Below are 55,644 nucleotides of genomic sequence, written 5' to 3' on the forward strand. Positions count from 1 at the left end.
CGCCCTTCGAATACGCACTCGGCGACCACCTCCGCAAAATCCAGCAGAAGGGTGCGACCTCGTTGTTCGGACGCGCATTCAAAATCTGCAACGCCTTCGCCGGCAGGACTGTCGCTTTCAGACCGACCGGACAGGACGGTGTCTTCGACGTCTACTTCCGCCACCAGAAAATCCAAACCATCGACCTCAACGCAATCAGCCGATAGCATGGCAAACTGTTCGCGATGTCTTCGCACACCTGTTCGCGATGTCTCCGGTCCAAACAGGGGGGAGATTGGCAGTTTCTGTGTCCGCGCTCTTCTTGCAACGTAAAAGATTGGCCACAGTCCTCGCGACATTCGATCTCCCCCCTTGAGGGGGAGATGTCCGGCAGGACAGAGGGGGGTGAGCGCCGTCATTTCGGCAACAACGCTCACTTCCCCTTCCACACCGGGTCGCGCTTTTCGGCAAAGGCCCGAAAACCTTCCATATTGTCCTCGGAGCCATAGAGCGCATCGACCGTCGCCAACTGGCGACGCGTCACCCTGTTCATGGCATCCTGGAAGGTGAGCGCTTCGGCCACCCGTGCCGTCTCCTTGATCGCGGCAAACACCAGCGGCGGGCCGCTGGCCAGCAGCCGGGCGATTTCCCAGACGCGGTCCTCGAGCTTTTCCTTGGGCAGCACCTCGTTGACCAGGCCCCAGCGATGCGCCTCGGCGACATCCATCCAGCGGCCAGTGAGCAGAAGGTCCATGGCGACGTGATAGGGGATGCGCTTCGTCAGCTTGATCGTCGCCGCATCGGCCAGCGTGCCGGCGCGGATTTCGGGCAGTGCGAAGGAGGAATGATCGGAAGCGAAGATGAGGTCGCAGGACAGCGCCAGCTCGAAGCCGCCGCCCACCGCCATGCCGTTGACGCAAGCAATGACCGGCTTGTTCAAGTCGCGCAGTTCCTGCAAGCCGGCAAAGCCGCCGACGCCGTAGTCGCCATCGACCGCATCGCCGCCGGCGGCCGCCTTCAGGTCCCAGCCGGCGCAGAAGAACTTGTCGCCCGCGGTCTTGACGATGGCGACACGCAATTCCGGGTCGTCGCGGAACGCCTTGAAGGTCTCGCCCATCAGCCGCGAGGTCTTGAGATCGATGGCGTTGGCCTTGGGCCGGTCGAGCGTGACCTCAAGGATGGTGCCCTCGCGGCGGGTCGAAATGACGTCAGACATTCTTGTTCTCTCCAAGCACGAGCAAGGCATCGGCGATCCAGGCGCCCTTGCCCTGCGCGCAGACGATCAGCGGATTGATGTCGAGTTCCTCGATCTCACCGGCATTCTTCTGCACAAAGGCGGCAATGCCTGATATCGCGTCGATGGCTGCTGCCACATCAGCCTTCGGCCGGCCGCGATAGCCGTCGAGCAATGGATAGAGCTTGAGCCCACGCAAGCCCGCCTCGATGTCTTCGCGGGTCGCCGGCAGCATCAGCGTGACGCTGTCGCGCAACAGTTCGACCAGCACGCCGCCGGTGCCCAGCGTCATGACAGCGCCGAACATCGGATCCCTGGTGAAGCCGACGATCAGTTCGGCAACGCCGTCGCGCACCATGCGCTCGACATAGAGGCCGGTGCCGAGCGGCAGCAGATCATGCGCCGCCGTGCTGACGGATTCGGCATCCCTGAGGTTGAGCCTGACGGCGCCAACCTCGGATTTGTGAGCGACGCCGAGCGCCTTCAGAGCGACGGGAAAGCCGAGCGCCATCGACGAGATGACGGCCTCGACCGCATTGCCGGCCCGCTCGCCCTTCGGCACGGGCAGTCCGGCCTTGATCAACCGTGCCTTGGCCTCGGCCTCATCAGGCGTAACGTGACCGCCGCCGGCAGCACCGGAAGCAGACGTGTCGATCGGCTGCGCCTGCGGTTCAGCCCAAGCCCAGCCGATGAAGGCGGCTGCGCCTGCGGCATCCATCGCCTCGGAAATGCCGAACAATGGCACCATGCCGCGCGCCATCAGTTCGGCGGTGTATTCCTCGGGCAGGTTTTCCGGCAGCGAGGAGACGATCGCGCCATGCGCCTTGTTGGTCTTCAGCGCCGATTCGAAGGCGCGCAGCGTCGCCCACCAGTCGGTGACCGAGCAACGGTCGGGACGAGGGAAGTCGAGCACCAGCATGTTGAGATCGAAACCGCCCGACACCATGGCGGTGAAGGTGGCAGTCATCGCCGGCTCGTTGTTCCAGATAAAGGTGTGGTAATCGAGCGGGTTGGCGACCGCGACCAGCGGCCCGAGCGTCGACTTGACGTGGGCGCGGTGTTTTTCCGTCAGGACCGGGAAGTTGACCCAGCGCCCTTCGGCACTGTCAGCCATCACGGAAGCCTCGCCGCCCGAACAGCTCATCGAGGAGAGCTTGTAGCCGGCCAGCGGGCCGGTGATGTGCAGCAGCTTCAGCGCCTCGATGAAAGAGGGGATGGAATCGACACGCGCGATGCCGAGGCGCTTCAGGAAAGCGCCCGAGGCGGCATCCGAGCCGGCCAGTGACGCGGTGTGCGAGACCGTCGCCTGCCGCGCCTGCTCGGAGCGGCCGACTTTCATGGCGATGATTGGCTTTTTCAGCTCGCGCGCCCTGGCGGCCAACCGTTCGAAGCCGGCTACGGAGTCAAAAGCCTCGATGTGCAGGCCGAGCGACGTGACCCGATCATCTTCGATCAGGCCGAGCGCCATTTCGGAGAGACCGGTCTGCGCCTGGTTGCCGGCAGTCATCAGGAAGGCGATCGGCAGGCCGCGCTTCTGCATCGTCATGTTGATGGCGATGTTGGACGACTGGGTGATGATGGCGACGCCCTTGCCGCCCTCGTCCAGCCTGATGCCGCCATGCTGGTCGGGCCACAGAAGGGCGCCGTCGGCATAGTTGATCAGGCCATAGCAGTTCGGCCCGATGATCGGCATCTGGCCGGCCGCCGCAACGAGCTCGGCCTGCAGCCGCTCGCCGTCGTCGTCATAAGCTTCGGTTTCGAGGAAGCCTGCGGCAAAGCAGACGGCGCCGCCGGCGCCGCGCTCGGCCAGCGCCTTGATGACCTCGATGGTCAGATGCCGGTTGACGCCGACAAAGGCTGCATCCGGCGCACCGGGCAGGTCCGCAACTGACCGGTAGGCCTTGCGTCCGGCGACCTCGTCCTTGGTCGGATGGACCGGCCAGATTTCGCCGGCAAAGCCCATCTTGATTGATTGCGCGACGACGGCAGCCGCTTGCACGCCACCGAAGACGGCGATCGATTTCGGGCGCAGGAGACGTTCGAGTTTATGCATGGTCATCTTTTCGTTTGAGCGCGGTGTCTGCCGGATCCAGACTTTGGCGCATCATGCTCTAAGCCCCGAACGGACGCAGCAGCGCCCGCGAAATAATATGTCGCTGAATCTCGGAAGTGCCTTCCCAGATGCGCTCGACGCGAGCGTCGCGCCAGATGCGCTCCAGCGGCAGGTCGTCCATCAGCCCCATGCCGCCATGGACCTGTATGGCCTCATCGGCGACGAAAGCGAGCATTTCGGTGGCCTTCAGCTTGGCCATGGCCATGTCCTGGTCAGTGACGGTACCCTGATCGTACTTCCAGCCGGCTTCGAACACCATCAGGTCGGCGGCCTTCAATTCGGTCGCCATGTCGGCGAGCTTGAACGACACTCCCTGGAACTTGCCGATCTGCTGGCCGAACTGCTGGCGCTGCGCGGAATACTCGATGGCGTGGCCCAGCGCCCGCTCGGCACGGCCGAGGCAGGTGGCGCCGACCTGAAGGCGCGTGGCGCCGAGCCAGGAGTTGGCGACCTCGAAACCCTTATGCACTTCGCCCAAAACCTGGGAGGCCGGCAGGCGGCAATCGTCGAATTCGAGGATGGCGTTGGTGTAGCCGCGATGCGAGACATTGCGGTAGCCGTCGCGCACCGTAAAACCCTTGGTGCCCTTGTCGACGAAGAAAGCGGTGATCTTTTTGCGCTTGCCGCGCGGCGAATCCTCTTCGCCTGATCCCATGAACACAATGGCGAAATCGGCTAGGTCGGCGTGGCTGATAAAATGCTTGGTGCCGTTGAGCACCCAATCATCGCCATCCTGCACCGCGGTCGCTTTCATGCCGCGCAAATCGGAGCCGGCGCCGGGCTCAGTCATCGCTAGGCAGTCCCACTTCTCGCCACGGATGCAAGGGAACAGGTACTTTTCGCGCTGTTCGGGTGTACCGGCGAGAAGGATGTTCGACGGGCGCGCCACGCAGGTCCAGTGCAGCGCGTAGTTGGCGCGGCCGAGCTCCTTTTCGTAGAGCAGCCAGGTCACCGTATCCAACCCCGCGCCGCCGACATCGGCCGGCATGTTGGCGGCATAGAGGCCGGCTTCGATCGCCTTGACCTTGATCTCCTCGATCAGGTCACGGCGCAGCACGCCAGTGCGCTCCACCTCGCGCTCGTGCGGATAGAGCTCGTTCTCGACGAAGGCGCGCGTCGTCTCGACGATGAGCTTCTGCTCTTCGGACAGACCGAAATCCATGGTCTCAGCCCTTCTTCTTTTTCTTTGGCTTTTCGGCCTTTTTCACCGGCTTGGAGGCCTTGGCCTTCTCGGCGGCCTTCGAGGCCGCCGGCTTCTTTGCCGCCAGCTTGGCGAGCTGCTTGGTATAGTCCTTGTGCAGGGCGCCGGCACCCCAGCCCTTGCCTTTGTTCTGTTTCGACAGCGCATCCATGATGGCGACCAGATTGTCGTCGCGGATCTTTTCCAGTTCGCGGATCGACAGACCGTGCGCCTGGTCGTCCGACTGGGTGGCGATCAGGTCGACCAGCTCGTCATTGAATTCCGGCACGTCCATCAGCTTGGTCCACGGCCATTTCAGGCACGGGCCGAACTGCGCCATGAAGTGGCGCATGCCGGCTTCGCCGCCGGCGACGCGATAGACCTGGAACATGCCCATCTGTGCCCAGCGCAGGCCAAAGCCATAGCGCATGATGTCGTCGAGCTCTTCGACGGTGCAGATGCCGTCCTTGATCAGCCACAGCGCCTCGCGCCATGCGGCTTCGAGCAGGCGATCGCCGACAAAGGCTTCGATCTCCTTGCGGATGACCACCGGCTTCATGCCGATCGAAGCGTAGATCTCCTTGGCGACCTCGATCGCCTCGGGAAAGGTCTGCTCACCGCCGACGATTTCGACCAGCGGCAGGAGATAGACCGGGTTGAACGGGTGGCCGACGACCAGCCGTTCGGGATGCTTCTTCATCGCCACCTGCATGTCGGTCGGCTTGATGCCTGATGTCGACGAGCCGACAATGGCATTGGCCGGCGCATGGGCGTCGATCTCGGCCAGCACTTTGTGCTTGAGGTCGAGCCGTTCCGGCACGCTTTCCTGGATGAAGTCGGCGTCCGCAACCGCCTCGGCGATGGTCTTGGCGAAGGTCAGCTTGCCCTCTTTCGGCAGGCCGCCGGGCACCATCTGCTTGTAGGCGCGGCGCGCGCCCTTCATCACTTCCGAGACCTTGCGTGACGCCTCGGGATCGGGATCGAAGATCGACACGTCGATGCCGTTCAAGAGCAGGCGCGCCACCCAGCCGGCGCCGATGACGCCGCCGCCAATGGCGGCTGCCTTGTTGATGATGCTCATGCTGAGGCTCCGGTTCTTGTCTTGGCTGTTTCGGGGTCGATGAGAGGCACGCGCTCGCCGGCGCGGATCACCGAGGGGTCGTAGGCCTTGCGGGCGAAGACTTCGAGCACGAAAGGCCGGAAGAACTCGATCGGCAGCGTCTCGTAGTCAGGGTCGAAGCTCGACTGGTCCCAGCGTTCGCAAAACTGGTCGCAATCGTCGAAATAGGCATGGCCGGCGAAGCGGTCACGGGCATGGCGGTTGCCGCCGAGATGGTGGGCGTAATAGAGGCGCTGGAAATCGCCATGCTTCTCCACCACCCAGGTGCATTGCTCGCGCACGAAGGGCTTCAGGATCGAAGCCGCGTATTCGTCGTGATTGTAGGGCGCATAGATGTCGCCGATGTCATGCAGCACGGCACAAGCGATCCAGTCGGTGTCGGCGCCGTCGCGCCAGGCGCGCGTCGCCGCCTGCAGCGAATGGCCGAGCCGGGTGATCTTGTAACCGGAAAGACCCTCGTCGAGCTGCACCAAGGCGTCGAGCAGCCGATCGCCGGTCTTGGCGGCATAATCGATTTCATGGGCGGTCAGGAACTCGTAATCGTCCTTGTCGCCATCCTTCATCGCGGTGAATTTGACGGTTGTCATGTCGACCTCCAGCGATTGAATTAAGCTGCTATCGGTGCCCGCTTGGTCAGGTTGAGCTTCTGGCGCACTTCCTTCGGTCCCAGGATCCTGGCGCCGAGATTGGTGACGATGCTGGCGGCGCGCTCGACGAGCTGCGCATTGGTGGCCAGCACGCCCTTGTCGAGCCAGAGATTGTCTTCGAGCCCGACGCGGACATTGCCGCCGGCCAGAACGGCAGCGGCTGCATAGGCCATCTGGTTGCGGCCGATGGCGAAAGCCGACCAGTTCCAGGTCGATGGCACATTGTTGACCATGGCCATGAAGGTGTTGAGGTCGTCAGGCGCGCCCCACGGCACGCCCATGCAGAGCTGCACCAGCGCGTCGGGGTTCAATACCTGTTCCTCGACCAGCTGCTTGGCGAACCAGAGATGGCCAGTATCGAAGGCCTCGATCTCGGGCTTGACGCCGAGCGCCGTCATCATGCCGCCCATGGCACGAAGCATGCCGGGCGTGTTGGTCATGACGTAGTCGGCCTCGGCGAAGTTCATGGTACCGCAGTCGAGCGTGCAGATTTCGGGCAGGCACTGACGCACATGCTCCATGCGGTTCGTGGCGCCACCCATGTCGGTGCCCTTTTCGTTGAGCGGCAGCGGTGCCTCCGGCGAACCGAACACCATGTCGCCGCCCATGCCGGCGGTCAGGTTCAGGATCACGTCGACATTTGCGTCACGGATGCGCTCGGTCACTTCGCGGTAGAGATGCACGTCGCGGCGAGGCTTGCCGGTTTCGGGATCGCGGACATGGCAGTGGACGATCGCAGCACCGGCCTTGGCGGCGTCGATGGCCGAATCGGCGATCTGCTTGGGCGAACGCGGCACATGCGGGCTGCGATCCTGCGAACCGCCGGATCCGGTCACGGCACAGGTAATGAAGACCTCACGGTTCATCGCAAGCGGCATGGAATTCTCCTCCCAATTCGAACAGAGGTACAACATTGCGCGACTTGCCGGGAACTGTTTTGCGTTTTACGAAGGAGGCATGATAAAAAACGAAAGAACGACAATCTTTCGCGCCGAGCAGTCGCCGCTCAAGGTTACCCTGCTGGTGTTTTCCGGGGCGTCCATCATGTGCGTGGCATGCACCGTTGATCCGCTGCGTGCCGCCAACCGTATCGCCGGCGAAACCCTGTTCGACTTCAAACTGGTTTCGGTGACAGGCGAGGCGCCGGTCACGACATGCGGCCTGCCGGTGGCGGTCAGTGGCCGGTTCGATGCGACCGAACCAACGGATGTCCTGATCGTGGTCGCGGGCTTTGGTACGCAGAACTATGCCACGTCAGCCTTGCTCGCCGGTTTGCGCCGTGCGGCGCGATCGGCCCGCGCCTGTGGCGGCGTCGAGGCAGGGACATGGCTGGTGGCGCGCGCCGGCTTGCTGGAAGGGCGCAGCGCCACCACCCATTGGGAGGACATGGAGGATTTTTCGTCGGCCTTTCCCGGTGTCGACGTGCGCCCCGATCGATACATCATCGATGGGCCGGTGTTCACCACGGGCGGGGCGTCGCCGACCCTGGATCTGATGTTGCACTTGATTCGCACCCGGCTCGGCATGGCCGTGGCGCTGGATGTGGCAAGCGCGTTCATCTACGATCAGGCGCGGGTGGCGACCGATGCGCAGCCGCTGGTCTCGCTTGGCCGGCTTGACGGCTACGACCCGCGCCTGGCGCAAGCCATTCGGCTGATGGAAGCGCATGTCGATCAGCCGCTGACCATCGAAGCCATCGCAAAGCGTGCCGGGGTGACGGCGCGGACACTGGAAAGCATCTTTCGCAAGTCGATCGGCGAGACGCCGGGCGCCTATTATCTCAGGCTGCGGCTGGGGGCCGCGCGCCGGCTGGTGGTCGACACGCGGATAGCGATGGCCGATATTGCCGGGCGGACGGGATTCTCGTCCGCCGCAGCATTTTCCAGAGCGTTTTCAAGAGCTTTTGGCGAAGCCCCAGTCAGGCTGCGCCGAGGATAATCATATCCAGGGGATTACGCGGCGTTCTGTCGATCGCTGCCGGCGTCGATCTGCGAGCGCATTTGCCTCACCAGCCGGACTTCGAATCGGCTGCTGACAGCGCGATCCCATTCGTTCGAGACCTTGGCGTCGTCGGTTTTCCTCGGCAGCGCCATCAGCCGGTCGATGATCGATCCGGTTTCGCCAGATGAGAGTAGGGCGTCGATTTCGCGTTCGTGCTGCATATCGGTTCGCCTCCTTCCTTTTCACCCGCCACAACGTCACTCTTATACGAGATACGTGACGGCAGTTTGAAGGCAGGAGCGAGGTCATTGCGGGGCGCGAAGGGGCAAAACCTTGTCGCCGGATGCGCCCTTTGGCGCAAAGAGTTCTGCGCGCCAAGATCCCGAATCAGGGGCGTCAGTCCAGCCGCTTCTCGAACAGCACAGTCGTAAAGCCGCTGTCCCATTCATCGTCGGGATAGCGGTCCTTTTCGACATAGCCGACCGCCTTGTAGACGCCCTGGGCGCGCTCGTTGAACGTATCGGTCTCCAGTCGCACCTGGCGGAAGCCGGCAGCGCGAATCGCTTGTTCGGCATGCGACAGCAGCCTGCTGCCGACGCCTTGGCCCTGATGGCGGGCCCTCACATGCACGGCCTCGATGAAATCGCCACGCCAGTGGATCAGGCCGGCAATTTCACCGGCGATCTCGGCCACTGTGAAATTCGGCCAGTATTCTTCGACATAGCGCCCGCCAATATCGGTCTCGACATAGCGCTGCGCCGATGCCTGGGTGATGTGTGGCAGCCAGGTGCCTTCGAACGTTTCCTGCAGCACCTGTTTGAGAGCCGCGACATAGCCCTGCCGCGCCTTGCGCACCGTGATCTGCCCGTTTGCCATCGTCTTTCTCCATCGCTTGGGAGAGCGGACTAGCAAAAGGCAATCACGGCGGCTTTCAGCCACATCAAGCAGCTGTCGGTCCAGCGTCAGGCTTCAGACGTAGCGGTTGACGATGTTTTCCAGCAACTCCTGGCGGCCGGAGCGCGGCTGCGGCTCGATCTTCTTCTTCACCACGCGCTCGGCGATGTCTTCCAGCGTGCGCTTGCCGGAAAGCATCGCCTTGGCCTCTGCGGTATTCCACCCGGCATAGCGCTCGGACAGCGGAGCCGAAAGCGCCTTGTCCTCGACCATGCGGGCCGCGGCCTTGAGGCCGCGTGCGCAAGAGTCCATGCCGCCGATGTGGCCGATCAGCAGGTCCTGCGGGTCGAGCGACTGGCGGCGCAGCTTGGCGTCGAAATTGGTGCCGCCGGTCTTGAAGCCACCGGCCTGCAGGACCTGGTAATAGGCGAGCGCCATTTCCGGCACGTTGTTGGGGAACTGGTCGGTGTCCCAGCCCGACTGGTAGTCGTTGCGGTTCATGTCGATGGAGCCAAAGACGCCGAGCGCATTGGCCAGCGCCAGTTCATGCTCGAAGGAATGGCCGGCGAGGATCGCATGGCCCTGCTCGATGTTGAGTTTTACTTCCTTCTCCAGGCCGAAGCGCTTGAGGAAACCGTAAACGGTGGCGACATCGTAGTCATACTGATGCTTTGTCGGCTCCTGCGGCTTCGGTTCGATCAGGATGGTGCCCTTGAAGCCGATCTTGTGCTTGTAGTCGACGACGAGGCTGAGGAAGCGGCCAGCCTGTTCCTGCTCGCGGCCAAGGTCAGTGTTGAGCAGCGTCTCATAACCCTCGCGCCCGCCCCACAGCACATAGTTCTCGCCCTTCAGCCGCTTGGTGACGTCGATGCAGCTTTTCACCGTTGCCGCCGCATAGGCAAAGACATCCGGATCGGGATTGGTGGCGGCACCCGACATGAAGCGGCGATTGGAGAACAGGTTCGCCGTGCCCCACAGAAGCTTGACGCCGGTCTGCTTCATTTTGGTGGCGAAATAGTCCGCGATCTCGTCGAGACGGGCCGCACTTTCGGAGAAATCCTTGCCCTCGGGCCGGACATCGGCATCGTGGAAGCAGAAATAGGGCGCGCCGAGCAGCGAGAACATCTCGAAGGCGACATCGGCCTTGAGTTTCGCCAGTTCCATCGTGTCGACGCCGCCAGCCTTGGGGAACCAGGGACGGTCGAAAGTCTGGCCGCCGAAGGGATCGCCGCCCGGCCAGGCGAAGGAATGCCAGTAGGCGACGGCAAAGCGCAGATGGTCTTCCAGCCGCTTACCGGCGACCACCTCATCGGGATTGTAGAAGCGATAGGCCAGCGGATTGGTCGAATCCGGCCCCTCATATTTGATCTTCTGGATGTCGCCGAAAAATCCGCTGCTCATGATTTCTATCCTCTCTCGAATAGTTCGCCCTGATTACCTCAGGCGTAATTGGTTTCGTTCTTGGGCTGGCCGAAAAAGCTGATGTCAAAACCAGCAAACACAGGAGACAGACCATGACCGACCTCAACAGAATTGCCGAGGGTTACATCACCGCCTGGAACGAAAGCGATGCCAGCCGCCGTGCCGAATTGCTCAAGGCCACCTTCACCGAAGACGTCAGCTATCGCGATCCGCTTATGCAGGGCGACGGCCACGATGGCGTCGCCGCGCTCATCGATGCTGTTCAAAATCGCTTTGCCGGCTTCCGGTTCTCGCTGAAGGGCATACCGGACGGCTTTGCCGACAAGATCCGCTTCTCGTGGAATCTCGGGCCGGAGGGCGTTGCGTCCGTCATCGAAGGCACCGATATCGGCGTTGTCGAGAATGGGCGACTCAAGAGCGTCACTGGGTTTCTGGACAAGGTGCCGGCGCAGTGAGGCTAACTTCGTAAAGGCGGCGCGAGGCCCCCCTCTCTGGCCTGCCGGCCATCTCCCCCTCAAGGGGGGAGATCGGATGTTGCGTCGGCTTTCGCCAATCTCCAGCGTTGCAGAAATGAGCGGGGCGCCCCAACTGCCAATCTCCCCCCTTGAGGCGGAGATGCCCGGCAGGGCAGAGAGGGGGGCCTCGCACATGCTCACGCTGTTACCACCCGGATCGCCGGATACAGGGCCCGATAGCGGTGATAGGCGTCAGCATACGCTCCACCAAGTCCAGCATCCGGTTCGATCGTGGCATCGGTCCTCGGTGCCGTGCAGACGCTGAGCGGATCGGCGCCAGTGGCCGCAATCAGCCCAAGCCTCGCCGCCCCAAACGCCGCGCCGAAATCGCCGTCGGCGGGAATGTCGACCGGCAGCTGAAGCGCGGTCGCGATCGCCTTCAGCCAGTAGCGCGAGCGTGAGCCGCCGCCGATCGCCGTGACGCGTGTCAAAGTCGTGCCTGCCGTCTTCAAGGCTTCGAGGCTGTCGCGGAAGGCGAAGGCGACGCCTTCGAGCACCGCTTGCGTCAGCACCGCGCGGCTCGATTCGTGCGCCAGCCCGGTGAAGGACCCGCGAATGGCGGAATCATTGTGCGGCGTGCGCTCGCCCGACAGATAGGGCAGGAAGGACACGCCGGTCGGCGCCTTCAGCGCGTCGCCCAGTTCCGATGTCAGCTCGCCAGCCCCCTTGCCGGTGATCTCGGACAGCCAGTTCAGCGAATCGGTCGCCGACAGGATGACACCCATCTGGTGCCAGGTGTTGGGCAGCGCATGGCAGAAGGTGTGAACAGCACTTGCCGGATTGGGCAGATAGGACGCGTTGGCGGCAAACAGCACGCCCGATGTGCCCAGCGAAACAAAGGCATGGCCGGCGCCGACCGTGCCCATGCCGCAGGCCGAAGCCGCATTGTCGCCGGCGCCGCCGGCGATCGGGATACCGGCGTCGATGCCCCATTTCGATGCCAGTTCGGCGCGCAGCCCGCCAGCCTTATGCGTGCCCTCGACCAGCGACGGCATCTGCTTTTCATCAAGTGATGTCGCCGCCAGCAATTCGGCGGACCAGCGGCGCTTGCCGACATCGAGCCAGGACGTGCCGGCCGAGTCGGACATTTCCGAAATGTGTTCGCCGGCCAGCCAAAGCCGCAGGAAATCCTTGGGCAGCAGCACCTTCGCCACTTTGGCGAAAACAGCGGGTTCGTTGTTTTTCACCCAGGCGAGCTTGGGTGCGGTGAAGCCGGGAAAGACAATGTTGCCCGTCAGCGCACGGAAGCGCGGATCGGCATCGAGTGCCGCCGCCTCGACATGGCTGCGCGTATCGTTCCACAGGATGCAGGGGCGCAAGACCTGGTCTGCGGCATCGAGCAGCGTGGCGCCATGCATGTGGCCGGAAAGGCCAATGCCTTTGACAGCGGCAAGTTCTTTTGGATGAGAAGCCTTGAGTTGCGCGATCGCGGTCTCGCAGGCGCTTATCCAGTCGCCTGGATCCTGCTCCGACCAGCCGGGGTGCGGGCGCGATACGTCGATCGAGGCATGGCCGGAGCCAATGACACTCTGTCCGGCGTCGATCAGCAGCGCCTTGACGCCCGATGTTCCAAGATCGAGGCCGAGATACATGGTTTCCTCCCCGTGCCATTAATTTTTTCGGATCTCGAAATAATCTGGCTTGGCCAGTTTTTAAGGCAAGATGAGCTTGCGGTCAATTCTCTGACAAATTGGCCGCGCGTCGCGAAAACAGCGCCGAGAGCGGGCTGTCCGGCCGCGCCGTCGAACGCTCGGCCGTGAGTGCCCTGGCGAGCGTGCCATCACCGGCTCGCAGTGCCGCTTCGATCAGCGTCAAGTCGATGACGTCGCGCTGTGCATGGCTGCCGCCGAAACGATGGGCTATGGCCCTGATCGGCCGGATCAAGCGCATGGCCTCGACGTAGTTGCCTTCACCGAAGGCCTGGATGGCAAGCGTCAAGGGATGGCCGACATCCCGGGTGAAGGCGGCATTGTCGTCGCTGCCGTGCATGGCCTCGCGCTGTGCGTCGAGCAAGGTCCGGGCCGGAGCGTCGAGCCCGGCGCCGACAAAGGCCATCATCGCATGCGCATCGTTGAAGGCATAGTTGCCGGCGCCAACCTTGGGCCAGTTGCCGGCGAGCGCCGTCCAGCGGTCACCGACATCGATGCCGCCGAGATAAAGCCGCCACAGGATCGCCGAGGCATCGACCATATTAAGCGCCATCGTTGATGGCGCGCCGTAGATCGGCCCGTCATAAAGCGCCAGCACCTGATCGGTCTCGCCGAGATCGTAGTGAAACAGCGCCAAATGCCACCAATTGTGCACCTGCAGGAAGCTCTCCTTTGTCCAGGCTTCTGGGTCGGCGCGCATCCAGGCAATGCCGTCCCTTTGCCGGCTTTGCATTTCCATGACATGCGCCACCGCGTGCTGCGCCCAGCCGTCGCGCGGCTCGATCTCGACCGCCGTACGGCCAAGTTTTTCGGCCAGTGCGTACTCGCCCATCTCTTCCAGCCCGAAGGCTTGCATGCCGAGCATGGCGTGGTAGCCCGGCATACCGCCCTGCCATAACGGCAAGGCGCGCGCGATGCGGTCGCGCAGCATGCGGGCATTGCCTGTGAAGAAGTCGATCTGGTGCCCGACCTGCAGCGCCACGGCGTCGAGCGGGGCGTCGATGGCGATGCCTTCAAGAATCCCAGCGGCTTCATGCCAGCGACCTCCGGCAAGGTGGCCGAGGGCCGAGACATGCGCCTCTTCGCGCGCCGTCGCGGCAAGCGGCAGGGCCGCCTCATGGCAGGCCCTGGCCACCGCCGTCGCGTCCCGCTCGGTGGCAAGGCCAAAGAGATAGCCCTTGAACACATGCGCCATGACGAAACCGGGATTTTCCGCGATGGCGCGATCGACGGAGCCGACGGGATCGCCGATGAAGCACTGTAATTGGCGTACCGCCTCGCTGTAGGGCGTGAACCCCGCTTCCGTCGCGCCTGAAAATGCCAGGCCGAATGCGTCCTTCATTGGCATGCAAAATCCTTTTGACCTGTCCTTTGTGGGCGCGGTGCCCCCGGTCCAAAGCGATCTTAATACATGGACCACGGACGCGCCAACCATGCGCTGCGCTGGTCTACTCCAGTAGTCTTCCCAGTTCATCAACCATGAAGATCAGACGGGCGGGGAGCTTGAAATCGCGAAACGAGAGCGACGCGGCTGGACCTGGACGGCGTCCTCACGGCCATCTTCTTCGCCGCAACGCGACGTCGTCGCGTGACATCGGCATCGATGTCAGCGGCACCGACACCGTCAGCCTCTTCGCCACCGGCGACTACACCACCAATCTCGGCGGCGACAAGCGCGCGTCCTCGAGGGCAATCTGGGCTTCAGCGTCAAATGGTGAGGCCCTCCGGGCCTCACCCGCGTCCACGTCACGACGTCAATTGCCCGAACGGATCGCCACCGTGGCGATGCCCGCGCCGACCAGCAACGTGCCGCCGGTGCGGTTGAAGATGCGGATCGCCCTGGGATTGCGCACGACGTTGCGGGCGCGTGCCGCGATCAGCGCGTAGCCGAAGGCATTGGCGAAGGCGAGCACCAGGAAGGTGGTCTCGAAGATCAGCATCTGCGTCCAGAAATTGGCATGCCGGTCGAGGAACTGCGGCAGGAAGGCGACGAAGAAGGTGATGCTTTTCGGGTTGAGCGCGGTGACCAGCCAGGCATGCGCCATCATCTTGGCCGAAGACACCACATCGGTGCGCGGTTCGGCCTTCAGCGCGCCGCCGGCGCGGAACAGCTTGACGCCGAGATAGATCAGATAGCCGGCGCCGATCAGTTTCAGGACGGTGAAGACACCAGCCGAAGCAGCCAGCAGCGCGCCGATGCCCAGCATCGACAAGGTCATGGCGGTGAAGTCGCCGAGCGCCACGCCAACCGCCATCGGCAAAGCGGTGCGCCAGCCCTGGCCCAGCGCATAGGACACGACCAGCAGGATGGTCGGACCCGGAATGATGAGGAGGATGGTCGACGCGGCTGCGAACGCGGCCCAGTTTTCGAAGGACATGTCTGTTCTCCCTTGGGTTAAGGAAAAGGATAAATCCTGAACCCCGGGAGAATGTAAAGAGGCCTGATTTTTGTTTTTAGGCAATTCCGGACGGACGACCGCGACGCACCTTTCCTGGAATTGCCGCGATATCAATTGCGCCAACGGCAAGTCGGCGTCAGTTCGCGCCGCCCAGCGTGCTCACGATATCGGCCAGGCAGACATCGGCACCGAGAACCAGTGCGGCCGCGACAGGCCCCTCGCTGATCGCCAGCTGGGTAGGAAAGGCCGGTGCCGGGATTGTGACCCGACCGAGGTCTTTTTATGCAGGAGCGCTCGGCTGATGGTCGTTCAGGACGGATTGATGCCGCCAGGCCACGCGGAAATGCAGGCAGTGCAAGGCGTTCACGCTTTATCAACCATGAATGATGAAAATGCCTTCTATTCGGCCGGACCGTGCTTCCCGCCGACAGCGTAGGGTTTGGGTATATGCGTGAGTTGCCGCAAGGTCTGACGCCGCCACGAAACGGCGACGCAATCGAAACCGATCATCATCTTTCCCGCCGCGCCATCCTGTCTGGGGCAGGCGCGCTGGCGCTGCTCAGCGCCGCCGGCTGCTCGACATCGGGCGATGGCGGCATGCCGGCCCTGGATCTCGACAATACGGTCACCGGTTCGGTGCCGCCGATGCGGCCCGCGATCAGCGTCGACAAGAACATCACCAGCGCCGATGTCATGTATGCGTCGCTGACCGACAACGGCTTCAACGTCCCGGAGGTGCCGTACCTGAAGGTCAAGCCGGAATTTCGCCGCCAGATCGTCGTCGACACGACCGGCGAGGCGCCCGGCACCATTGTCGTCCATCTCAAGGAGCGCATGCTCTATCTCGTCCAGCCGGGTGGCGATGCCATCCGCTACGGCGTCGGCATCGGCAAGGACGGCTTCCGCTGGTCGGGCCGCGCCAACATCCAGTATGGCCGGGAATGGCCGACCTGGACGCCGCCGCCGGAGATGATCCAGCGCAAGCCCGAATTGGTGAAGTGGCAAGGCGGCCAGCCCGGCGGCCTCACCAATCCGCTGGGCGCCCGTGCGCTTTACATCTACCAGGACGGCAAGGACACCGGCTACCGCATCCATGGCTCGCCCGAATGGTGGAGCATTGGCCAGGCGATGTCTTCGGGCTGCGTGCGCCTGATCAACCAGGACATCATCGACCTCTACAGCCGCGTTTCGAAGAAAAACCCCGTCGTCGTCATGTGATCGTGGCCGCAGCTTGCGGCCTCCAGACTCTCCCGTTGCACGATAGCGAAAGACAGGCCAAGGTGGCTTGAAAACCATCGCTCGGGAGACGTCAGGAATGGCCGGAACTTTTGTCATCGCGCAGGGCGGCGGCCCGACCGCCGTCATCAACCAGACGGTTGTCGGAGCGACGCTGGAGATCCGCAAACGGCATCCCGGCGCCAAGGTGCTGGGCTCCATCCACGGCGTGCGCGGCATTCGTGACGGCAATTATGTCGACCTCTCCGCCATCCCGGAAGACCGGCTGCGGTTGATCGCCGGAACGCCAAGCGCGGCACTCGGCTCGACCCGCGACAAGCCGGATGCCGCCTATTGCGATGTGATCCTCAACGGCCTGAAAAAGGCCGGCGCCGATGCCTTCATCTATATTGGCGGCAACGACACGTCGGGTACGCAGCAGATCCTGACCGACGCCGCCGGCGGCTCCATCGCCTTCGTTCATGCGCCAAAGACCATCGACAATGACCTCGAGGAAAACGACCACACGCCGGGCTTCATTTCAGCGGCCGAGTTCGTTGCCGGCGCCTTCCTGTCCGTTGATCTCGATTTTCGCGCTTTGCCCGGCATCTATGTCGGCATCGTCATGGGCCGGCATGCCGGCTTCCTGACCGCAGCGGCTGCCGCCTGGCAGCTCGATCCCGACAGCGGCCCGCACCTGGTCTACGTGCCGGAGCGGCCATTCTCGGCGGCCGGCTTCATCGATGATGTGCGCGCCACGCTCGACCGACACAAGCGCTGCATTGTCGCCGTGTCGGAAGGGGTGAGCACCGCCGACGGCAAGGCGCTGGTCGAAAGCCTGGTGCCGGCCGACAAGCTGGAACGTGACGCGCATGGCAACGTCAAACTGTCAGGCAGCGACCTGCCGGCCGCACTCGAGCGCGCGCTGGCCGAAGGGCTGCCGGGCAAACGCGCCCGCGTCGATGCGCTCGGCTACATGCCGCGTGGTTATATCGGCGCCATCAGCGCGGTCGATGCACAGGAGGCTTTCGATGCCGGTGCCTTCGCCGTCTCTGTCGCCGAACAGGGCGGCGGCTCGGTGGCGCTGCAATATGATGGCAGCAAAACCGTGCTGAAGAAGGTGCCGCTGAAGAATGTCGCCGGCAAGACCCGTCACATGCCCGACGATTTCATGAAGCCTGACGTCAACCAGTTGTCGGAGGCCGGCATGGCCTATCTCAAGCGGCTGGTGCCGGAAAAGTACAAGGTCGGGAAGCCGTTCGTCTAATGGAGTGGTTCAGCAAGAGCATCGTCGATGAACAGACGACGATGCTGACCGAGCCGTTCGTGCATGACTATCTGCGCGCCAACATCTGGCATCTGCGCGGCCGCGACGCCGACCTTCTGGTCGATACCGGCATGGGCATCTGTCCGTTGGCGCCGCAGATCGAGACACCGCAGGGCAAGCCACTGCTGGTGGTCGCCACCCATATCCATCTCGACCATGTCGGCTCGATGCACGAATTTCCATGGCGGGCCGGGCCAAGGCATAGCGCCGCGCAGTTCGAGATTATGGATGAGGCCGTGACGTACGCCTACATGTTCCATGATCTCGAAGGTGGCGTTTCGAAACTGCCCAAGCCGGGCTGGAACGCCGCCGACTACAAGATCCCATCGGCGCCGCTAACGCGGACGCTTGATGAGGGCGACGTGGTCGATCTCGGCGACCGGCAATTCCGCGTTCTGCATCTGCCCGGGCATTCACCGGATTCGATCGCACTGTTCGACGAGGCCGATGGCCTGTTCTTCAGCGGCGACGCCATTTATGACGACACGCTGATCGACAGCCTGCCGGATTCGGACCGCTCGGCCTATGTCAACACCATGCAGCGGCTGCTCGACCTGCCGATCCGGATCGGCCACGGCGGTCACGGGCCAAGCTACGACGGCAGGCGTATGCGTGAGATTGCAACGGCTTACCTCAGACAGGCCGGCAATATCTGAGCTTCGGCATGACTGTCGGCTGGTGGGAGAGGCCGGGTACCGGCAACATTACCAATCCTGCGCGAAGAATTAAATCTTTGTAATATAACCGAAAAAACCTAATTTGCCCGCATCCGCGTCCTAGATTCCGGTTCATCGACCTGAACGGCCGCCGCATGAAGCGAGACGGGCTGCCGTGAAGGCCGGTACGCCGAATAGGCCCCCCGAGGCCACGGCGCCGAACCCAATGTCTCGCACGGACAACGACCATGTCATCCCTCAAGATCATCCGCAGACATCGCGTCGCCGCATTGCTGGGCGCCGCCCTCATCATCTCTCCCTTCGTCGTCTCCTTTGCCCAAAGTGCCAGCAATGCAGGCGTGAGTAACGTCGTCGGTACGACCCAGACCCCTGTCGCCGGTATCACTGCCCCCAACGGCTCGTTTGCGCCGATCGTCGCGGCCGACAAGCCGGCGGTGGTGACGGTCACCACCATCATGAAGGCACAGCCGGCAAGCGCCGATGACGGGATGCCGCTCGGCAACTCGCCATTCGACCAGTATTTCCGCCAGTTCTTCGGCGACCAGGGCATGCCCGCTCCGCAGACGCCGCCGCCGCAACAGGCTCAACGCGCCGAGGCGCTCGGTTCCGGCTTCATTGTCGATGCCGATGGCACCATCGTCACCAACAATCACGTCGTCGACGGCGCCTCATCGATCAAGGTGACGCTCGATGACGGCACCGAACTTCCAGCCAAGCTTGTCGGCCGCGACGCCAAGAACGACCTTGCCGTGCTCAAGATCAAGGCCGACAAGTCCTTGCCGACGGTCAAATGGGGCGATTCCGACAGGCTGATGACCGGCGACCAGGTGCTGGCGATCGGCAATCCGTTCGGCATCGGCACCACGGTCACCGCCGGCATCGTTTCGGCGCGCGGCCGCGACCTGCACAGCGGGCCATTTGACGATTTCATCCAGATCGACGCACCGATCAACCATGGCAATTCCGGCGGCCCGCTGGTGGATGTGAACGGCAATGTCGTCGGCATCAACACGGCAATCTATTCGCCGAATGGCGGCAGCGTCGGCGTCGGCTTTGCCATTCCGTCCGATCAGGCGCAAAAGGTTGTCGCCAAGCTGATGAAGGACGGCTCCATTCAGTATGGCTATCTCGGCGTCGAGATCCAGCCGGTGACGGCTGACGTGGCAAGCGCCATAGGGCTCGATCATGCCGGCGGCGCGCTGGTTTCCAAGGTCAATGACAGTTCGCCCGCCGCCAGCGCCGGAGTCGAAACCGGCGACGTCATCACCAGCTTCGCCGGACAGGATGTGAAGGATCCCAAGGATCTGTCGCGGGCCGTTGCCGACGTCGCGCCCGGCGCCAAGGAATCGCTCGATGTCTGGCGCAAGGGCAAGGCGATGCAGATCTCCGTGGCTGTCGGGCAAAACAGCGACGATGTGAAGACGGCATCAACTGATAGTTCCGACACGCCGAGCACCGAACAGGGCTCGCGCGCGCCGGCGATCGGCCTTGGCCTGCTGGATATCACGCCCGACATTCGCCAGCAGATGAACCTTGCCGACAACGAGCACGGCGCGGTGGTTGCCCGCGTCAATCCCGACAAGGCGGCGGCAGCAGCCGGCATCCAGCCGGGCGATATCATCGCCGCCGTCAATCAAGTCCCGGTGAAAAGCGCCAGGCAGGTCACGCAGGCGATCGCGCAGGCCAGCAAGTCGGGCCGCAAGTCGGTGCTGCTGCTGGTTGAACGCGATGGCAGCCAGATCTATGTGGCCGTGCCGTTCGCCAACGGCTGAGAAGATAAAGCGCGGCTGCGGCCGGCCTGTTGCCAAGCGGCGACAGGCCGGCCGCAGTCATCAAAGTTTCAGCCGTCGGTGCTATTCCAGCGGACTGCCGCGAACCGCGTTAGTTGCGAGCGGCTATATCGGCGCGGATGAATATCGTCACCGATGCGTCCTGATGCAAAATGCGGTAGCCGCGCAACGCCTCGGCAATCCCGGGCGCATCATGCAGTGGCGGCATGGGATGCTGGTCCTTCAGGTTGAGCAGCACTGGCGGGCGCGGTCCTGATGTTCCGTCGTCGATGATGATGTCGGGCCGTTTCGCGGCAAGTTCGCCTGCGATCGATGCGGTGTATCTTTCCCTGAGGCCGGCCAGGTCCTGGCGTATCGCGGGATCCTGTTCCAGCCCCATCAATATGCCTGCGTCATTGACCATCCAGCCCGATTGCTGGCGTGCCACGAAACGGGCGCCGGTCATGCGGGTGAGCGGGTTGCTGAACTGCAGCTGCGACGCGATCGACATCATGGTCGGATGATCGACCGCGCGCACGATGGCAGCAGTTGCGGTATCAAGATCGCGGCGCGACTGGGTAAAGGCCAGGCCTTGTTGCAGTCCCGCCAAAAGCACGATCGAAAACAGACCGAGCGCGGCACCAGCCTTGGCCGTCAGCGGCAGGCTTAGCCATGGTTTCAGCCTGACGTATTGCAGCATCAGCGCCAGCACGCCGAGCGTCAGGAAGGGCAATGCCTGATAGGTCCAGCCTTTGCCCATGATGACGAAAGCCGGGACGTAGGCGGCCCCGGCCAGCAACATTATGCTCGCGTCGCGATTTGGCCGACCGGGAGAGGCCATGGCCAGCGTTGCGACCGCCATAGCCACGAACATCGTGACCTGCCACAGCATCAGCGCGTCGACCACCGGCATGCGCGTCGGCAGATAGACCTGGCGCAGCAAGGGCATGACGTCGGTGAAGAAAGGCTGCATGAAGACGGCAAGTGCAGCCAGGTAGACGACGGTGAGAGCAGCGCCGATCATATTCTCTGTCGTCAGCAGCGGATGCAGCGAGCGCCGTTGCAGCGCGATGACCAGGGCCGGCACCGCCAGGGCCAGAACGCTGTAGGGCGGTTTGATCATGACGAAGATACCGGCGCCGATGCCCGCGACGATCCGCTCGGCCACGCTGCCGGCGCGGAAATCGACAGTCCTGTCGCGGGCGGAAAACAACGCCAGCCACGGCAGCAGGACGATGACACCTATCTGTTCGCGCTGGCCGAAATCGATCGGGAACAGGAACAGCACGAAAAATACCGTGGCCGGCACGATCCAGAGATGTCGTTTCAGCGTTTCGTCCGCCCGTGCGGCAATGCGGGCTGAGAACCAGACCGATGCGATCGCCAGCGCGGCCACGCCGATGCTCACCCAGAGTTCGGCCGAAAGCCCGGTCAGGCGCTCAAGCAGCACGAAGGGCAGATAGAGCCAGACGGAAAAGGCCGGATTGACTTCGATGATGTCTACCGAGAGACGCGCGCCGTCAAGCACGCGCTCACCGATCACAAGCAGCCAGGACACGTCGACATTGCCGGGCATGACAAGCAACGAGACGATGACCGCGTAGGTGGCAATCAGTAGCGTCGCGGCCACCGGCAAGCCGAGCCGCACGGCGGATGCGGCCCTGACGGACCGCAAACCGACCGGTTCGTCGGAAGCAATGAATGGCGCGTCCATGCCTGCGGTCCTCACCACGAAAGCAGCAGTCAAGCAGGATATGTAGCAAACGGTGAGTTAAGGGCGTTCTAACTGGCAGTGAACGCAGCCTGAACCTCAGAGCTTGCGCAGCGCCACTTCCTCGATCAGGTGATCGGCGCCCTTGCGCAGGATCAAGTCGGCGCGGGCGCGCGTCGGCAGGATGTTTTCGCGCAAATTCTTCAGGTTGATGTTGGTCCAAAGTCCTTCGGCGATGGCGCGGGCCGAATCCTCGGAGAGCTGCGAATAGCGGTGGAAGAAGGAGTCCGGATTGCGGAAGGCCGTCTCGCGCAGCCGCATGAAGCGGGAAATGTACCAGTTGTGGATCAGCTTCTCGTCGGCATCGATATAGATGGCGAAGTCGAAGAAGTCTGACAGGAAAGGCACGATCTTGCCGTCATGCGGCAGCTTGCCCGGTTGCAGGACATTGATACCTTCAAAGATCAGGATATCGGGCCGGTCGATGGTGACGAACTCGCCGGGAATGACGTCATAGGTGAGATGCGAATAGACCGGCGCGCGAACATCGGGCAGCGCCGACTTGATGCCCGAAAGGAAGCGCAGCAGCGCGCCGACATCGTAGCTGTCGGGAAAACCCTTGCGTTCCATCAGGTTTTCGCGGCGCAGCACCTCATTGGGCAGCAGAAAACCGTCGGTGGTGATGAGATCGACCTTGGGGCTCGACGGCCAGCGCGCCAGAAGCTCCTTCAGCACGCGCGCCGTGGTCGATTTGCCGACCGCGACGGAACCGGCAATGCCGATGATGAACGGCGTCTTGACCACGTCGACGGCGTTGAAGAAGGCCTGGCGCTGCCGGAACAGAAGCTGGCTCGCCTCGACATGGGCCGACAGAAGCCGCGACAGCGATAGATAGATGCGCGAGACCTCCGCGAGGTCGATCGGGTCGTTGAGCGAACGCAGGCGGCGGAATTCGTCGTCGCTCAGCGTCAGCGGCGTGTCGGCACGGAATCGCGACCATTGCTCGGCCGAGAAGAAACGAAAGGGGGAATATTTCTCGGTTGGCGCGAGCTGATCCATCGAGATACCTGCCCTCCCTCGCGGTCAGCCCTTGGGCCGTGACGCCTTTTCGGCGATGCCCGAACGCCCGGTGCGGCTGTCGAGCTCCTTGAGCACGTCGCTCAACGGAACACCCGAGATGCCGAGAACGACAAGCCAATGATATATAAGATCGGCGCTTTCGGAAACGAGGCCCTGTTTATCGCCCTTGACGGCGGCAATCACCGTCTCGACCGCCTCTTCGCCCAACTTCTGCGCCGCCTTGTCGATGCCGCGCGCGAACAGTTTCGCTGTCCACGAGTCGGCGTCACCGGAATGGGCGCGTTCCCTGATGATTTTTTCCAGATCGGGCAGCGAAAACTCGGTCATGCCGCCGTTTAGGACCGATCTTTCGTGGAGTCCAGCCGCATCGGCAGGCCGGCCTCAGCCATATGCGCCTTGGCCTGGGCGATCGTGTAGGTGCCGAAATGGAAGATCGAGGCTGCCAGCACGGCGCCGGCATGGCCGTCACGAATGCCTTCAATCAGGTGATCCAGCGTGCCGACGCCGCCCGAAGCGATGACCGGCGCGCGCACCGCGTCTGCAATCGCGCGGGTCAGCGCTATGTCGTAGCCGGCCTTGGTGCCGTCCCGGTCCATCGAGGTCAAAAGGATCTCGCCGGCGCCGCGATCGACCATTTTGCGGGCGAATTCGACCGCGTCGATGCCGGTCTTCTCGCGCCCGCCATGGGTGAAGATCTCCCAACGGTCGACCTCGCCGGTGCCGGAGACCTTCTTGGCGTCGATGGCGACGACGATGCACTGGTTGCCGAACTTGTCGGCGGCTTCGGCGACGAAGTCCGGATTCTTCACCGCCGCGGTGTTGATCGACACCTTGTCGGCGCCGGCCAGCAACAATTTCCTGATGTCGGCGACCTGTCGCACGCCGCCGCCGACGGTCAGCGGCATGAAGCACTGTTCGGCGGTACGGGCGATGACATCGAAGATGGTTTCACGGTTGTCGGACGAAGCCGTGATGTCGAGGAAACAAAGCTCGTCGGCACCGGCTGCGTCATAGGCCTTGGCCGCCTCGACCGGGTCACCAGCGTCGATCAGATCGACGAAATTGACGCCCTTGACGACGCGGCCATCCTTGACGTCGAGACATGGAATGACGCGGGCTTTCAGCATCAGCCGCCCTCTATCGTGGCGATGAGATCGTTGAGCAGCTGGCCGACCAGCGGTGGAACGTCGGACTGGGCGTCGAAAGCCGGATCGTAAGCGGAAACGGTGATGCCGACGACCGGCAGCGCCAACGCCATGGCGCAAGCCGCGTCGCGAAACTGTTCGGGGTTCGGACCGCCCGACGTGACATAGCGGTTGGCCTGCAGGTCCTTCGGGTTGTGCACGTCGAGGTCGAGATGCATGTGCACACGCTTGGCGCCCACGGCCTGCAGCTTTTGCGTCGCTTGCCCCACGCCTGGACATTCCGTGCGGATGACCGGCAAGGTCTCAAGAAGTTTTTTCTCCGCCGGGTCGAGATCACGGGCGTTGACGAGCACGCAGCGCGAGGGATCGATCGGCCGGAAGCCGGGAATGGCTGACGCCATCGGGCGCCAGCACAGGCCAAGCACCGTCGCCAGCGCCATGCCGTCGAGAAAACCGTAGACCGAGGTCTCGGGCGTGTTGAGGTCGCCATGCTGGTCGGCCCAGATGATTGCATCGGCACCCTCGCCGGCAACCGCGCCGGCTGATGTCAGGCAGTTCCCGGCGAGCACAATGGGAAAGCGCCCTCTGTCGATGGCAATGCGGACCTCGCCGGAGACGGCGTTGCAGACGGCAAAGCCGGTGCCGATTTCGCGCTCCTGATCGTCGCCGACCCGGCCGATATCCTCCACCGTGACCTCGTGGCCGGCCATGGTCAGCGCATCGACGAGACCACCTGAGATCAGCGCGTCCGGGCCCTGGCCCATGCCGCCATGGTAATGGCCGCTGTCGTAGGAGGCGAGGATGATGGTGATCTTCACGATTTCGCCTCCGGCACCGGCCGGCCCTTCAGGATCGCCAGCGCCTCGGCCGGATCGATGCGGCCATCATAAAGCGCACGGCCCGAGATGGCGCCTTCGAGCTTTCGCGCGTCGGGCATGGTCATTCGCACAATGTCGGCGATCGAGGCGAGGCCGCCCGAAGCGATGACCGGAATCGAAACCGCGTCGGCGAGGTCGATGGTGGCATCCCAGTTGATGCCGGTCAGCACGCCGTCGCGATCGATGTCGGTGTAGATGATGGCGGCAACACCGGCGCCCTCGAACTTCCTGGCCAGTTCGACGACCCCGAGGCTCGACGCCTCGGCCCAGCCCTCGACAGCCACCTTGCCGCCCTTGGCGTCGATGCCGACAGCCACCTTGCCCGGGAAAGCCTTGCAGGCCTGCCTGACCAGGTCGGGATCGCGCACCGCCACCGTGCCAAGGATGACGCGGGCGAGGCCGCGGTCCAGCCAGTCCTCGATCTGCGCAATCGTGCGGATGCCGCCGCCGAGTTGCACCGGGTTCCTGGTCGCCTTGAGGATGGCGCCAACCGCGGCGCTGTTGACGCTCTGGCCCTTGAAGGCGCCGTTGAGGTCGACGACATGCAGCCACTCGAAGCCCTGGTCCTCGAAGGCCCGCGCCTGGGCGGCGGGATCATCATTGTAGATGGTCGCGGTCGCCATATCGCCGTGCTTCAGGCGCACGCATTTTCCGTCCTTGAGGTCGATGGCAGGAAACAGGATCATCCGTTCAGGCGCCTTCAACGATGACGAAATGGCCCGTCGAGGCGGCAAGCCGGAACTTCGAGGCATGCCGATATTCCGGCGAATGGTAACATTCGACCGCCCTGTCGTAGGAGTCGAACTCGACCAGCACATGGCGGTTGCCGGTCGGCCCTTCCGGGTTCTCATGGCGGCCGGCGCGCACCGCAAACTTCGCGCCATACTTCGCAAAGGCAACCGCATTGGCCTCGATGTATTGCTTGTAAGTCTCGGGATCGCGGACATCGACCATCGCCATCCAGTAGCCCTTCTTGCTCATGATTTAGGGCCTCCAGCGCAGGAAATTGGTGATCAGCGCCAGGCCGAGCGCCTGGCTCTTTTCGGGATGGAACTGCGTACCGACGAGATTGTCGCGGGCAACGGTGGCCGTCACCGGCCCGCCATAGTCGGTTTCAGCCAGAACCTCGTCAGCCTTCCTCGCATCAAGATGGTAGGAATGGACGAAATAGGCATGCAACCCGTTGGTCCCGGTGGGAATGCCGGCAAACAGCGGATGCTCGCGCCTGAGCTCGATCGTGTTCCAGCCGATCTGCGGGATCTTCAGCGCCGGATCGGCCGGTGTGATCTCCTTGACGTCGCCCGAAATCCAGCCAAAGCCGTTGGTGATTGTCTTTTCGAGGCCGCGTTCGGACATCAGCTGCATGCCGACGCAGATGCCGAGGAAAGGCCGGCCCTTGGCAATCGCGACGTCCTCGACCGCGTCCCACATGCCGTCGACGGCGCGCAAGCCGGCCGCGCAGTCGGCATAGGCGCCGACGCCGGGCAGGACGATGCGGTCGGCGCTGCGTACCCTTTCGGCATCGGCCGTCAGGTCGATCTCGGCCGATATGCCGGCTTCGCGCGCGGCGCGCTCGAAGGCCTTGGTGGCCGAGCGCAGATTGCCCGAGCCGTAATCGATGATGGCTACCCGCATCTCAGGGCCGTCCCGGGATGTGGTTCAGCCCCAGCGCCATGCCGGGCTGCGCCGGGCGAGCCATGGCGGTATCCCGAACGATGCGCGGCGCGGGCGGCGCTTCCTCCGCACGTCCCTCGGCCTCCAGCGCATAGCGTATGTCGGCGTCGTCGAGCCGGCCGGCCTGAACCACGCCCCATTCATGCCAGCCGCGGCGGCGAAGGGCCGCGATGCGCAACCCTTGGCCCTCCAGGCCGACATAGAGCGAAACCAGCAGCGACAGCAGTGAGCTAGCCAGGCCAAGACCAAGCCTTTGGCCGAGCATCGAAAGCGCGCCCATGACGATGAAGGCAAGTGCTGCTTCGATCCACAGCCGGTTCCAGGCAAGCCATAGCGGCGGCACCAGCAGGCCGAGCCAAGTGAAGCCATCGCGGACAAAGGCCGACGTGTCGACCTTTTCGCTGCGGCCGGGCGGTTCCATCACGACATAGGTGGCCATAAGCCTATCCCTTCAACGAACCCTTGGTGGAAGGAACCGCGTCAGGCTGGCGCGGGTCATGCTCGAGTGCCGCGCGCAGCGCGCGCGCCACCGCCTTGAAGCAGGTCTCGGCAATATGGTGGTTGTTGGCGCCATAATGGTTGGTGACGTGCAGCGTAATACCGGCATTCTGCGCCAGCGCCTGGAAGAATTCACGCACCAGTTCGGTGTCGAAGGTACCAATTTTCGGCGATGAGAAGGAAACGTTCCAGACCAGGAACGGCCGGCCAGACACATCGATCGCCGCGCGCGTCAGCGTCTCGTCCATGGCAAGGTCGATCGAGGCGTAGCGCATGATGCCGCGCCGTTCGCCCAGCGCCTTGGTCAATGCCTGGCCGAGCGCGATGCCGGTGTCCTCGACGGTGTGGTGATCGTCGATATGCAGGTCGCCCTTCGCCCTGACCATCATGTCGATCAGCGAATGGCGCGAAAGCTGGTCCAACATGTGGTCGAAGAAGCCGACACCCGTGGCGATATCGGATTTACCCGAACCGTCGACATGGACCGACACCGAAATGTCGGTTTCCTTGGTCTTGCGGCTGGCTTCGGCGGAACGGGGCGCCATCACTCTATCCTTGTCCCAGCGGTCACATGGTGACCGGTTCACAGGCTTCAAGCGCTTGCGGGCTTGAAAACGAAAGCCTTCTACCAGCATGGTCCGGCGATTGCCAGTTGCCTCTCATAGCGGTATCGGCCTTGCTGGAGAGGCGATTTGCAATCATCGGTCCCGTGCATACATATGGCCGATCAAAGTTACTCGTACCGCGCCAATCGCCTTTTGGGATCGCGCGAATCGGAGCCCAGGAATGTCTGATAATCTGACCATGCACGCCACGACCATCGTGACCGTGCGCAAGGGCAACAAGGTGGTGATTGCCGGCGACGGCCAGGTCAGCCTTGGCCAGACCATCATGAAGGGCAATGCCCGCAAGGTGCGTCGCATCGGCAAGGGCGGCAATGTGATTGCCGGTTTCGCCGGTGCCACGGCGGATGCCTTCACGCTGCTGGAACGCCTCGAAGCCAAGCTCGAACAATATCCCGACCAGCTGACGCGCGCCTGCGTCGAGCTTGCCAAGGACTGGCGCACGGACCGCTATCTGCGCCGGCTGGAAGCGATGATGCTGGTGGCCGACAAGTCGATCTCGCTGGCGCTGACCGGCACCGGCGACGTGCTCGAACCCGAATATGGCGTCATGGCCATCGGTTCGGGCGGCAATTATGCGCTGGCCGCTGCCCGCGCGCTGATGGACACCGACAAGGATGCCGAAGAGATCGCCCGCAAGGCGATGCAGATTGCGTCCGATATCTGCGTCTACACCAACAACAACTTTGTTGTCGAAACGCTCGATGCCGCCTGAAGAGGTGGCGCTCTATGATTTTCGGCCGGTGACTGAAAAAGACCTGCCGATGATCGCCGGCTGGCTGGCCGAGCCTCATGTCGCGGAATGGTGGGACGATCCGCAGACGGAAATCGCCGGCATTCGCGATCATATCGACTCGATTTCCGTCGAGCCGCTGATCGTCGAGCTCGACGGCAAGCCGATCGCCTATCTGCAGAGCTACGATCCGCATATGGAAGACGACCATCCCTATGCCGATCAGCCATTCGGCACGCTCGGCATCGATCTCACGATCGGCCGGCCGGAGCTGATCGGCATCGGCCATGGTTCGGCAATCGTGCGCCAGTTCGTCGAAGATCTGTTCGAAGAAGGCGTGCCGCGTGTCATCATCGATCCCGACCCCGCCAACATCAGGGCCATCCGCGCCTATGAAAAAGCCGGATTCCGGGCCATTGATCGCCGGCAATCCAGATATGGCGACGTCGTGCTGATGGCTATCGATGCCGAAGAAGGCGATGCCGAGGACGGCGGGGACGAGGGGCAACAGGCATGAACGCATCCGGCGAGGACAAGGATCTCTCGGCCTACGAAAACAGCTGGCGGATGGGGCTGCTCATCGTGCTTGGCCTGATCACAGTCCAGGCGGTGACGCTCTATCTCATGGGCCACCCACTGATCTGCACTTGCGGCTACGTCAAGCTCTGGCATGGCGTGGTGAACAGTTCGGAGAATTCCCAGCACATTTCCGACTGGTACACCTTCTCGCACATCATCCACGGCTTCCTGTTCTACGCGCTGGCGAGATTCCTGTTTCCGCGCTCGCCGATCGGCCTGAGATTGGCATTCGCCGTGCTCATCGAGGGCGGCTGGGAAATCCTGGAAAACAGCCCGTTCATCATCGAACGCTACCGGGCCGGCACCATCTCGCTCGACTATTACGGCGACAGCATCATCAATTCGGTGTCCGACACACTGGCCATGGTGCTGGGATTTGTGATGGCGCGAAGGCTACCTATATGGGTGATCGTCAGCCTCGCCATCCTCTTTGAACTCGGTACCGGCTATCTGATCCGGGACAATCTGACACTCAACGTGATCATGCTGCTGCATCCGTTCGAGGCCATCAAGCAGTGGCAAAGTGGAATTCAGTGATATGAGCACATTTCTTCCCCGCGAAATCGTTTCGGAACTCGACCGCTTCATCATCGGCCAGAAGGACGCCAAGCGCGCCGTGGCTATCGCCTTGCGCAATCGCTGGCGCCGCCAGCAACTGGAAGGCCAGATGCGCGAAGAGGTGATGCCGAAGAACATACTGATGATCGGGCCGACCGGCGTCGGCAAGACCGAGATTTCACGCCGCCTGGCGCGCCTGGCTGGCGCGCCTTTCATCAAGGTCGAGGCGACCAAGTTCACCGAGGTCGGCTATGTTGGCCGTGACGTCGAACAGATCATCCGCGACCTGGTCGAGATTGCCATCGGCCTGGTGCGCGAGAAAATGCGCGAGGACGTCAAGGCGCGCGCCCACCTCAACGCCGAGGAACGCGTGCTGGAAGCGCTGGTCGGCAAGACGGCGAGCCCGGCGACGCGCGATAGCTTCCGCAAGAAGCTGCGCGACGGCGAGCTCGACGACAAGGAAATCGAGATCGAAGTGGCCGACACCGGCAATGGCGGCATGCCGGGCTTCGAGATTCCCGGCATGCCGGGCGCCAATATCGGCGTGCTCAACATCAACGACATGCTGTCGAAGGCGATGGGCGGCAAGAAGACCAAGTCGCGCAAGACCACGGTCAAGGAATCCTATGCGCTGCTGGTCAGTGATGAGTCCGACAAGCTGCTCGACCAGGACGAGGTGGTGCGCCAGGCGCTCGATGCAACAGAGAATGACGGCATCGTCTTTCTCGACGAGATCGACAAGATCGCCGCCAGATCGGATATTTCCGGCGGGCCTTCGCGCGAAGGCGTGCAGCGTGACCTGCTGCCGCTGGTCGAGGGCACCACGGTGGCGACCAAATACGGGTCAGTGAAGACCGACCATATCCTGTTTATCGCCTCCGGCGCCTTCCATGTCTCAAAGCCGTCCGACCTTTTGCCGGAACTGCAGGGCCGCCTGCCGATCCGCGTCGAGTTGCGCGCGCTGGAAAAGGACGATTTCGTCCGCATCCTCACCGAGACGGAAGCCAGCCTGATCAAGCAGTATATCGCTCTGATGAAGACCGAGGGCGTCGACCTCACCTTCACTGACGACGCCATCGATTCGCTGGCCGGCATCGCCGTCGACCTCAATGCCAGCGTCGAGAATATTGGCGCCAGGCGGTTGCAGACAGTGATGGAGCGTGTGCTGGATGAGATTTCATATGACGCACCAGACCGCAACGGCACGTCGGTCACCATCGACGCCGCCTATGTGGAAAAGCATGTCGGCGACCTCTCGCGAAACACAGATTTGTCGCGATTCATCCTTTAAAGAACGGCGCCGGCAGTTCAGGCCACATTTTCCGGCAAAATGAATCATGTGTGGCCAGATGGTACCATCTGGCCACCTTTCGTCTTGCGAGGTGAAGGGGCGCTCTCGACTCAACCCTGAGCTTTACCTAGTTTGCGCGGCAATATCGGTGGGCGGCGGCGCATGAAAAAACTGATTTCGATCATTCTCGGCTTGATGCTGGCGGCGACGGTGTTCGCCACTGAGGCGGCGACATTGGTGCCGCCGGGAAACCGCAACGCCGAGCAGCCTGACATTCCCGGCGCCTCGAGCCGGCGCACGCAGGCGACCAACACCACCTTCCAGGCGAAGTATCGCAAGGTCTACGCCTTGCTGCAGAACGACCCTGATCTGCGCGCCAAGATCAAGAAGGCTGCTTCCGCCTACGGCATCGACCCTATGCACATCGTCGGCGCCATCGTCGGCGAGCACACCTACAATGTCGATGCCTATGACCGGCTGCAGACCTATTACGTCAAGGCGATCTCCTATCTCTCCAGCAAGCTGTCCTTCGCCTATGATGGCGAGGACATCACCGATTTCGTGCAGCGGCCCGAATTCAAGAAATGCGCCGCCATGTCGGACAGCTACGATCTGTGGGAATGCCGCGAGCAGGTGTGGAACCACGCATTTCGCGGCAAGAATGTTGGCGGCGAGGACTTCCCCGACGACCGTTTCGGCGCCACCTTCTTCCAGCCCTATTATGCCGGCCAGACTTTTGGCCTCGGCCAGTTGAACCCGCTCACCGCGCTGCAGATGAGCGATCTCGTTCACAAGGTGTCCGGCCTGCCGAAGCTCGACGTCGCTGACCCCAATTCGGTCTACAAGACCATCATGGATCCCGACCTGACGCTGCCTTATGTCGCCGCGACGATCAGGAAATCGATCGACGCCTACAAGAGCATTGCCGGCTTCGACATCTCGGGCAATCCGGGACTGACCGCCACGCTCTACAATGTCGGCAATCCGGAACAGCGCGCCTATGCGCTAAAGGCGGAAAACGACAAGCACCGCGCCGCAGGTGAACAGGCGAAGCTGCCGGAAGAGAATTATTATGGCTGGCTGGTCAACGACAAGCTGCCCGAGCTGAAGGCGCTTTTCTAACGGGCTGAGGTTTCAGGCCCGCCGCGAGCCGAAGTTGGAGCCGGCCCTTACCACAGGTTTGCGCCGCCCCTCATTGCCCTGCCGGGCATTTCTCCCCGTATAGTGACGGTGAGAAAGACGCTTTCATCAACGTTTTCGCCAATTTTCAGCGCCGCAAGATGAACGCCGGGGCCGCGACTGCCCCCTTCTCCCCGTTCACGGGGAGAAGATGCCGGCAGGCAGATGAGGGGCGGCGCAGACCTCGATAATTGGCGCGACGGCTCAGGCGGCCAGCAACGACTTCAGCTTCACGGCCTGCGATTCCAGCGCTTCCGGCGCCGGCCTGGCCTGCTTGCCGATCAGCATTTCGGCCAACCTGATGTCCCGGGCCACCGCATTGCCGGGACCGATGCCGCTGGCCGCCACCAGCCTGCCATCCCCGGCTAGATGGAAGAGGATGAAGGCGCCGTCACCAAGATCGCGGCGAACCGTGCTTTTCCCTTCGTCCGAAAGCCCAGCGATCTGCAGCGACAAGCCATATTGATCCGACCAGAACCACGGTACTGAAGCATGCGCCTCACCGGCGCCCAACATGTTCTTAGCCGCCAGCGCGCCTTGTTCCTGGGCGTTGCGCCAGGCCTCCAGCCGCACGCGGCGGCCGCCATAGACGGCAAGCGGGAACGAACAGCAGTCGCCGGCGGCAAAGATGTCGGGATCGCTGGTGCGGAGTTCCACGTCAACGGCAATGCCGTTGTCGATGGTCAGGCCGGCTTCGGCCGCTACCCCGGTCACCGGTATGGCGCCGATGCCGATGATGGCGAGATCGGCTGTGATTTCGCGCCCGCCGGCAAGCCCCACTCGCACTTGCCTGCCGTCGTCGGCGATTGACGCAATGCCTTCACCGCACACGATGTCGACGCCTTCGGCGATGTGCGCCTGATGGATGATTTCGGCGATCTCGACCGGGACGCCGCGCATCAGGATGCGCAGCTGTGCCTCGATGACGGTGACCGAAGCGCCGAGCTTGCGCGCAGCGGCAGCGAGCTCGAGGCCGATGAAGCCGCCGCCGATGACGGCAATGCGGTTGCCGGCACCGAGATGGGCACGAATGGCCAGCGCATCAGCGAAAGTGCGCAGATAGACGCAGCGCGCGCCAAGGCCAGGCATCGGCAGCTTGCGCGGGATCGAGCCTGTGGCCAGCAGAAGCTTGTCGTAAGGCAGCACCGAACCATCCGACAGGCGCACCGTATGCGCGGCGCGATCGATCGCCACGGCCTGGACGGAATGGATATGCCGGATCGATTTCCCGGCCAGCACCTCGTCGCTGGCGATAACCTTGATTTCCGGCGCGTCGCTGGCCATCGCCTCCTTGGACAGAGGCGGTCGCTCGTAAGGCAGATGCGGCTCGTCGCCGACCAGCGTCACCGGCCCGTCATAGCCGAGATCGCACAGCGCCAGTGCCGCCCGCCCGCCGCATTCGCCGGCGCCGATGATGACCATCCCGCGCGCCATGTCCGTCATCCGATCTGGACGAGGACTTTGCCGGCATCGACCTTGACCGGATAGGTTTTCAGGTTGACGCAGACCGGGGCGCCCCTGGCCGCGCCCGTCTTGTAGTTGAAGCGGCCATTGTGCTTGGGGCATTCGATGATGTCGTCCATCACCAGACCGTCGGCCAGATGCACCTTCTCATGCGTGCATAGACCATCGGTGGCGAAGTATTCGTCGTCCGGGGAACGGTAGATCGCGAAGGTGCGGCCGCCGTGGTCGAAGCGCATCACATCCTCTTCATCGATATCCGTGGCGTCGCACGCCTCGACCCAATCGCTCATAAATCCTCCCGGTAAAATCCTGTGCCCGGCCTGGGCTCTTGTCATTCCGCCGCCATCGCGGCGTAGTTGTGAAATTCCTCGCGGTACGGCCTGGCGGTCGGCGGCAGTTCGCGCCTGAGAAAGTAATCTTCGTTGCGCAGCTGGCGCAGGAAGGCCGGGATCATCTCGCGGTAACCGGCCAGGATCGATCGTGTCGGCACAGGCAAATCGTGCTTGATCAGCCCATGCAGTCTCGGCAGCGCGTGATAGGGCACCATCGGGAACATGTGATGCTCGACATGATAGTTCATGTTCCAGTAGATGAAGCGGCTGATCGGGTTCATGTAGACGGTACGGCTGTTCAGCCGATGGTCGATGACATTGTCGGCGAGGCCGCCATGCTGCAGCAGGCCGACCATGACATGGTGCCAGGCGCCATAGAGCCTGGGCAGGCCAACCAGCATCAAGGGCAGAAACGATCCGGAATACAGTGCCAGCGCGATGGTCGCGGCATAGATCGCCGTCCAGATGCGGGCAATGCGGATCGCCTTGCCCTGTTCCTGCTCGGGAATGAAGGTCTTTTCGGCGGCGCTTATGTTGCCGGCGGCGTTGCGCAGCATGTCTGACATCGCATGCCAGGCATCGAGCACGCCGACAAAGCCGAGCATGGCGCGAGCCAGGTCCGGCGGCCGCATGACCGAGATTTCCGGGTCGCGGCCGACGATGATGGTGTCGGTGTGATGGCGCGTGTGGCTCCAGCGCCAGGTCACCGGATTGCGCATGATCATGAAGCAGGCGATCTGATAGACCACATCGTTCATCCACTGCGTCCGGAACGCCGTGCCATGACCGCATTCATGCCAGCGTGAATCGGTCGACGAGCCGTAGAGCACGCCATAGACGAAGAAGAACGGCACGCACCCCCAGGTTCCCCAGAACCAGGCGCCGCCGGCGCCGCTGACGATGAGGGCGGCGAGCCAGATCGCGGTGTCGCGGATCGCCGGTCCGTCGGAGCGCTGCATCAGCTCCTTCATCTGCTTGCGAGGAATGTCGGTGTGATACCACTCGGCCGCCGACAGGCCGTTTTCCACGGCGAGCTTGGCGTCGCGGCCGATCAGGCTGTAGTCACGCCGGGACGGCGTTACGGTCATGATTGCCTCCCACGGCAGGGCATTCGCCCAGGCGAATACCGCTTAGTTCTTGGCTTCGAGCCTGAAAATACCGCCGACCAATGATAGACTCAATATCACAAAGATAGTTTCTATCATTTCCTATCAAAATGATGTAATCTTGTTCGGCAATTGAACGAGAGCGACTATGGCGAAACGGCCGACCATTACCGATCTGGCACGCGTCTCCGGGGTCAGTGTTGCCACGGTGGACCGCGTGCTCAACAGCCGCCTGCCGGTGCGCGAGGATACCGCGCGCCGCGTCTACGAAGCCGCGACCGAGATCGGCTACCACGCCGCTGGCCTGATCAAGCAGCGGATGCGCCATGAACTGCCGGAGTATCGGCTCGGCTTTCTGTTGTTGAGGGGCAATTATGTCTTCTACAGCGAGTTCGCCCGCGAGCTTGAACTGGCCATATCGCGATCGCCGCGCTTTCGCGGCGTCGCTATCATCGACTTTGCCGACTCGCTAGCGCCTGATGAAATCGTCGAGCGCGCGCGCAAACTGGCCACCAAATGCAGGGCCATCGCCCTGGTCGGGCCGGATCACCCGACACTGACGGTCGCTGTCGAGGAGATGAAGGCCAGGGGATTGCCGGTGTTTTCTCTGCTGTCTGACTTCGCCGCGGGTATTCGCGAAGGCTATGTCGGCCTCGACAATCGCAAGGTTGGCCGCAGCGCGGCCTGGATGATCTCGAAAGCGGCGAAACGGCCGGGAAAGGTCGCGCTGTTCGTCGGCAGCCACCGCTTTCACGGCCACGAACTGCGCGAGATCGGCTTTCGCTCCTTCTTCCGCGAACAGGCGCCGGACTTCACCTTGCTGGAAACGCTGGTCAATCTCGAGGCCAACCAGATCACCCAGGACACACTGCTCGAACTTCTCGGCCGCCACCCTGATCTGGTCGGCTGTTACGTCGCCGGCGGCGGCATGGAAGGCGCGGTCGCGGCGCTAAGGCAGGCCAGGCCAGCCGAGATGCCGGCGGTGGTCTGCAACGAGATCACGGCGGTCTCGCGTTCTGCTCTCGCCGACGGCATCCTGACCATGGTGATCTCGACGCCGCTGGCCGCACTTTGCCGCGAACTGCTGGACCTGATGGTGCATGCTATCGAGACGGGCGCGGCGAACGCACCGGGACAGACCTTCCTGCCGTTCGACATTTATCTGCCCGAAAATATCTAGCAACATTCTTTCTCCCTCGAACGCGAAGCCGAAGCGCGAAGCAGAGTTGAAAGTCGGACCACCCATATATTATGGTCCGCTAATGGGCATGGGCGGATTTGGGTACATCGCGTTTGGCAAGGATGAGCTCTATGCGCGTGGAGCGCTCTTCAGCGCCCTTCGCCTGCTGCATTTTGTGCCCAAGGCTAGAATTTCAGTCCTGACAGACCGGCCAAGCGTTTTCGACGGCTACCCAATCGAGGCGATCGAGCTCACCACCAAACAAATGACCGAGATGTCTTTTGGCGATCGCTACATGTTTGGCATCAAGGCTGCCGGCATTATCGCGCTGCTGCAGCGTTGCGATCGCCTGTTTTTCATGGATACCGACATCTACCCTGTCGGCAATATATCGAGATGCTTCGGCCAGATATCCCCTTCCCACTCCATTATGAGAAAATGCGAAGGGGCAAAGGCCGCCTATCGAGCAATCGCGGACAAAGGATTTCTGCTTGGAGGCCAGCGGCTGTCCGGACGTGAACCGATGTGGAACAGCGGCGTCATTGGCGTCGACCAATCCAATCTTCCGGCGCTGACTGACGCCTACCAGGCAATCGAGCAAATGATCGGCGTCGTTGAAGCGCACACGGCGGAGCAGTTCTGCATTGGTGTGGCGTTGTCACAACACGGCCGTTCCATAAGCGGACACTGGCTGCCGCTTCGGAACTACAACACCAGGGGTCGGAAGCTCTTCGCCAGGCAGCGCCTTGAAGCCTTTTTCGAGCGCGTCAACCATCTGCCCGTAAGCCAGCAGATAGAGTCTGCGGCAAAGTACCGGGTGTGGCGGGCGCCGCTGGACCTGTGGATGCAGCGGGACATCTGGCACTTCTAGCCCACAGGCACTGTCCTGTCGCTGATATCTCAGACGTGCCTTGCCTTGGGCCTGCCCTGACACAGCACACAGTCTCTCACCCGCTTCTCCGCATCGGCCAAAATCGCGCGTCCGGTTTTGGAATCGCCCTTGACGCATCGTGGCGAAATGGAATAAATATTTCACCAACTGTACATTTTGGTTCTTTCGTTCCGGAATATCTGTTTCACAAAGATGGTTTGACGTTCCAGCAAAAAAGGAACGCCGCGCGGAGCGAAACGCCGTCAGGGAGAGATTCCCCGGGGAGATCGGGGATTCCGGATAGATCGGTGCAACCGGACACCAAAAGTGGAGGAGAGATACAATGAAGAAACTGCTTTTGGGCGTCGCCTTCGCGGCGCTGATGAGTTCATCCGCCATGGCCGCCAAGATCGGCGTGTCGATGGCCAAGTTCGACGACAACTTCCTCACCGTGCTGCGCAACGGCATGATCGCCCAGGCCAAGGGCATAAGCGGCGTCGAGCTGCAGGTCGAAGACGCCCAGAACGATGTTGCCAAGCAACTCGACCAGATCAAGAACTTCGCGGCTTCGGGCGTCGACGCCATCATCGTCAACCCGGTCGACACCTCGGCCACGCAGGCGATGTCGGACGCCGCAGCAGCGGCCAAGATTCCGCTGGTCTACGTCAATCGCCAGCCGGTCAATGTCGACACACTGCCCGACAACCAGGCCTTTGTCGCCTCGAACGAGGCCGATTCCGGCACGCTCGAGACCAAGGAAGTCTGCCGCCTGTTCAAGGAAGCCGGCAAGAAGGAAGCCAATGTCTATGTCATCATGGGCGAGCTTTCCAACCAGGCCGCCGTACAGCGCACCAAGGACATCGACGACGTGATCGCCACGCCGGATTGCAGCTTCATCAAGATCATCGACAAGCAGACGTCGAACTGGAACCGCGACGAAGCGCAGAACCTGATGACCAACTGGCTGTCGACGGGCAAGAAGTTCGATGGCGTGATCGCCAACAATGACGAGAGCGCCATCGGCGCCATCCAGGCGATGAAGGCCGCCAACATCGACATGAAGGCTGTTGTCGTCGGCGGTGTCGACGCCACCCAGGACGCGTTGGTGGCAATGCAGGCAGGCGACCTCGACGCAACCGTGTTCCAGGACGCGGCCGGCCAGGGCGCGGGTGCTCTGGATGCGGCGCTGAAGCTGGCCAAGGGCGAGAAGGTCGACCACAAGGTCTACATCCCCTTCCAGCTCGTCACTCCTGCCAACATCGACAAGTTCCTGAAGAAGAACTGAGCCACGGACATACGGAGCGGCGCTCTCGCGCAAGGCAGTGCCGCTCCTCTTCCCTCAGCGCCTCCAGGTGCTGAGGAACGACGGTGGCTGACGGAGGATAGAAGATTGTCACAGACATCGCATGGCGTCGGCGGGGTCAGCTATGACGCGAAGAAGCGCACATGGCCGGCCGAATTCAACGTCTTCCTGGCGCTCGTCATTCTCGTCGTCATCTTCGAACTGATCGGCCGCATCTTTCTCGGCGACAGTTTCCTGTTCAACACGCGCAGCGATGTCGGCGGCCTCTTCAACGAGGCGCGGCTGCAGATCATCATCCTGCAGGTGTCGATCGTCGGCATCATCGCCATCGGCGTGACGCAAGTGATTATTTGCGGCGGCATCGACCTGTCTTCCGGCTCTATCGTCGGCGCGACAGCAATGATCGCCATGAGTTTCGCCCAGGTGGCAACGGTCAACGGCAACCCCAACCCCAAGGCGATGTTCCTGGCGCAAGGCTGGACCGACCTGCCGGTTCTCGTACCGGTGCTGGTGGCGATCGGCTGTGGGCTTCTGGCCGGCCTCGTCAATGGCTCGTTGATCGCCTACACGCGCATTCCGCCGTTCATCGCCACGCTCGGCATGATGGTGACCGCGCGCGGCATCGCCAAATGGTGGTCCAAGGGCCAGCCGATCTCGTTTCCGACTGACAGTTTCGCGGCAATCGGCAAGGGCCTGATGCCGGTCATCATCTTCCTGTCCCTGGCGGTTCTGTTCCAGTTGATCATGACCTACACAAAATACGGAAAGCACAGTTACGCCATCGGCTCCAACGAAGACGCCGCGCGCATGTCCGGCATCAAGATCGCCAACCACAAAATCCTCGTCTACGTCATCGCCGGCATACTCGCCGCGCTCGCCGCCGTGGTGCTGAGCTCCAAGAACCTGACCGCGCAGTCCGGCATGGGTGTGATGTACGAACTCGACGCCATCGCCATGGCGGTCATCGGCGGCGTCTCGCTGTCGGGTGGCCGTGGGTCGATCATCGGCACGGTCATCGGCTCGCTGATCTTCGGCGTCATCATCTCCGGCTTCACCTTCCTGCGCCTCGACGCCTACTACCAGGAGATGGTCAAGGGCGTGATCATTGTCGGCGCGGTCGTTCTCGACCAGTGGCGCCAACGCCTGCGGGCATTGAGGGCTTGACCATGTCAGACATCGTCCTGAAGACCGAAAACCTGACCAAGCGCTATGGCGGCGTACATGCGCTGGAAGGCGCGAATTTCGAGCTGCGCAAAGGCGAGCATGTGGCCATCATGGGCGACAATGGCGCCGGCAAGTCGACCTTCGTGCGCCAGATCACCGCTGTCGAGCAGCGCACCAGCGGCCAGATCTGGTTCGACGGCAAGGAAGTGAATTTTGCTGGGCCGATCGAGGCACGCACGGCGGGTATCGAGACCGTGTTCCAGAACCTGGCGCTGGCCGACGACCTCGACGTGCCGTCGAACCTGTTTCTTGGCCGCGAAAAGGTGCTGTTCAATCTCGGCCCGTTCTCGATCCTCGACCGCAAATACATGCGCAAGGCGACCGAGGCGGCACTGATCCGCACGGCGGTGAAAATCCCCAACCTCTCCAACACCATCCGCCACATGTCGGGCGGCCAGCGCCAATGCGTGGCGATTGCCAGGACCGCGACCTTCGCTTCCAAGCTCGTCATCATGGACGAACCAACGGCGGCGCTCGGCGTGCAGGAGACGGCGCAGGTCGAGAACATCATCCGCACGCTGAAGGACAATGGCGAATCGTTGATCCTGGTCAGCCACAACATGCGCCAGGTGTTCGACCTCTGCGATCGCATCGTTGTCTTCCGGCGTGGCCGCATCGTTGCCAATCTGCGCAAGGAGAACACCGACGGAAACGACATCGTCTCCTACATCACCGGCGCCAAGACCGGAGAGGCGGAACTCGCGGCATAAGGCCGGGCGCGGAGGCGATGGTCATCGCCTCCCTGTCGATCTTGTCTTGACCGGAAAATCACCCGCGCCCATGACCGGCGCCGACAGCTTCGAACCATCCTCAAAGGACACTCCATGACTCTCCGCTTCGCCCTCCTCGGTGCCGGCCGCATCGGCAAGGTCCACGCCCGCGCCGTCGGCTCCAACCCGCAGGCCAAACTGGTTGCCGTCGCCGACGCCTTCGAGAAAGCGGCGAAGGAACTGGCATCGGCCTATGGCGCCGAAGTGCGTACGATCGATGCCATCGAGAAATCCGAAGATATCGACGCCGTCGTCATCTGCACGCCGACCGACACCCACGCGGATCTGATCGAGCGTTTCGCCAAGGCCGGCAAGGCGATCTTCTGCGAGAAGCCGATCGACCTCAACGTCAAGCGTGTGGAAAAATGCCTGGCCGTGGTCGAGAAGACCAAGGCGACGCTGATGGTCGGCTTCAACCGGCGCTTCGATCCGCATTTCGCCGCCGTGCGCAAGGCCATCGACGATGGCGCCATCGGCACGGTCGAGATGGTGACCATCACCTCGCGCGATCCGGGCGCACCGCCGATCGACTACATCAAGCGCTCGGGCGGCATTTTTCGTGACATGACCATCCATGATTTCGACATGGCGCGCTTCCTGCTCGGCGAGGAGGTGGTTGCGGTCAGCGCGCATGCCTCGGTGCTGGTCGACAAGAAGATTGGTGCTGCCGGCGATTTCGACTCGGTCAGCGTCATCCTGGAAACGGCTTCCGGCAAGCAGGCCATCATCTCCAACTCGCGCCGCGCCACCTATGGCTATGACCAGCGCATCGAAGTGCATGGCTCGAAAGGCATGGTCGCGGCCGAGAACCAGCGGCCGGTGTCGATCGAAGTCGCGAACGAAAAGGGCTATACGCGCCCGCCACTGCACGACTTCTTCATGACGCGCTATCTCGATGCCTATGCTCTTGAGATCGCTGCCTTCATCACGGCGGCAACCTCTGGCAAGAAGGCTGCTCCGAGCGGCGCTGACGGCCTTGTGGCGCTGAAGCTGGCCGATGCGGCGCTGAAGTCGGCAACAACAGGCAAGACCGTCCGCCTCGACAAGTAAGAATTTGGGCCCAAGGCACAGGAGCACAGCGATGAGCGCATCAGCCGATCGCAATTTACAAACGCGCGCCATCGTCACCGGCGGCGCGCAAGGCATCGGCTTTGCCGTTGCCGAGGCGCTGGCCGACGAGGGCTGCCGGGCGCTGGCGCTTATCGGCCGCTCGCAAGAGAAGGGCGACAAGGCCGTTGCCCACTTCAAGACGCTGGGCGTCGACGCGATCTTCATCAGCGCCGATGTCTCAAAAGTGGCGGACTGCAAGCGCGCCGTCGCCACGGCGATCTCGCATTTCGGCACACTCAACGCGCTGGTCAACGCCGCCGCCACGTCGGCGCGCGGGTCGTTGGTCGAAACCTCGGAAGAGCTTTTCGACCAGATCTTCGACACCAACGTGCGCGGCCCGTTCTTCCTGATGCAGGGACTGGTCGCGCATCTCCTGGAGCGCAAGGCGCCGGGCTCGATCGTCAACGTCCTGTCGATGTCGGCGCATGCCGGCCAGTCCTTCCTGACGCCCTACTCGACCAGCAAGGGCGCGCTGATGACGCTGACCAAGAACGTCGCCAGCTCCTACCGGCGGAACCGCATCCGCTGCAATGCGGTGCTGCCCGGCTGGATGGACACGGAGGGCGAGGCGATCGTGCAGAAGAAGTGGCACGATGCGCCGGATGACTGGCTGGAAAAGGCCGAGGCCGCGCAACCGATGGGCCAGCTTGTGAAGCCGGCTCAGCTCGCCCGGCTGATCAGCTACATGATCAGCCCGCAGGCCGGCGTCATGACCGGATCGCTGGTTGACTATGACCAAAACATCGCCGGGGTGGTCGGCGAGTAGCCGAGCCCAGCGAAAACGCCCATCACTTCGTCATCCACGGGCGGAGGAGCGAAGCGACGCGGCGCAGACCCGAGGATCCTGCCGGGACTCGGGAGCGCCGCCACGGTGCAGATTTCTGCACCGCCGCATCCTTTGGCTAATGGCACGGAATGGATCCCAGGGTCTTCGCGACGGAGCTTCGCTCCTGCCTCGCCCTGGGATGACGAAATCGCGTGGGTTCGGCCCATTCCGAATGGGATGCCAACACCCCCGTGACAAACGCCTCCGCATCGACTATATGAGCCGCATGATCAACCTGTCCGCCACGTATTGGTACTTTAGGAGCTCGCTGGCGGCGGGAGGATTGCGCTCGATCTGAAGATTGCAGCAACAAGATCCGAACAGCCGCCAGACCTGGCGGCTTTTTTGTATCAGCCGGCAGGTCTCTTGAAACAGGAGCAGAAAGCCGTGTTGACCACCACAGACGACCTTCGGGTCATGGAAATCCGAGAACTGAGTACGCCGGACCAGGTGATGCGGGAGATACCGCGCACGCTGACGGCAACGCGCACCGTCAGCGCGTCACGCAATGCCATCCACGCCATCCTGAACGGGACCGATGACCGGCTGCTCGTCGTCGTCGGCCCGTGTTCGATCCACGATCCGGTCGCGGCCGTTGACTATGCCAGCCGTCTGGCGGCGCTGCGCGAGATCCTGTCCGACCGGCTCGAGATCGTGATGCGGGTGTATTTTGAAAAGCCGCGCACGACCGTGGGCTGGAAGGGCCTGATCAACGATCCCGACCTCGACGGCAGTTTCAACATCGACAAGGGACTGCGGATGGCGCGCAACGTGCTCTCGGCCGTCAACAATCTCGGCCTGCCGGCGGCAACCGAATTCCTCGACATGACGACGCCGCAATACATTGCCGACCTCGTCGCCTGGGGCGCCATTGGCGCGCGCACCACCGAGAGCCAGATCCATCGTGAACTCGCCTCGGGGCTCTCCTGCCCGGTCGGCTTCAAGAACGGTACCGACGGCAATCTGCGGATCGCCGCGGAGGCGGTGAAATCCGCCGCCCAGCCGCACCATTTCATGGCGGTAACCAAGGGAGGGCGCAGCGGCATCGCGACCACCACGGGCAATGAAGACTGCCACGTCATCCTGCGCGGCGGCGTTCAGCCCAACTACGACGCCGCAAGCGTCGAAGCCGCCTCTGTGGAACTCGCCCGTATCGGTGTGGCGCCCCGATTGATGATCGATGTCAGCCACGCCAACTCGGCCAAGAAGCCGGAGAACCAGCCCAAGGTCGCGGCGGATGTCGCCGGGCAGGTCGCGGCGGGCGACGAGCGCATCATTGGCCTCATGATCGAGAGCAATCTCGTCGCCGGCCGGCAAGACGTGGTGCCCGGCAAGCCGTTGGTCTACGGCCAGAGCATCACCGATGGCTGCATCGACTGGGCGACCACCGAAACCGTGCTGCACGGCCTTGCCGGTGCCGTCGAGTGGCGTCGGTCGGCACGCCGCGCCATGCTGGAGAACCGTCAGGGTGCCGCCTGATACAGTTGGCGATATAGGAGGGCGGCGCTAGGCTACGCCGCCCTCAATCCTTCCCATGCTGTAAACACGGCAACCGCAAAGAGCAGCAGTCCGGCCGCGCGGCCGGCAAGAGTGGTCGCCCGCGGATTGGCGATCAAAAGATTGCGGCTGCGGCCGGCTGTGATGGCGAGCCCACCATAGATCGCGGCCTGGGTCAGGACTGTCATCAGGCCCATGACAGTCGCCTGCATCCAGATCGGGCCGTAGTCCGGCTTCAGGAACTGCGGATAGACGGCAAGCACGAACAAGTATGCCTTGGGATTGATCAGGCAGGTTACCAGTCCTTGTCGAAACGCCTTCCATGCGGTGCGGCTGCCGGCGGGGCCGCCCTCGCCGACAGTGATGGAGCTCCGCATCAGCGTGATGCCGATGAAGGCCATGTAGGCGGCACCAGCGATCAGCAGCGGCTTGAACAGGATCGGCACGAAATGCATCAGCAGGCCGACGCCGATGGCACCGTTCAGCGTGTGCACCATGCCGCCGACCATGATGCCACCGGTCGCGGCCAGGCCCCTGTCGCGTCCGCCGGTCAGCGCATTGGCCAGCACGAACAGCATGTCCATGCCGGGAACAACGATGATGCCGAACAGCAGGATAAAGAAAAGCCAGAGATTTTCCGCGTAACCCATGTCAGTTGCCTGTCGCCTCGCTCCGCCAAGCCGCAGCGGAACCTGTTGATTTTCAATCCGGTAGGCGATCCTATAGGTTAGCCCAACTGACGAGGATGTGTCAGTTGTGATCGGCATCGGGTGAGAAAAATGCGCAAGGCGTCACGCCTGTTCGAGATCATCCAGATCCTGCGGCTGGCGCGCCAGCCGGTGACGGCGGCCATGATTGCCGAGCAGCTGGAGGTGACGGTGCGCTCGATCTATCGCGACATCGCAGCCCTGCAGGCGATGCGCGTGCCGATCGAAGGCGGGCGCGGCATCGGCTATATCCTGCGCCCCGGCTTCGACCTGCCGCCGCTGATGTTTTCGATCGAGGAGATGGAGGCGATCGTCCTGTCGCTGGCGCTGCTGGAGCGCACGGGGGACGACGAGCTCAAGCAGGCGGCCAAGCGGGTCAGCGCCAAGATCGCCGGTTCGGTGCCGCCGCCGCTACGCCAGACATTCGAAGCCAATGCGCTGCATGCCTGGGGTTTCGCCGCGCCGTCGGCCGGCTCGATCGACCTAGCGCTGGTGCGCCGCGCCATCCGTGACGAGGAGAAGCTCGACCTCTCCTATCGCGACGAAATGGGCCGCACCTCCGAGCGCCTCATCCGCCCGATCGCGCTGATCTACTATGCTGAAACCGCCAACATCGTCGCCTGGTGTGAGTTGCGCCAGGCGATCCGCAATTTCCGCAGCGACCGGATCGAGAATTGCCAGCCGACCGGGTTACGCTTCAAGGGCGAAGGCGATCGCCTGCGGCAGGTCTGGGTGAGCGGCTGGGAGACAAATGTTGCTGCGGTTGGTTGAGGGATATCACCGCACATCCACCCAGCGCTTTTCCGCGAACGATCTCGCCATGGCGTGCACGGTGCGCTCGATCTCCAGCCCCTGCGCAAACTCGATGAGCCGCGCCGGTCTGCCGGCGAGCCGCGTCAGCAATTCGTGGCACTCGATGATCTTGAGGTCGTTGAAGCCGAGATTGTGGCCGGGCGCCGGCAGGAAAGCGTCGTAGGGCCTGTGATGCGGCGCCATCAGGATGGTGCGATAGCCCTGCTCGGTCGGGCGATCTGCGGTGACATAGAGCTGGATTTCGTTCATCCGCTCCTGGTCGAACAGGATCGACCCCTTGGAGCCGAAAATCTGGATGGCGATGCGGCCCTTGCGGCCCCAGGCCGAGCGGTTGACCTGCAGCGTGCCGGCCATGCCGTTTTCCAGATGCATCAAGACGCTGGCGATATCATAGGTCTCGACCGCTCGGCGCCCGCCGCTAGCCACCTTGCGGTCGGCATAGGGCTTGGCCATGTCGCAGATGACGCTGGCGACGCGGCCGAACAGCGCCGAGACCAGTGACAGCGGGTGCACGGCGAAATCATCGAGCGCGCCATAGCCGGAAGCGGCCTCGTGCTTCCAGAAGAACAGCGCCTCGGGGTCGGCCATGAAATCCTCGTCCATCTCGATGCGCAGGTGGTTGACCTCGCCGATGATCTTCTCGTCGAGCAGCGCGCCGATGTGGCGGATGGCCGGGCTCTGGATGTAATTGTAGCCAAGCGCCGCGACCTTGCCGGACTTCTTTGCCGCCGCTGCCATCGCCTCGGCTTCGGCAAAGCTCGGCGCCATCGGCTTTTCGCACCACAGATGCTTGCCGGCCTCCAGAATCGCGATGGCCATTTCGGGATGGAACTGGTTGGGCGTGGTCAGCGAGACGATGTCGACCTCAGGATCGTTGACGACGGCGCGCCAGTCGCCTGAGGCCTTGGCGAAGCCGAACTCGCTTGCCTTGCGTTTTGCGAGCTCCTCATTGACCTCGCCGAGATGGACGAGCCGTGGCTTGGCCACATCCGGAAAGACGGCACCGACAGCGCTCCAGGCGATGGCGTGACACTTGCCCATGAAACCCGTGCCGATAAGACCGACGCCGACCATTTTTTCCTCCCAATGCCTCAAGCTATCGGTGGATGAATTAGTCCATTTTTTCCCGGAATGGAATGTCTGCCTCATTTTTATTGGTGTTCTTGCGCAGGCTCGCTATGATGGGGCACAGAGGATGCTTCACGCATGAGCTTGGACGGGCCGACGATGGACGAACGGGTACCTCGCGACTTCGAGACGCTTCGCGCCACGATCCTGGACCGGCGCGAAAGCCTGCCCAAGCGCATCGCCCAGATCGCCGCCTATGCGCTCGACAATCCCGACGATATCGCCTTCGGCACCGCCGCCAGCATCGCCGCCTCGGCCGGCGTGCAGCCTTCGACCCTAATCCGTTTTGCCCAGCAGCTTGGCTTCGACGGTTTCACCAGCCTGCAGCAGGTGTTCCGCGAGCGGCTGCGCGAGCGCAACTCGTCCTATGACGAGCGCTTGCAGGCGCTGCGCGCAAAGGCCGAGGGTGGCGCCGGCCACCGGGCGATCTTCGACGGCTTCGTCGCCGCCGCCAGCACCTCGCTCAACGACATTTCCCGCACCCTGGATGACGCGCATCTGGAAGATGCGATTGCGCTGCTGGCAAAGGCGCAGACCATCTATGTCTTGGCCAAGCGGCGCTCCTATCCGGTGGCGACCTACATCGCCTATGCCTTGGGCAAATTGAAGATCCGCAACCAGTTGATCGAATCGGCGGCCGGGCTGAACGCCGAGATGATCAGTTTCGCCACGCCGGCGGATGCCGTCATCGCCATCAGTTTCTCGCCCTATGCGCCGGCCACGATCGAGGAGGCGCGCACCATTTCGGAACAGGGCGTGCCGATCGTCGCCATCACCGACAGCGCGTTTTCGCCGCTGGCGCAGTTCGCTAAGGTCTGGTTCGAGGTTGCCGAGGCGGATTTCGCCGGCTTCCGTTCGCTGTCGGCAACGATGGCGCTGGCCATGGCGCTGACCGTCGGTGTCGGCGAGAAGCGGCGCGACGCAGGCCGCAAGCGCAAGGCCTGATCGGTCACACCAGAAAGGCACTTTTCAACCGGGGAATGCTCATTCCATATTGACTATGGATTGGAATTATTATTTCATATTGCCGGCGCCACGCTGCCGCTCGCGCGTGTTACCCAAACAATGTTGTCCATGACAACAAGACTGACGGGAGGTTCCAATGAGCGAAGCCGTGGACGCCAAACAGGCGCCGCTCGACGTCATCACCATCGGCCGCGCTTCCGTCGACCTCTATGGCCAGCAGATCGGCTCGCGGCTGGAAGACATCACCTCCTTCGCCAAGTCGGTCGGCGGCTGCCCGGCCAACATTTCGGTAGGCACGGCCAGGCTCGGCCTACGCTCGGCGCTGCTGACGCGCGTCGGCGATGAGCAGATGGGCCGCTTCATTCGTGAACAGCTGAAACGCGAAGGCGTCAACACCGACGGGTTGAAGACCGACAAGGAACGGTTGACGGCGCTGGTGCTGCTGTCGGTCGAAAGCGAAGGCGTTTCGCCGATGATCTTTTACCGCACCGACTGCGCCGACATGGCGCTGGCGCCGGAAGACATTGACGAGGCCTTCATCGCCTCGGCGCGCTCGATCGTCGTCACCGGCACGCATTTTTCCCGCCCCAACAGCGACGCCGCCCAACGCAAGGCGATCCGCATCATGAAGGCCAGGGGTGGCAAGGTGGTGTTCGACATCGACTATCGGCCCAATCTCTGGGGCCTTGCCGGCCATGCCGAAGGGTTCGAGCGCTATGTCAAATCGGACCGGGTTTCAGCCCAGTTGAAGACCGTGCTGCCTGATTGCGATCTCATCGTCGGCACCGAGGAAGAGATCATGATCGCGTCGGGTGCCGATGACTGCCTGAGCGCGCTGAAGACGATCCGCTCGCTGTCGTCGGCCACCATCGTCTTGAAACGCGGCGCCATGGGCTGCATCGTCTATGACGGACCGATCAGCGACGATCTCGAGGACGGTGTCGTCGGCAAGGGTTTCCCGATCGAGATCTACAATGTGCTGGGCGCAGGTGACGCCTTCATGTCCGGCTTCCTGCGCGGCTGGCTGGGTGGCGAAGACCATGCCACGGCGGCGACCTGGGCCAATGCCTGCGGCGCCTTTGCCGTGTCGCGGCTGCTCTGCGCACCGGAATATCCGACCTTCGAGGAGTTGCAGTTCTTCCTCAAGAACGGCAGCAAGCATCTCGCCCTGCGCAAGGACGAGGCGATCAACCACATCCATTGGGCGACGACGCGTCGGCGCGACATTCCCTCGATGATGGCGCTCGCCTGCGATCACCGTGTGCAACTCGAGGACGTCGCGGCCAAGACCGGCGCCGATCCGGCACGCATCCGCGATTTCAAGGTGCTGGCGGTCAAGGCGGCGGCGAAAGTCGCCGCAGGCCGTGATGGCTACGGCATGCTGATCGACGAGAAACATGGCCGCGAAGCGATGTTCGAATTCGCCAGGCATCCCTTTGCCTGGCTCGGGCGCCCGGTGGAACTGCCGGGCTCGCGGCCACTGCGTTTCGAATTCTCGCAGGATATCGGCTCGCAGCTTACCGAATGGCCTGTCGATCACTGCATCAAATGCCTGTGCTTCTACCATCCCGACGATCCGGCAGCACTGAAGGAAGAACAGCAGCAGAAGCTGCGCACGCTGTTCGAGGCGGCGCGGAAAGTCGGCCGGGAACTGCTCATCGAGATCATCGCCGGCAAGCACGGCAAGCTCGACGACACGACCATTCCGCGCGCGCTGGAGGAACTCTATGCGCTCGGCATCAAGCCCGACTGGTGGAAGCTCGAGCCGCAGGCGTCGAGCGCCGCATGGGCCAAGATCGAAGCGGTCATCCTGAAGCATGATCCGTGGTGCCGTGGCATCGTGCTGCTTGGCCTGGAAGCGCCGCAGGACGAGCTGGAGGCGGCTTTCGCCGCCACTGCCAAGGCGCCGATCGTCAAGGGGTTTGCCGTCGGCCGCACCATCTTCGTCCACGCGGCCGAAGAGTGGCTGGCCGGAAGGATGTCGGATGACGAGGCCGTCGTCGACATGGCCTCGCGCTTCGAACAGTTGACCGAGGCGTGGCTTGCCGCGCGTGGCCGTAAAGCAGCATAAAGGCGCGGCAGAGGACTGCGGAGGAAACCACCATGAGCAAGACAATCCGCCTGACGATGGCGCAGGCGTTGACCCGCTTCCTGTCCCGCCAGATGACCGAGATCGACGGCAAGACAGTGCCTATCTTCGGCGGTGTCTGGGCGATCTTCGGCCATGGCAATGTCGCCGGCATCGGCGAGGCGCTCTACCAGGTGCGCGACGAACTGCCGACGTTCCGCGCCCACAATGAACAGGCGATGGCACATGCGGCGATCGCCTACGCCAAGGCCAATTTCCGCCGCCGCTTCATGGCCGCGACCTCTTCGATCGGCCCCGGCGCGCTCAACATGGTGACGGCGGCAGCACTTGCGCATGTCAACCGGCTGCCTGTGCTGTTTCTGCCCGGCGATGTCTTCGCCAACCGCGTCCCCGACCCGGTGCTGCAGCAGGCCGAGGACTTTTCCGACGGCACGGCGACGGTCAATGACTGCTTCCGTCCGGTGTCGCGCTATTTCGACCGCATCACCCGGCCCGAGCAGATCATACCGGCACTGAGCCGTGCGATGGCTGTGCTGACCGATCCGGCCGAGTGCGGCCCGGTGACGCTGTCGCTCTGCCAGGACGTCCAGGCCGAGGCCTACGACTATCCCGAGAGTTTTTTCGCCGAACGCGTCTGGCACCAGCGCCGGCCACGCCCGGACCGCCACGAGCTTGCCGCAGCGGTGGCTGCGCTGAAGGGTGCGAAGAAGCCGCTGGTGATCGCCGGCGGCGGCGTTCTCTATTCGCAGGCCTCCGATGAGCTGGCCAAATTCGTCGAGGGCGCGGGCATTCCGGTTTGCGAAACGCAAGGCGGCAAATCCTCACTGCCCGACACGCATCCGCTCAACATGGCGGCGGTCGGCGTCACCGGCACTTCGGCCGCCAACCGGCTGGCGGAAGAGGCCGATGTCGTGCTGGCCATAGGCACGCGTTTGCAGGATTTCACCACCGGCTCATGGGCGCTGTTCAAGAATTCCGGCAAGACCATAATCGGCTTGAACGTGCAGCCTTTCGATGCCGGCAAGCATCGCGCACTGCCGCTGGTCGCGGACGCGGCCGAAGGGCTCACCGAACTTGGAGCTGCGCTGAAAGGCTGGAAAGCGCCGTCCGCCTGGACCGACAATTCGGCCACCGGCAAGAAGGCCTGGCAGGCCGATGCCGGCAAGGTGACGGCCTCGACCAACGCGGCCTTCCCCTCCGACGCGCAGGTGATCGGCGCGGTGCAGCGCGCGATGGGCTCCGGCGTGACACTGTTGCATGCCGCCGGCGGGCTGCCGGGCGAATTGCACAAGCTTTGGCAGGCCGGCGCGCCTGGCTCCTACCACGCCGAATACGGCTTCTCGACCATGGGCTACGAGATTGCCGGCGGACTCGGCACCAAGATGGCCAAGCCCGGCGAGGAGGTCGTCGTCATGATCGGCGACGGCTCCTATTTGATGCTGAATTCCGAGATCGCCACCTCGGTGATGCTTGGTTTGAAGCTTACCATCGTGCTGCTCGACAATCGTGGCTATGGCTGCATCAACCGGCTGCAGATGGCGACCGGCGGCGCCAACTTCAACAATCTCCTGAAGGACTCGCGTCACGAGATTCTGCCCGATATCGACTTTGCCGCCCATGCGGCGAGCCTGGGCGCGATTGCCGAAAAGGTGCCGTCGATCGCCGGGCTGGAAAATGCGCTGCAGAAGGCCAAGACAAACGACCGCACCACCGTTCTGGTCATCGACACCGATCCGCTGGTCTCCACCGACGCCGGCGGCACGTGGTGGGATGTGGCGGTGCCGGAAGTGTCGGCACGTCCGCAGGTGAACGCGGCGCGCAAGGCCTATGACGAGAAGCGGCAGATGCAAAGCGTTGGCGATTGACGCCAGCTGCCTTCTCCCCGTCCCTATACGGGGAGAAGGTGCCGGCAGGCGGATGAGGGGCAGCGCCAGCGGCCCAAAATGAACTGTTCTGATCTGGAGTGACGACTTGAAAGCCAAACTGGGCATGTCCCCCATCGCGTGGTGGAACGACGATCTTGCCGAACTCAGCGATGACGTGTCGCTGGAGGAATGCCTGCGCCAGTCGCGTTCGGCCGGGTTCACCGGCATGGAAATGGGCCGGCGCTTTCCCAACGACCCCAATGTCATGCTGCCGATCCTGAAAAAGGCCGATGTGACGCTGTGCGGCGGCTGGTTCTCGGGCACGCTGGTCGATGAAGACATGAGCAAGAACAAGGATCGCATCCAGCCGATGATCGACCTGTTCAAGGCGGTGAACGCGCCTTGCATCGTCTATGGCGAGGTTGGCCGCTCGATCCAGGGCGACCGTTCGAAGCCGCTCGCCACCAAGCCGAAACTCAACAGCGACGAGATGAAGGCCTATGCGAAGCGCCTGACCGAATTCGGCGAATGGTGCGCCGAACAAGGCATGCCGTTGTCCTATCACCACCACATGGCGGCGGTGGTCGAGACCGAGCCGGAACTCGATGCCTTCATGCGCCATTCCGGGGCCGGCATTCCGCTGCTGCTCGACGCCGGCCACCTGGCCTTTGCCGGCGGCGACGTGCTGCGCGCCATCGACAACCACCACAAGCGCATCAGCCACGTGCATGTGAAGGATGTGCGCATGGGTGTGATCGACGGGCTCGACCGCACGAAGCAATCTTTCCTCGACGCCGTGGCGCTCGGCGCCTTCACCGTGCCGGGCGACGGCTCGCTGGATTTCGGCGCCATCGTGCAGCGCTTCGCCGACCATGGCTATGAAGGCTGGTTCGTGGTCGAGGCCGAGCAGGACCCGAAGAAGAACCCGCCGCTGAAAATGGCTGAAGTCGGCCACAAGGAGCTGATGCGGGTGATGACAGCTGCCGGCTACACGGTGGAGACACAGGGCTTCCCGAATGCCTGACGCGATGGGTTCACGGCGGGGCAGGTTGCTGTAGATTGGCCCGATGAAAGATTCCGAGCACCCGTTCTTCCGCCCGCTGTGGCGTCGTGTCGCCGTCGTCGCGGTGTGTGTCATCTGGTCGATCATCGAGTTCGCCACCGGCACGCCGTTCTGGGGCGTCATCGCGCTGGGCTTTGCCGGCTATGGCGTCTGGCAGTTTTTTTATCTCTACAATCCGGTCGACGAGGTGAAGCCCCCGGTCGAGACCGAACCGAAGGAGTAACCCGATGTCGAAACTGCTCGTCAAAGCCGACAAGGGCCATGGCCGCGTTGCCCATGTGACGCCGAAGACCGCCGGCTGGACCTATGTCGGTTTCGACCTGCACCGGCTGCGGCCGGGCGAAAGCGCCTCAGGCAAAACGGACGATCGCGAAGTTTGCCTCGTGTTCGTCACCGGCAAGGGCAACGCCAAGGCCGGCGGCAAGGATCTAGGCCTGCTCGGCGAGCGCATGTCGCCCTTCGAGGGCAAGCCGTGGTCGGTCTATGTGCCCGAAGGATCGGATTGGTCGGTGACGGCAGATACCGATCTCGAACTCGCGGTCTGCTCGGCACCCGGTCTCGGTGGCGGCCTGCCGGTTCGGGTGATAGCACCGGACGATCTCGGCCAGGAGGTGCGCGGCAAGGGCACCAACACGCGCTACGTCACCAACATCCTGCCCGAAGGCAAGCCAGCCGATTCCTTGCTGGTGGTCGAGGTCATCACGCCTGGCGGCCACACGTCGAGCTATCCGCCGCACAAGCATGACCAGGACAATCTGCCAGCCGAATCCTATCTCGAGGAAACCTACTATCATCGCCTCAACCCGCCGCAGGGCTTCGCCTTCCAGCGCGTCTATACCGACGCAGACGGGAGCGGCCATCGCGCGCTCGACGAAGCCATGGCGATCGAGGATGGCGATGTCGTGCTGGTGCCCAAGGGTTATCACCCCTGCGCCGCCTGCCATGGTTATGATCTCTATTATCTCAACGTCATGGCCGGGCCGAAGCGGACGTGGAAATTCCACAATGCGCCAGAGCACGAATGGTTGATGAAGGCCTGACCGTTCTGCGTTTCCGGGTGAACTTATTGGTCCAGCTCGGGAAAATCGTCGGCTAAGGACTTCTCGGGGCGATTTGCCTTCGAAAACCCTCAGAAGCTTCGTCAATCCGTCATGGAAATCACCTATGGCAGCGAGGCTAGTGCATGTCGCCCAAAAGTGTGTAGCGGTTTTGGGGCAACGACATGCACCAAATGAAGACTTAAAGCGCGCATCGCGGCGCGCTTTAACGAGGACCTCCCATGCGTTATGCCATCTATTTCACCCCAAGGCAGGACGAACCGCTGGCGCGGATCGCCGCCAATTGGCTGGGCCGCGACCCGTTCGGCGCCGCGACGAAGCCGGTCGAGGCCGTGGCTGATCTGGCGGCAGCGGAGGTTGCCTTCCACACCGCTTCTGCCCGCCGCTATGGCTTCCACGCGACGCTGAAAGCGCCCTTCCGCCTGGCTGCCAACGAGACGGAGACCTCGCTGCGCGCCGCACTCGACCACTTTGCCGAGGCGACGCCGGTGGTGACGATCCCGCGTCTCGTCGTCAGCCAGATCGACAGCTTCTTCGCGCTGGTGCCGGAAGGCCCGCTGCCGCCGCTCAACCGCTTCGCCGACGAGGTCGTGCGCGACTTCGACCGCTTTCGCGCGCCGTTGAGCGATGCCGAGATCGAACGACGCAGCCCGGATTCGCTGAAGCCGGCCGAGTTTCGCAACCTCTGCCAATGGGGCTACCCCTATGTCTTTGAGACCTTCCGCTTCCACATGACGCTGTCCGGCCGGGCCGGGCCACAGGAAAGCCCTCGCCTGCGCGCAGCAATCGACAGCCTGTTCGCGGATATACTGCGGCAGCCGGTTCTGGTCGACGCGCTGACGCTGTTTGTCGAACCCGAGCCGGGTGCGCCGTTCATGGTGCTTTCCCAGCATGCGTTGGGACGCCGCCCCGCCAGAAAAATCGCCTGAACAAGCCCTGCCCCAAGTATCAAGGCCAAAGAATCAAAGACTGCCTGAAATGACCGCCGAGACCGTTCTTTCCAACGCCCGCATCGTGCTTGCCGACGAGATCGTCGAGGGGTCGCTGGTGCTGCGTGACGGCCTTATCGCCGGCATCGATGCAGGTGCTGGCCAAACCGGCAGGAACATGGCCGGCGAGGACATGGGCGGCGACTACATCATTCCCGGCCTGGTCGAACTGCACACCGACCATCTGGAGGGCCACTACGCGCCGCGGCCGAAAGTGCGCTGGAACCCGATCGCCGCCGTGCTTGCCCATGACGCGCAAGTGGCGACCGCCGGCATCACCACCGTACTCGACGCCTTGCGCGTCGGCATGGATGAGGACGCCGACCTGACATCGGACGACATCCGCAAGCTGGCCGACGCGATCGAGGACAGCGTGCAGCAGGATCGCCTGCGTGCCGACCACTTCCTGCATCTGCGCTGCGAGGTTTCGGCGCCGGACTGCCTCCAGGCTTTTGCCAATTTCGACGAGGACGAGCGGGTCAAGCTGGCATCGCTGATGGACCATGCGCCGGGACAGCGCCAGTTCGTCAATCTCGAAACCTATGCCTATTATTACCAGCGCAAGCTGAAGCTGACCGACCGTGACTTCAAGCTGTTCTGCGAGAAGCGGATGGGCGAATCGGCGCGCAATTCGGCACCCAACCGGGCGGTGATCGCGGCTGCCTGCCACGAGCGCGGCATCGTGCTGGCCAGCCATGACGACGCAACAATTGGCCATGTCGGCGAGGCGATCGAACAAGGCGTGCGCGTTGCCGAATTCCCGACCACGCAAGAGGCCGCCAGGGCCTCGAAAGAGGCCGGGCTCGGCGTTCTGATGGGCGCGCCCAATGTCATGCGCGGTTCCTCGCATTCGGGCAATGTTTCGGCCCGCACGCTGGCCAGCGATGGCCTGCTCGACATATTGTCATCCGACTACATTCCCTTCAGCCTTATCCAGTCCGCTTTCTTCCTCGGCGACGTGGTCGAAGGCATTTCGCTGCCGCAGGCGGTCGCGATGGTGTCGAAGAACCCGGCGGAAGCGGTTGGCCTCAACGACCGCGGCGTCATCGAGCAGGGCCGCCGCGCCGATCTGGTGCGCGTGCGCGTCGACGACCATGTTCCAGTGGTGCGCACCGTCTGGCGGCAGGGGCGCCGGGTCGCATGATGGTGTCGGCATCGATCGAGCGTGAATTGTCGGCTGAAGAGTTTCCGATTCGCCATGGCGTCTTTGTCGCCGTCGTGGGCCCCAGTGGCGCCGGCAAGGACACAGTAAT

57 protein-coding genes (1 of these 57 only partly in view) are annotated in these 55,644 nt (G+C 62.9%); 29 read left to right on the forward strand and 28 right to left on the reverse strand.

Annotation, left to right across the window (positions count from 1 at the left end; genetic code table 11):
• From A3A9_RS45570 to A3A9_RS0129820, 7 genes are all read right to left on the reverse strand, one after another.
• Positions 1-209, reverse strand: a 209-nt coding sequence (locus A3A9_RS45570) for a hypothetical protein (protein ID WP_210163697.1), incomplete at its 3' end; no start/stop codon positions are given.
• Between the two features lie 203 nt (positions 210-412).
• The gene (locus A3A9_RS0129795; protein WP_027061897.1) at positions 413-1,195 is read right to left on the reverse strand and encodes a carnitinyl-CoA dehydratase; all 783 of its coding nucleotides are present in this window, start codon (positions 1,193-1,195) and stop codon (positions 413-415) included.
• Positions 1,188-3,266 (reverse strand): acetate--CoA ligase family protein, encoded by a 2,079-nt coding sequence (locus tag A3A9_RS0129800; RefSeq protein ID WP_027061898.1) that lies wholly within the window; start codon positions 3,264-3,266, stop codon positions 1,188-1,190. The genes A3A9_RS0129795 and A3A9_RS0129800 overlap by 8 nt, the downstream gene beginning before the upstream one ends.
• Before the next feature lie 58 nt (positions 3,267-3,324).
• Entirely contained in the window at positions 3,325-4,488 is a 1,164-nt protein-coding gene (locus A3A9_RS0129805) for an acyl-CoA dehydrogenase family protein (protein WP_027061899.1), read from the reverse strand.
• Positions 4,489-4,492: 4 nt separating this feature from the next.
• Positions 4,493-5,587, reverse strand: a complete 1,095-nt coding sequence (locus A3A9_RS0129810; RefSeq protein WP_027061900.1) for a carnitine 3-dehydrogenase — start codon at positions 5,585-5,587, stop codon at positions 4,493-4,495.
• A complete protein-coding gene (locus tag A3A9_RS0129815) occupies positions 5,584-6,213 on the reverse strand; it encodes an HD domain-containing protein (protein ID WP_027061901.1) in 630 nt (209 codons plus the stop codon). The genes A3A9_RS0129810 and A3A9_RS0129815 overlap by 4 nt, the downstream gene beginning before the upstream one ends.
• Positions 6,214-6,233: 20 nt before the next feature.
• Entirely contained in the window at positions 6,234-7,151 is a 918-nt protein-coding gene (locus A3A9_RS0129820; RefSeq protein WP_027061902.1) for a 3-keto-5-aminohexanoate cleavage protein, read from the reverse strand.
• A gap of 79 nt (positions 7,152-7,230) precedes the next feature.
• Between A3A9_RS0129820 and A3A9_RS0129825 the strand changes: the two genes are divergently transcribed.
• Entirely contained in the window at positions 7,231-8,211 is a 981-nt protein-coding gene (locus A3A9_RS0129825; protein ID WP_027061903.1) for a GlxA family transcriptional regulator, read from the forward strand.
• Positions 8,212-8,225: 14 nt separating this feature from the next.
• On the opposite strand, the gene A3A9_RS0129830 is transcribed toward A3A9_RS0129825, so the two are convergent.
• From A3A9_RS0129830 to xylA, 3 genes are all read right to left on the reverse strand, one after another.
• The gene (locus tag A3A9_RS0129830) at positions 8,226-8,435 is read right to left on the reverse strand and encodes a hypothetical protein (RefSeq protein ID WP_027061904.1); all 210 of its coding nucleotides are present in this window, start codon (positions 8,433-8,435) and stop codon (positions 8,226-8,228) included.
• A 175-nt stretch (positions 8,436-8,610) separates the two neighbouring features.
• On the reverse strand, positions 8,611-9,090 hold the full coding sequence (locus A3A9_RS0129835; RefSeq protein ID WP_027061905.1) for a GNAT family N-acetyltransferase: 480 nt from the start codon (positions 9,088-9,090) through the stop codon (positions 8,611-8,613).
• A gap of 93 nt (positions 9,091-9,183) precedes the next feature.
• Positions 9,184-10,509, reverse strand: a complete 1,326-nt coding sequence (gene xylA / locus A3A9_RS0129840; RefSeq protein WP_027061906.1) for a xylose isomerase — start codon at positions 10,507-10,509, stop codon at positions 9,184-9,186.
• A gap of 113 nt (positions 10,510-10,622) precedes the next feature.
• Between xylA and A3A9_RS0129845 the strand changes: the two genes are divergently transcribed.
• On the forward strand, positions 10,623-10,985 hold the full coding sequence (locus A3A9_RS0129845; RefSeq protein WP_027061907.1) for a nuclear transport factor 2 family protein: 363 nt from the start codon (positions 10,623-10,625) through the stop codon (positions 10,983-10,985).
• A 197-nt stretch (positions 10,986-11,182) separates the two neighbouring features.
• Here A3A9_RS0129845 and xylB read toward each other — a convergent pair whose 3' ends face one another.
• From xylB to A3A9_RS0129860, 3 genes are all read right to left on the reverse strand, one after another.
• Positions 11,183-12,637, reverse strand: coding sequence for a xylulokinase (gene xylB / locus A3A9_RS0129850; RefSeq protein WP_027061908.1), 1,455 nt, complete (start codon positions 12,635-12,637; stop codon positions 11,183-11,185).
• A gap of 82 nt (positions 12,638-12,719) precedes the next feature.
• Positions 12,720-14,042, reverse strand: coding sequence for a tetratricopeptide repeat protein (locus A3A9_RS0129855; RefSeq protein ID WP_027061909.1), 1,323 nt, complete (start codon positions 14,040-14,042; stop codon positions 12,720-12,722).
• Positions 14,043-14,448: 406 nt separating this feature from the next.
• Entirely contained in the window at positions 14,449-15,072 is a 624-nt protein-coding gene (locus A3A9_RS0129860) for a LysE family translocator (protein ID WP_027061910.1), read from the reverse strand.
• 468 nt (positions 15,073-15,540) lie between these two features.
• On the opposite strand from A3A9_RS0129860, the gene A3A9_RS0129865 reads away from it, so the two are divergent.
• From A3A9_RS0129865 to A3A9_RS0129880, 4 genes are all read left to right on the forward strand, one after another.
• Positions 15,541-16,311: a L,D-transpeptidase gene (locus A3A9_RS0129865; protein WP_033838879.1), complete on the forward strand. Its 771-nt coding sequence runs from the start codon at positions 15,541-15,543 to the stop codon at positions 16,309-16,311.
• A gap of 97 nt (positions 16,312-16,408) precedes the next feature.
• Entirely contained in the window at positions 16,409-17,575 is a 1,167-nt protein-coding gene (locus A3A9_RS0129870) for a diphosphate--fructose-6-phosphate 1-phosphotransferase (protein WP_027061912.1), read from the forward strand.
• Positions 17,575-18,291, forward strand: a complete 717-nt coding sequence (locus A3A9_RS0129875) for an MBL fold metallo-hydrolase (RefSeq protein ID WP_027061913.1) — start codon at positions 17,575-17,577, stop codon at positions 18,289-18,291. Before A3A9_RS0129870 ends, A3A9_RS0129875 begins: the two co-directional genes overlap by 1 nt.
• A gap of 248 nt (positions 18,292-18,539) precedes the next feature.
• A complete protein-coding gene (locus A3A9_RS0129880; RefSeq protein ID WP_027061914.1) occupies positions 18,540-20,084 on the forward strand; it encodes a DegQ family serine endoprotease in 1,545 nt (514 codons plus the stop codon).
• 109 nt (positions 20,085-20,193) lie between these two features.
• On the opposite strand, the gene A3A9_RS0129885 is transcribed toward A3A9_RS0129880, so the two are convergent.
• From A3A9_RS0129885 to hisB, 10 genes are all read right to left on the reverse strand, one after another.
• Positions 20,194-21,795: a hypothetical protein gene (locus A3A9_RS0129885; RefSeq protein WP_027061915.1), complete on the reverse strand. Its 1,602-nt coding sequence runs from the start codon at positions 21,793-21,795 to the stop codon at positions 20,194-20,196.
• 96 nt (positions 21,796-21,891) lie between these two features.
• Entirely contained in the window at positions 21,892-22,851 is a 960-nt protein-coding gene (gene coaA, locus A3A9_RS0129890; RefSeq protein WP_027032527.1) for a type I pantothenate kinase, read from the reverse strand.
• A gap of 24 nt (positions 22,852-22,875) precedes the next feature.
• Positions 22,876-23,199 carry a phosphoribosyl-ATP diphosphatase gene (locus A3A9_RS0129895; RefSeq protein WP_027061916.1) on the reverse strand — a complete coding sequence of 108 codons (324 nt, stop codon included), beginning with the start codon at positions 23,197-23,199 and terminating at the stop codon, positions 22,876-22,878.
• An 8-nt stretch (positions 23,200-23,207) separates the two neighbouring features.
• On the reverse strand, positions 23,208-24,002 hold the full coding sequence (gene hisF, locus A3A9_RS0129900; RefSeq protein ID WP_027061917.1) for an imidazole glycerol phosphate synthase subunit HisF: 795 nt from the start codon (positions 24,000-24,002) through the stop codon (positions 23,208-23,210).
• Entirely contained in the window at positions 23,999-24,835 is an 837-nt protein-coding gene (locus A3A9_RS0129905) for an arginase family protein (protein WP_027061918.1), read from the reverse strand. Before A3A9_RS0129905 ends, hisF begins: the two co-directional genes overlap by 4 nt.
• Positions 24,832-25,581 (reverse strand): 1-(5-phosphoribosyl)-5-[(5-phosphoribosylamino)methylideneamino]imidazole-4-carboxamide isomerase, encoded by a 750-nt coding sequence (hisA, locus tag A3A9_RS0129910; RefSeq protein WP_027061919.1) that lies wholly within the window; start codon positions 25,579-25,581, stop codon positions 24,832-24,834. Before hisA ends, A3A9_RS0129905 begins: the two co-directional genes overlap by 4 nt.
• Before the next feature lie 4 nt (positions 25,582-25,585).
• Complete coding sequence (locus A3A9_RS0129915; protein WP_027061920.1) at positions 25,586-25,876, reverse strand: DUF1330 domain-containing protein; 291 nt, start codon at positions 25,874-25,876, stop codon at positions 25,586-25,588.
• A gap of 3 nt (positions 25,877-25,879) precedes the next feature.
• Complete coding sequence (gene hisH, locus A3A9_RS0129920; protein ID WP_027061921.1) at positions 25,880-26,530, reverse strand: imidazole glycerol phosphate synthase subunit HisH; 651 nt, start codon at positions 26,528-26,530, stop codon at positions 25,880-25,882.
• A 1-nt stretch (position 26,531) separates the two neighbouring features.
• Complete coding sequence (locus A3A9_RS0129925; protein ID WP_027061922.1) at positions 26,532-27,008, reverse strand: DUF2628 domain-containing protein; 477 nt, start codon at positions 27,006-27,008, stop codon at positions 26,532-26,534.
• Positions 27,009-27,012: 4 nt separating this feature from the next.
• Positions 27,013-27,612 (reverse strand): imidazoleglycerol-phosphate dehydratase HisB, encoded by a 600-nt coding sequence (gene hisB / locus A3A9_RS0129930; RefSeq protein WP_027061923.1) that lies wholly within the window; start codon positions 27,610-27,612, stop codon positions 27,013-27,015.
• 241 nt (positions 27,613-27,853) lie between these two features.
• Between hisB and hslV the strand changes: the two genes are divergently transcribed.
• From hslV to A3A9_RS0129955, 5 genes are all read left to right on the forward strand, one after another.
• On the forward strand, positions 27,854-28,405 hold the full coding sequence (gene hslV / locus A3A9_RS0129935) for an ATP-dependent protease subunit HslV (RefSeq protein ID WP_027061924.1): 552 nt from the start codon (positions 27,854-27,856) through the stop codon (positions 28,403-28,405).
• Entirely contained in the window at positions 28,395-28,940 is a 546-nt protein-coding gene (locus A3A9_RS0129940) for a GNAT family N-acetyltransferase (protein WP_027061925.1), read from the forward strand. Before hslV ends, A3A9_RS0129940 begins: the two co-directional genes overlap by 11 nt.
• Positions 28,937-29,539: a DUF2585 domain-containing protein gene (locus A3A9_RS0129945; RefSeq protein ID WP_027061926.1), complete on the forward strand. Its 603-nt coding sequence runs from the start codon at positions 28,937-28,939 to the stop codon at positions 29,537-29,539. The genes A3A9_RS0129940 and A3A9_RS0129945 overlap by 4 nt, the downstream gene beginning before the upstream one ends.
• 1 nt (position 29,540) lies before the next feature.
• On the forward strand, positions 29,541-30,851 hold the full coding sequence (gene hslU / locus A3A9_RS0129950) for an ATP-dependent protease ATPase subunit HslU (protein WP_027061927.1): 1,311 nt from the start codon (positions 29,541-29,543) through the stop codon (positions 30,849-30,851).
• A 162-nt stretch (positions 30,852-31,013) separates the two neighbouring features.
• On the forward strand, positions 31,014-31,973 hold the full coding sequence (locus A3A9_RS0129955; RefSeq protein WP_027061928.1) for a DUF1402 family protein: 960 nt from the start codon (positions 31,014-31,016) through the stop codon (positions 31,971-31,973).
• A 261-nt stretch (positions 31,974-32,234) separates the two neighbouring features.
• Here the strand turns inward: A3A9_RS0129955 and A3A9_RS0129960 are convergent, their stop codons facing one another.
• From A3A9_RS0129960 to A3A9_RS0129970, 3 genes are read right to left on the reverse strand one after another with little or no spacing between them, the layout of a single operon-like run.
• Positions 32,235-33,473, reverse strand: coding sequence for an NAD(P)/FAD-dependent oxidoreductase (locus tag A3A9_RS0129960; protein WP_027061929.1), 1,239 nt, complete (start codon positions 33,471-33,473; stop codon positions 32,235-32,237).
• On the reverse strand, positions 33,470-33,784 hold the full coding sequence (locus A3A9_RS0129965) for a MocE family 2Fe-2S type ferredoxin (protein ID WP_027061930.1): 315 nt from the start codon (positions 33,782-33,784) through the stop codon (positions 33,470-33,472). The genes A3A9_RS0129960 and A3A9_RS0129965 overlap by 4 nt, the downstream gene beginning before the upstream one ends.
• A gap of 41 nt (positions 33,785-33,825) precedes the next feature.
• On the reverse strand, positions 33,826-34,914 hold the full coding sequence (locus A3A9_RS0129970; RefSeq protein ID WP_027061931.1) for a fatty acid desaturase family protein: 1,089 nt from the start codon (positions 34,912-34,914) through the stop codon (positions 33,826-33,828).
• A gap of 166 nt (positions 34,915-35,080) precedes the next feature.
• On the opposite strand from A3A9_RS0129970, the gene A3A9_RS0129975 reads away from it, so the two are divergent.
• From A3A9_RS0129975 to A3A9_RS0130010, 8 genes are all read left to right on the forward strand, one after another.
• Positions 35,081-36,112 carry a LacI family DNA-binding transcriptional regulator gene (locus A3A9_RS0129975; RefSeq protein ID WP_027061932.1) on the forward strand — a complete coding sequence of 344 codons (1,032 nt, stop codon included), beginning with the start codon at positions 35,081-35,083 and terminating at the stop codon, positions 36,110-36,112.
• A gap of 82 nt (positions 36,113-36,194) precedes the next feature.
• Complete coding sequence (locus A3A9_RS0129980) at positions 36,195-36,983, forward strand: hypothetical protein (protein WP_027061933.1); 789 nt, start codon at positions 36,195-36,197, stop codon at positions 36,981-36,983.
• 343 nt (positions 36,984-37,326) lie between these two features.
• Positions 37,327-38,268 carry a sugar ABC transporter substrate-binding protein gene (locus tag A3A9_RS0129985; RefSeq protein ID WP_027061934.1) on the forward strand — a complete coding sequence of 314 codons (942 nt, stop codon included), beginning with the start codon at positions 37,327-37,329 and terminating at the stop codon, positions 38,266-38,268.
• Positions 38,269-38,373: 105 nt separating this feature from the next.
• The gene (locus A3A9_RS0129990; RefSeq protein ID WP_027061935.1) at positions 38,374-39,450 is read left to right on the forward strand and encodes an ABC transporter permease; all 1,077 of its coding nucleotides are present in this window, start codon (positions 38,374-38,376) and stop codon (positions 39,448-39,450) included.
• 2 nt (positions 39,451-39,452) lie between these two features.
• The gene (locus A3A9_RS0129995) at positions 39,453-40,220 is read left to right on the forward strand and encodes an ATP-binding cassette domain-containing protein (protein ID WP_027061936.1); all 768 of its coding nucleotides are present in this window, start codon (positions 39,453-39,455) and stop codon (positions 40,218-40,220) included.
• A 114-nt stretch (positions 40,221-40,334) separates the two neighbouring features.
• Positions 40,335-41,330 (forward strand): inositol 2-dehydrogenase, encoded by a 996-nt coding sequence (gene iolG / locus A3A9_RS0130000; protein ID WP_027061937.1) that lies wholly within the window; start codon positions 40,335-40,337, stop codon positions 41,328-41,330.
• A 31-nt stretch (positions 41,331-41,361) separates the two neighbouring features.
• A complete protein-coding gene (locus A3A9_RS0130005; protein WP_027061938.1) occupies positions 41,362-42,156 on the forward strand; it encodes an SDR family oxidoreductase in 795 nt (264 codons plus the stop codon).
• A gap of 447 nt (positions 42,157-42,603) precedes the next feature.
• Complete coding sequence (locus A3A9_RS0130010; RefSeq protein ID WP_027061939.1) at positions 42,604-43,695, forward strand: 3-deoxy-7-phosphoheptulonate synthase; 1,092 nt, start codon at positions 42,604-42,606, stop codon at positions 43,693-43,695.
• 32 nt (positions 43,696-43,727) lie between these two features.
• Here the strand turns inward: A3A9_RS0130010 and A3A9_RS0130015 are convergent, their stop codons facing one another.
• Positions 43,728-44,363 carry a LysE family translocator gene (locus A3A9_RS0130015; protein WP_027061940.1) on the reverse strand — a complete coding sequence of 212 codons (636 nt, stop codon included), beginning with the start codon at positions 44,361-44,363 and terminating at the stop codon, positions 43,728-43,730.
• 129 nt (positions 44,364-44,492) lie between these two features.
• On the opposite strand from A3A9_RS0130015, the gene A3A9_RS0130020 reads away from it, so the two are divergent.
• Entirely contained in the window at positions 44,493-45,191 is a 699-nt protein-coding gene (locus A3A9_RS0130020) for a helix-turn-helix transcriptional regulator (RefSeq protein ID WP_027061941.1), read from the forward strand.
• 6 nt (positions 45,192-45,197) lie between these two features.
• Here A3A9_RS0130020 and A3A9_RS0130025 read toward each other — a convergent pair whose 3' ends face one another.
• Complete coding sequence (locus A3A9_RS0130025; RefSeq protein ID WP_027061942.1) at positions 45,198-46,307, reverse strand: Gfo/Idh/MocA family protein; 1,110 nt, start codon at positions 46,305-46,307, stop codon at positions 45,198-45,200.
• A gap of 153 nt (positions 46,308-46,460) precedes the next feature.
• Between A3A9_RS0130025 and A3A9_RS0130030 the strand changes: the two genes are divergently transcribed.
• The 9 genes from A3A9_RS0130030 to phnN all read left to right on the forward strand — a co-directional run.
• Positions 46,461-47,306, forward strand: coding sequence for a MurR/RpiR family transcriptional regulator (locus tag A3A9_RS0130030; RefSeq protein ID WP_027061943.1), 846 nt, complete (start codon positions 46,461-46,463; stop codon positions 47,304-47,306).
• A 157-nt stretch (positions 47,307-47,463) separates the two neighbouring features.
• Positions 47,464-49,398: a bifunctional 5-dehydro-2-deoxygluconokinase/5-dehydro-2-deoxyphosphogluconate aldolase gene (locus A3A9_RS0130035; protein ID WP_027061944.1), complete on the forward strand. Its 1,935-nt coding sequence runs from the start codon at positions 47,464-47,466 to the stop codon at positions 49,396-49,398.
• A gap of 32 nt (positions 49,399-49,430) precedes the next feature.
• Complete coding sequence (gene iolD / locus A3A9_RS0130040) at positions 49,431-51,281, forward strand: 3D-(3,5/4)-trihydroxycyclohexane-1,2-dione acylhydrolase (decyclizing) (protein WP_027061945.1); 1,851 nt, start codon at positions 49,431-49,433, stop codon at positions 51,279-51,281.
• 106 nt (positions 51,282-51,387) lie between these two features.
• The gene (gene iolE / locus A3A9_RS0130045) at positions 51,388-52,305 is read left to right on the forward strand and encodes a myo-inosose-2 dehydratase (RefSeq protein ID WP_027061946.1); all 918 of its coding nucleotides are present in this window, start codon (positions 51,388-51,390) and stop codon (positions 52,303-52,305) included.
• Between the two features lie 43 nt (positions 52,306-52,348).
• Positions 52,349-52,567, forward strand: coding sequence for a hypothetical protein (locus tag A3A9_RS0130050; protein ID WP_027061947.1), 219 nt, complete (start codon positions 52,349-52,351; stop codon positions 52,565-52,567).
• 4 nt (positions 52,568-52,571) lie between these two features.
• Positions 52,572-53,384: a 5-deoxy-glucuronate isomerase gene (gene iolB, locus A3A9_RS0130055; RefSeq protein WP_027061948.1), complete on the forward strand. Its 813-nt coding sequence runs from the start codon at positions 52,572-52,574 to the stop codon at positions 53,382-53,384.
• 239 nt (positions 53,385-53,623) lie between these two features.
• The gene (locus tag A3A9_RS0130060) at positions 53,624-54,331 is read left to right on the forward strand and encodes a DUF1045 domain-containing protein (protein ID WP_027061949.1); all 708 of its coding nucleotides are present in this window, start codon (positions 53,624-53,626) and stop codon (positions 54,329-54,331) included.
• 49 nt (positions 54,332-54,380) lie between these two features.
• Positions 54,381-55,535, forward strand: coding sequence for an alpha-D-ribose 1-methylphosphonate 5-triphosphate diphosphatase (locus tag A3A9_RS0130065; RefSeq protein WP_027061950.1), 1,155 nt, complete (start codon positions 54,381-54,383; stop codon positions 55,533-55,535).
• Positions 55,532-55,644, forward strand: partial view of a phosphonate metabolism protein/1,5-bisphosphokinase (PRPP-forming) PhnN gene (phnN, locus tag A3A9_RS0130070; RefSeq protein WP_027061951.1) — the start only. It continues 517 nt past the right edge of the window; 113 of the gene's 630 nt are visible here — the first part of the coding sequence; it begins with the start codon at positions 55,532-55,534; its stop codon lies beyond the right edge, outside the window. The genes A3A9_RS0130065 and phnN overlap by 4 nt, the downstream gene beginning before the upstream one ends.

It is taken from the genome of Mesorhizobium loti CJ3sym, from assembly GCF_000472785.1.
GTDB lineage: Bacteria > Pseudomonadota > Alphaproteobacteria > Rhizobiales > Rhizobiaceae > Mesorhizobium > Mesorhizobium loti_E.

Coding starts and splice junctions, on each gene's coding strand:
- A3A9_RS0129860 (WP_027061910.1), bottom strand. CDS start 15,072: ATGTCCTTCGAAAACTGGGCCGCGTTCGCAGCCGCGTCGACCATCCTC.
- hisH (WP_027061921.1), bottom strand. CDS start 26,530: ATGCGGGTAGCCATCATCGATTACGGCTCGGGCAATCTGCGCTCGGCC.
- hisB (WP_027061923.1), bottom strand. CDS start 27,612: ATGGCGCCCCGTTCCGCCGAAGCCAGCCGCAAGACCAAGGAAACCGAC.
- A3A9_RS0130065 (WP_027061950.1), top strand. CDS start 54,381: ATGACCGCCGAGACCGTTCTTTCCAACGCCCGCATCGTGCTTGCCGAC.
- A3A9_RS0129940 (WP_027061925.1), top strand. CDS start 28,395: ATGCCGCCTGAAGAGGTGGCGCTCTATGATTTTCGGCCGGTGACTGAA.
- A3A9_RS0130005 (WP_027061938.1), top strand. CDS start 41,362: ATGAGCGCATCAGCCGATCGCAATTTACAAACGCGCGCCATCGTCACC.
- A3A9_RS0130025 (WP_027061942.1), bottom strand. CDS start 46,307: ATGGTCGGCGTCGGTCTTATCGGCACGGGTTTCATGGGCAAGTGTCAC.
- hslV (WP_027061924.1), top strand. CDS start 27,854: ATGTCTGATAATCTGACCATGCACGCCACGACCATCGTGACCGTGCGC.
- A3A9_RS0129810 (WP_027061900.1), bottom strand. CDS start 5,587: ATGAGCATCATCAACAAGGCAGCCGCCATTGGCGGCGGCGTCATCGGC.
- A3A9_RS0129985 (WP_027061934.1), top strand. CDS start 37,327: ATGAAGAAACTGCTTTTGGGCGTCGCCTTCGCGGCGCTGATGAGTTCA.
- iolD (WP_027061945.1), top strand. CDS start 49,431: ATGAGCAAGACAATCCGCCTGACGATGGCGCAGGCGTTGACCCGCTTC.
- A3A9_RS0129845 (WP_027061907.1), top strand. CDS start 10,623: ATGACCGACCTCAACAGAATTGCCGAGGGTTACATCACCGCCTGGAAC.
- A3A9_RS0129995 (WP_027061936.1), top strand. CDS start 39,453: ATGTCAGACATCGTCCTGAAGACCGAAAACCTGACCAAGCGCTATGGC.
- A3A9_RS0130030 (WP_027061943.1), top strand. CDS start 46,461: ATGGACGAACGGGTACCTCGCGACTTCGAGACGCTTCGCGCCACGATC.
- A3A9_RS0129825 (WP_027061903.1), top strand. CDS start 7,231: ATGATAAAAAACGAAAGAACGACAATCTTTCGCGCCGAGCAGTCGCCG.
- A3A9_RS0129800 (WP_027061898.1), bottom strand. CDS start 3,266: ATGCATAAACTCGAACGTCTCCTGCGCCCGAAATCGATCGCCGTCTTC.
- A3A9_RS0129975 (WP_027061932.1), top strand. CDS start 35,081: ATGGCGAAACGGCCGACCATTACCGATCTGGCACGCGTCTCCGGGGTC.
- A3A9_RS0129870 (WP_027061912.1), top strand. CDS start 16,409: ATGGCCGGAACTTTTGTCATCGCGCAGGGCGGCGGCCCGACCGCCGTC.
- A3A9_RS0129915 (WP_027061920.1), bottom strand. CDS start 25,876: ATGAGCAAGAAGGGCTACTGGATGGCGATGGTCGATGTCCGCGATCCC.
- A3A9_RS0130020 (WP_027061941.1), top strand. CDS start 44,493: ATGCGCAAGGCGTCACGCCTGTTCGAGATCATCCAGATCCTGCGGCTG.
- hslU (WP_027061927.1), top strand. CDS start 29,541: ATGAGCACATTTCTTCCCCGCGAAATCGTTTCGGAACTCGACCGCTTC.
- A3A9_RS0129875 (WP_027061913.1), top strand. CDS start 17,575: ATGGAGTGGTTCAGCAAGAGCATCGTCGATGAACAGACGACGATGCTG.
- A3A9_RS0129945 (WP_027061926.1), top strand. CDS start 28,937: ATGAACGCATCCGGCGAGGACAAGGATCTCTCGGCCTACGAAAACAGC.
- A3A9_RS0129955 (WP_027061928.1), top strand. CDS start 31,014: ATGAAAAAACTGATTTCGATCATTCTCGGCTTGATGCTGGCGGCGACG.
- iolG (WP_027061937.1), top strand. CDS start 40,335: ATGACTCTCCGCTTCGCCCTCCTCGGTGCCGGCCGCATCGGCAAGGTC.
- A3A9_RS0130035 (WP_027061944.1), top strand. CDS start 47,464: ATGAGCGAAGCCGTGGACGCCAAACAGGCGCCGCTCGACGTCATCACC.
- A3A9_RS0129965 (WP_027061930.1), bottom strand. CDS start 33,784: ATGAGCGATTGGGTCGAGGCGTGCGACGCCACGGATATCGATGAAGAG.
- A3A9_RS0129830 (WP_027061904.1), bottom strand. CDS start 8,435: ATGCAGCACGAACGCGAAATCGACGCCCTACTCTCATCTGGCGAAACC.
- A3A9_RS0129835 (WP_027061905.1), bottom strand. CDS start 9,090: ATGGCAAACGGGCAGATCACGGTGCGCAAGGCGCGGCAGGGCTATGTC.
- xylA (WP_027061906.1), bottom strand. CDS start 10,509: ATGAGCAGCGGATTTTTCGGCGACATCCAGAAGATCAAATATGAGGGG.
- A3A9_RS0129980 (WP_027061933.1), top strand. CDS start 36,195: ATGGGCATGGGCGGATTTGGGTACATCGCGTTTGGCAAGGATGAGCTC.
- A3A9_RS0129815 (WP_027061901.1), bottom strand. CDS start 6,213: ATGACAACCGTCAAATTCACCGCGATGAAGGATGGCGACAAGGACGAT.
- A3A9_RS0130060 (WP_027061949.1), top strand. CDS start 53,624: ATGCGTTATGCCATCTATTTCACCCCAAGGCAGGACGAACCGCTGGCG.
- coaA (WP_027032527.1), bottom strand. CDS start 22,851: ATGGATCAGCTCGCGCCAACCGAGAAATATTCCCCCTTTCGTTTCTTC.
- A3A9_RS0130050 (WP_027061947.1), top strand. CDS start 52,349: ATGAAAGATTCCGAGCACCCGTTCTTCCGCCCGCTGTGGCGTCGTGTC.
- A3A9_RS0129855 (WP_027061909.1), bottom strand. CDS start 14,042: ATGCCAATGAAGGACGCATTCGGCCTGGCATTTTCAGGCGCGACGGAA.
- A3A9_RS0129805 (WP_027061899.1), bottom strand. CDS start 4,488: ATGGATTTCGGTCTGTCCGAAGAGCAGAAGCTCATCGTCGAGACGACG.
- A3A9_RS0129960 (WP_027061929.1), bottom strand. CDS start 33,473: ATGACGGACATGGCGCGCGGGATGGTCATCATCGGCGCCGGCGAATGC.
- A3A9_RS0129865 (WP_033838879.1), top strand. CDS start 15,541: ATGCGTGAGTTGCCGCAAGGTCTGACGCCGCCACGAAACGGCGACGCA.
- A3A9_RS0130015 (WP_027061940.1), bottom strand. CDS start 44,363: ATGGGTTACGCGGAAAATCTCTGGCTTTTCTTTATCCTGCTGTTCGGC.
- A3A9_RS0129885 (WP_027061915.1), bottom strand. CDS start 21,795: ATGGACGCGCCATTCATTGCTTCCGACGAACCGGTCGGTTTGCGGTCC.
- A3A9_RS0129820 (WP_027061902.1), bottom strand. CDS start 7,151: ATGCCGCTTGCGATGAACCGTGAGGTCTTCATTACCTGTGCCGTGACC.
- hisA (WP_027061919.1), bottom strand. CDS start 25,581: ATGATCCTGTTTCCTGCCATCGACCTCAAGGACGGAAAATGCGTGCGC.
- A3A9_RS0129795 (WP_027061897.1), bottom strand. CDS start 1,195: ATGTCTGACGTCATTTCGACCCGCCGCGAGGGCACCATCCTTGAGGTC.
- A3A9_RS0129925 (WP_027061922.1), bottom strand. CDS start 27,008: ATGGCCACCTATGTCGTGATGGAACCGCCCGGCCGCAGCGAAAAGGTC.
- A3A9_RS0129970 (WP_027061931.1), bottom strand. CDS start 34,914: ATGACCGTAACGCCGTCCCGGCGTGACTACAGCCTGATCGGCCGCGAC.
- iolB (WP_027061948.1), top strand. CDS start 52,572: ATGTCGAAACTGCTCGTCAAAGCCGACAAGGGCCATGGCCGCGTTGCC.
- xylB (WP_027061908.1), bottom strand. CDS start 12,637: ATGTATCTCGGCCTCGATCTTGGAACATCGGGCGTCAAGGCGCTGCTG.
- A3A9_RS0129880 (WP_027061914.1), top strand. CDS start 18,540: ATGTCATCCCTCAAGATCATCCGCAGACATCGCGTCGCCGCATTGCTG.
- A3A9_RS0129895 (WP_027061916.1), bottom strand. CDS start 23,199: ATGACCGAGTTTTCGCTGCCCGATCTGGAAAAAATCATCAGGGAACGC.